The 57,671-nt window shown below is 69.0% G+C and carries 50 protein-coding genes, 1 tRNA gene, 1 pseudogene and 1 riboswitch (1 of these 53 cut by a window edge); of the genes and pseudogenes, 11 read left to right on the top strand and 41 right to left on the bottom strand.

Annotated elements, in window-relative coordinates:
- From G9Q41_RS17045 to G9Q41_RS17005, 9 genes are all read right to left on the bottom strand, one after another.
- Window positions 1-284 carry the start of a F0F1 ATP synthase subunit gamma gene (locus G9Q41_RS17045; protein ID WP_092523662.1) on the bottom strand. 643 nt of this gene lie to the left of the window's left edge, so the window shows 284 of its 927 coding nt (coding positions 1-284); the start codon lies at window positions 282-284; its stop codon lies beyond the left edge, outside the window.
- Between the two features lie 10 nt (window positions 285-294).
- A complete protein-coding gene (gene atpA, locus G9Q41_RS17040) occupies window positions 295-1,950 on the bottom strand; it encodes a F0F1 ATP synthase subunit alpha (protein ID WP_165633467.1) in 1,656 nt (551 codons plus the stop codon).
- Between the two features lie 78 nt (window positions 1,951-2,028).
- Window positions 2,029-2,859: a F0F1 ATP synthase subunit delta gene (locus G9Q41_RS17035; protein WP_092523666.1), complete on the bottom strand. Its 831-nt coding sequence runs from the start codon at window positions 2,857-2,859 to the stop codon at window positions 2,029-2,031.
- A gap of 72 nt (window positions 2,860-2,931) precedes the next feature.
- Entirely contained in the window at window positions 2,932-3,486 is a 555-nt protein-coding gene (locus tag G9Q41_RS17030; RefSeq protein WP_165633468.1) for a F0F1 ATP synthase subunit B, read from the bottom strand.
- A 33-nt stretch (window positions 3,487-3,519) separates the two neighbouring features.
- The gene (locus tag G9Q41_RS17025) at window positions 3,520-3,777 is read right to left on the bottom strand and encodes an ATP F0F1 synthase subunit C (RefSeq protein WP_092523670.1); all 258 of its coding nucleotides are present in this window, start codon (window positions 3,775-3,777) and stop codon (window positions 3,520-3,522) included.
- Window positions 3,778-3,833: 56 nt separating this feature from the next.
- Entirely contained in the window at window positions 3,834-4,613 is a 780-nt protein-coding gene (atpB, locus tag G9Q41_RS17020; RefSeq protein WP_092523672.1) for a F0F1 ATP synthase subunit A, read from the bottom strand.
- Between the two features lie 273 nt (window positions 4,614-4,886).
- On the bottom strand, window positions 4,887-5,360 hold the full coding sequence (locus G9Q41_RS17015; RefSeq protein WP_092523674.1) for a hypothetical protein: 474 nt from the start codon (window positions 5,358-5,360) through the stop codon (window positions 4,887-4,889).
- Window positions 5,361-5,381: 21 nt separating this feature from the next.
- Window positions 5,382-6,521: an MraY family glycosyltransferase gene (locus tag G9Q41_RS17010; protein WP_092523676.1), complete on the bottom strand. Its 1,140-nt coding sequence runs from the start codon at window positions 6,519-6,521 to the stop codon at window positions 5,382-5,384.
- A 466-nt stretch (window positions 6,522-6,987) separates the two neighbouring features.
- Window positions 6,988-7,635 carry an L-threonylcarbamoyladenylate synthase gene (locus G9Q41_RS17005; RefSeq protein WP_092523677.1) on the bottom strand — a complete coding sequence of 216 codons (648 nt, stop codon included), beginning with the start codon at window positions 7,633-7,635 and terminating at the stop codon, window positions 6,988-6,990.
- 260 nt (window positions 7,636-7,895) lie between these two features.
- On the opposite strand from G9Q41_RS17005, the gene G9Q41_RS17000 reads away from it, so the two are divergent.
- On the top strand, window positions 7,896-8,765 hold the full coding sequence (locus G9Q41_RS17000; protein ID WP_165633469.1) for an alpha/beta hydrolase: 870 nt from the start codon (window positions 7,896-7,898) through the stop codon (window positions 8,763-8,765).
- A gap of 51 nt (window positions 8,766-8,816) precedes the next feature.
- Here the strand turns inward: G9Q41_RS17000 and prmC are convergent, their stop codons facing one another.
- The 9 genes from prmC to argS all read right to left on the bottom strand — a co-directional run bounded on the left by prmC (window position 8,817) and on the right by argS (window position 21,098).
- On the bottom strand, window positions 8,817-9,707 hold the full coding sequence (prmC, locus tag G9Q41_RS16995; protein WP_165633470.1) for a peptide chain release factor N(5)-glutamine methyltransferase: 891 nt from the start codon (window positions 9,705-9,707) through the stop codon (window positions 8,817-8,819).
- 391 nt (window positions 9,708-10,098) lie between these two features.
- A complete protein-coding gene (gene prfA / locus G9Q41_RS16990) occupies window positions 10,099-11,169 on the bottom strand; it encodes a peptide chain release factor 1 (RefSeq protein WP_092523683.1) in 1,071 nt (356 codons plus the stop codon).
- 78 nt (window positions 11,170-11,247) lie between these two features.
- The gene (rpmE, locus tag G9Q41_RS16985; protein ID WP_092523684.1) at window positions 11,248-11,478 is read right to left on the bottom strand and encodes a 50S ribosomal protein L31; all 231 of its coding nucleotides are present in this window, start codon (window positions 11,476-11,478) and stop codon (window positions 11,248-11,250) included.
- A 333-nt stretch (window positions 11,479-11,811) separates the two neighbouring features.
- Window positions 11,812-13,785, bottom strand: coding sequence for a transcription termination factor Rho (gene rho, locus G9Q41_RS16980; protein ID WP_165633471.1), 1,974 nt, complete (start codon window positions 13,783-13,785; stop codon window positions 11,812-11,814).
- Window positions 13,786-14,653: 868 nt separating this feature from the next.
- Window positions 14,654-15,613, bottom strand: a complete 960-nt coding sequence (thrB, locus tag G9Q41_RS16975; RefSeq protein ID WP_165633472.1) for a homoserine kinase — start codon at window positions 15,611-15,613, stop codon at window positions 14,654-14,656.
- Entirely contained in the window at window positions 15,610-16,689 is a 1,080-nt protein-coding gene (thrC, locus tag G9Q41_RS16970; RefSeq protein ID WP_092527371.1) for a threonine synthase, read from the bottom strand. The genes thrB and thrC overlap by 4 nt, the downstream gene beginning before the upstream one ends.
- 8 nt (window positions 16,690-16,697) lie before the next feature.
- A complete protein-coding gene (locus tag G9Q41_RS16965) occupies window positions 16,698-18,002 on the bottom strand; it encodes a homoserine dehydrogenase (RefSeq protein ID WP_092523689.1) in 1,305 nt (434 codons plus the stop codon).
- Window positions 18,003-19,424, bottom strand: a complete 1,422-nt coding sequence (lysA, locus tag G9Q41_RS16960) for a diaminopimelate decarboxylase (protein ID WP_092523691.1) — start codon at window positions 19,422-19,424, stop codon at window positions 18,003-18,005.
- Between the two features lie 12 nt (window positions 19,425-19,436).
- A complete protein-coding gene (gene argS, locus G9Q41_RS16955; protein WP_092523693.1) occupies window positions 19,437-21,098 on the bottom strand; it encodes an arginine--tRNA ligase in 1,662 nt (553 codons plus the stop codon).
- Between the two features lie 329 nt (window positions 21,099-21,427).
- Between argS and G9Q41_RS16950 the strand changes: the two genes are divergently transcribed.
- A tRNA-Arg gene (locus G9Q41_RS16950) sits at window positions 21,428-21,500 on the top strand.
- 24 nt (window positions 21,501-21,524) lie between these two features.
- Here the strand turns inward: G9Q41_RS16950 and G9Q41_RS16945 are convergent.
- From G9Q41_RS16945 to G9Q41_RS16925, 5 genes and pseudogenes are all read right to left on the bottom strand, one after another.
- Window positions 21,525-21,707 (bottom strand): annotated as a pseudogene (locus tag G9Q41_RS16945) (site-specific integrase); the annotation flags it as partial.
- An 85-nt stretch (window positions 21,708-21,792) separates the two neighbouring features.
- A complete protein-coding gene (locus G9Q41_RS16940; RefSeq protein ID WP_165633563.1) occupies window positions 21,793-22,650 on the bottom strand; it encodes a DMT family transporter in 858 nt (285 codons plus the stop codon).
- 363 nt (window positions 22,651-23,013) lie between these two features.
- Complete coding sequence (locus G9Q41_RS16935; RefSeq protein ID WP_165633474.1) at window positions 23,014-23,670, bottom strand: maleylpyruvate isomerase N-terminal domain-containing protein; 657 nt, start codon at window positions 23,668-23,670, stop codon at window positions 23,014-23,016.
- Window positions 23,671-24,126: 456 nt separating this feature from the next.
- A complete protein-coding gene (cynS, locus tag G9Q41_RS16930; RefSeq protein WP_165633475.1) occupies window positions 24,127-24,567 on the bottom strand; it encodes a cyanase in 441 nt (146 codons plus the stop codon).
- Between the two features lie 244 nt (window positions 24,568-24,811).
- Window positions 24,812-26,896, bottom strand: a complete 2,085-nt coding sequence (locus G9Q41_RS16925) for an EAL domain-containing protein (protein WP_165633476.1) — start codon at window positions 26,894-26,896, stop codon at window positions 24,812-24,814.
- 330 nt (window positions 26,897-27,226) lie between these two features.
- A riboswitch (cobalamin riboswitch) is annotated at window positions 27,227-27,419 on the top strand.
- A 261-nt stretch (window positions 27,420-27,680) separates the two neighbouring features.
- Here G9Q41_RS16925 and G9Q41_RS16920 point away from each other — a divergent pair.
- The 7 genes from G9Q41_RS16920 (at window position 27,681) to G9Q41_RS16890 (ending at window position 35,977) form a co-directional block, all read left to right on the top strand.
- A complete protein-coding gene (locus tag G9Q41_RS16920) occupies window positions 27,681-28,484 on the top strand; it encodes a DUF364 domain-containing protein (protein WP_207631351.1) in 804 nt (267 codons plus the stop codon).
- The gene (locus tag G9Q41_RS16915) at window positions 28,481-29,590 is read left to right on the top strand and encodes a PLP-dependent cysteine synthase family protein (RefSeq protein WP_347567598.1); all 1,110 of its coding nucleotides are present in this window, start codon (window positions 28,481-28,483) and stop codon (window positions 29,588-29,590) included. The genes G9Q41_RS16920 and G9Q41_RS16915 overlap by 4 nt, the downstream gene beginning before the upstream one ends.
- Window positions 29,587-30,873, top strand: a complete 1,287-nt coding sequence (locus G9Q41_RS16910; protein WP_165633477.1) for an MFS transporter — start codon at window positions 29,587-29,589, stop codon at window positions 30,871-30,873. The genes G9Q41_RS16915 and G9Q41_RS16910 overlap by 4 nt, the downstream gene beginning before the upstream one ends.
- Window positions 30,870-32,396, top strand: a complete 1,527-nt coding sequence (locus tag G9Q41_RS16905; RefSeq protein WP_207631352.1) for an ABC transporter substrate-binding protein — start codon at window positions 30,870-30,872, stop codon at window positions 32,394-32,396. The genes G9Q41_RS16910 and G9Q41_RS16905 overlap by 4 nt, the downstream gene beginning before the upstream one ends.
- Window positions 32,397-32,640: 244 nt before the next feature.
- The gene (locus tag G9Q41_RS16900; RefSeq protein ID WP_165633478.1) at window positions 32,641-33,573 is read left to right on the top strand and encodes an ABC transporter permease; all 933 of its coding nucleotides are present in this window, start codon (window positions 32,641-32,643) and stop codon (window positions 33,571-33,573) included.
- A gap of 26 nt (window positions 33,574-33,599) precedes the next feature.
- Window positions 33,600-34,376, top strand: coding sequence for an ABC transporter permease subunit (locus tag G9Q41_RS16895; protein WP_207631353.1), 777 nt, complete (start codon window positions 33,600-33,602; stop codon window positions 34,374-34,376).
- The gene (locus tag G9Q41_RS16890) at window positions 34,373-35,977 is read left to right on the top strand and encodes an ATP-binding cassette domain-containing protein (protein WP_165633479.1); all 1,605 of its coding nucleotides are present in this window, start codon (window positions 34,373-34,375) and stop codon (window positions 35,975-35,977) included. Before G9Q41_RS16895 ends, G9Q41_RS16890 begins: the two co-directional genes overlap by 4 nt.
- On the opposite strand, the gene G9Q41_RS16885 is transcribed toward G9Q41_RS16890, so the two are convergent.
- The 13 genes from G9Q41_RS16885 to kdgD all read right to left on the bottom strand — a co-directional run bounded on the left by G9Q41_RS16885 (window position 35,974) and on the right by kdgD (window position 49,869).
- Complete coding sequence (locus G9Q41_RS16885; protein ID WP_165633480.1) at window positions 35,974-36,861, bottom strand: endonuclease; 888 nt, start codon at window positions 36,859-36,861, stop codon at window positions 35,974-35,976. The genes G9Q41_RS16890 and G9Q41_RS16885 overlap by 4 nt on opposite strands.
- A gap of 167 nt (window positions 36,862-37,028) precedes the next feature.
- The gene (locus G9Q41_RS16880) at window positions 37,029-37,787 is read right to left on the bottom strand and encodes an urease accessory protein UreD (RefSeq protein ID WP_165633568.1); all 759 of its coding nucleotides are present in this window, start codon (window positions 37,785-37,787) and stop codon (window positions 37,029-37,031) included.
- Window positions 37,784-38,518 carry an urease accessory protein UreG gene (ureG, locus tag G9Q41_RS16875; RefSeq protein WP_165633481.1) on the bottom strand — a complete coding sequence of 245 codons (735 nt, stop codon included), beginning with the start codon at window positions 38,516-38,518 and terminating at the stop codon, window positions 37,784-37,786. Before ureG ends, G9Q41_RS16880 begins: the two co-directional genes overlap by 4 nt.
- Window positions 38,508-39,251, bottom strand: coding sequence for an urease accessory UreF family protein (locus G9Q41_RS16870; RefSeq protein ID WP_165633482.1), 744 nt, complete (start codon window positions 39,249-39,251; stop codon window positions 38,508-38,510). Before G9Q41_RS16870 ends, ureG begins: the two co-directional genes overlap by 11 nt.
- A gap of 12 nt (window positions 39,252-39,263) precedes the next feature.
- Window positions 39,264-41,003: an urease subunit alpha gene (locus G9Q41_RS16865; RefSeq protein ID WP_165633483.1), complete on the bottom strand. Its 1,740-nt coding sequence runs from the start codon at window positions 41,001-41,003 to the stop codon at window positions 39,264-39,266.
- A complete protein-coding gene (locus G9Q41_RS16860; RefSeq protein ID WP_165633484.1) occupies window positions 41,000-41,350 on the bottom strand; it encodes an urease subunit beta in 351 nt (116 codons plus the stop codon). Before G9Q41_RS16860 ends, G9Q41_RS16865 begins: the two co-directional genes overlap by 4 nt.
- Window positions 41,351-41,359: 9 nt before the next feature.
- Window positions 41,360-41,662, bottom strand: a complete 303-nt coding sequence (locus G9Q41_RS16855; RefSeq protein WP_043576948.1) for an urease subunit gamma — start codon at window positions 41,660-41,662, stop codon at window positions 41,360-41,362.
- A gap of 152 nt (window positions 41,663-41,814) precedes the next feature.
- Window positions 41,815-42,732, bottom strand: a complete 918-nt coding sequence (locus G9Q41_RS16850) for a patatin-like phospholipase family protein (RefSeq protein WP_165633485.1) — start codon at window positions 42,730-42,732, stop codon at window positions 41,815-41,817.
- Between the two features lie 391 nt (window positions 42,733-43,123).
- The gene (gene arfB / locus G9Q41_RS16845; protein ID WP_092523710.1) at window positions 43,124-43,561 is read right to left on the bottom strand and encodes an alternative ribosome rescue aminoacyl-tRNA hydrolase ArfB; all 438 of its coding nucleotides are present in this window, start codon (window positions 43,559-43,561) and stop codon (window positions 43,124-43,126) included.
- 87 nt (window positions 43,562-43,648) lie between these two features.
- On the bottom strand, window positions 43,649-45,157 hold the full coding sequence (locus tag G9Q41_RS22080; RefSeq protein ID WP_165633486.1) for a gluconate:H+ symporter: 1,509 nt from the start codon (window positions 45,155-45,157) through the stop codon (window positions 43,649-43,651).
- Between the two features lie 457 nt (window positions 45,158-45,614).
- Window positions 45,615-46,973, bottom strand: coding sequence for an enolase C-terminal domain-like protein (locus G9Q41_RS16835; protein ID WP_165633487.1), 1,359 nt, complete (start codon window positions 46,971-46,973; stop codon window positions 45,615-45,617).
- Between the two features lie 302 nt (window positions 46,974-47,275).
- Window positions 47,276-48,841: an aldehyde dehydrogenase (NADP(+)) gene (locus tag G9Q41_RS16830; RefSeq protein ID WP_165633569.1), complete on the bottom strand. Its 1,566-nt coding sequence runs from the start codon at window positions 48,839-48,841 to the stop codon at window positions 47,276-47,278.
- Between the two features lie 119 nt (window positions 48,842-48,960).
- A complete protein-coding gene (gene kdgD / locus G9Q41_RS16825) occupies window positions 48,961-49,869 on the bottom strand; it encodes a 5-dehydro-4-deoxyglucarate dehydratase (protein WP_165633488.1) in 909 nt (302 codons plus the stop codon).
- Window positions 49,870-50,056: 187 nt separating this feature from the next.
- Here kdgD and G9Q41_RS16820 point away from each other — a divergent pair, with 187 nt between their 5' ends.
- The gene (locus G9Q41_RS16820) at window positions 50,057-50,941 is read left to right on the top strand and encodes a LysR substrate-binding domain-containing protein (RefSeq protein WP_092523718.1); all 885 of its coding nucleotides are present in this window, start codon (window positions 50,057-50,059) and stop codon (window positions 50,939-50,941) included.
- A gap of 165 nt (window positions 50,942-51,106) precedes the next feature.
- Here G9Q41_RS16820 and G9Q41_RS16815 read toward each other — a convergent pair whose 3' ends face one another.
- The 4 genes from G9Q41_RS16815 to G9Q41_RS16800 all read right to left on the bottom strand — a co-directional run bounded on the left by G9Q41_RS16815 (window position 51,107) and on the right by G9Q41_RS16800 (window position 55,964).
- Entirely contained in the window at window positions 51,107-52,582 is a 1,476-nt protein-coding gene (locus G9Q41_RS16815; protein ID WP_165633489.1) for an aldehyde dehydrogenase (NADP(+)), read from the bottom strand.
- Window positions 52,583-52,825: 243 nt separating this feature from the next.
- Window positions 52,826-53,845 carry an alcohol dehydrogenase catalytic domain-containing protein gene (locus G9Q41_RS16810; protein WP_165633490.1) on the bottom strand — a complete coding sequence of 340 codons (1,020 nt, stop codon included), beginning with the start codon at window positions 53,843-53,845 and terminating at the stop codon, window positions 52,826-52,828.
- The gene (locus tag G9Q41_RS16805; protein WP_165633491.1) at window positions 53,842-55,002 is read right to left on the bottom strand and encodes a mandelate racemase/muconate lactonizing enzyme family protein; all 1,161 of its coding nucleotides are present in this window, start codon (window positions 55,000-55,002) and stop codon (window positions 53,842-53,844) included. The genes G9Q41_RS16810 and G9Q41_RS16805 overlap by 4 nt, the downstream gene beginning before the upstream one ends.
- On the bottom strand, window positions 54,999-55,964 hold the full coding sequence (locus G9Q41_RS16800; protein ID WP_165633492.1) for a U32 family peptidase: 966 nt from the start codon (window positions 55,962-55,964) through the stop codon (window positions 54,999-55,001). The genes G9Q41_RS16805 and G9Q41_RS16800 overlap by 4 nt, the downstream gene beginning before the upstream one ends.
- Window positions 55,965-56,163: 199 nt before the next feature.
- Between G9Q41_RS16800 and G9Q41_RS16795 the strand changes: the two genes are divergently transcribed.
- Window positions 56,164-56,931, top strand: coding sequence for an IclR family transcriptional regulator (locus G9Q41_RS16795; protein ID WP_165633493.1), 768 nt, complete (start codon window positions 56,164-56,166; stop codon window positions 56,929-56,931).
- Between the two features lie 419 nt (window positions 56,932-57,350).
- Here G9Q41_RS16795 and G9Q41_RS16790 read toward each other — a convergent pair whose 3' ends face one another.
- Window positions 57,351-57,638, bottom strand: a complete 288-nt coding sequence (locus tag G9Q41_RS16790) for a hypothetical protein (RefSeq protein ID WP_165633494.1) — start codon at window positions 57,636-57,638, stop codon at window positions 57,351-57,353.
- Between the last annotated feature and the right edge of the window lie 33 nt (window positions 57,639-57,671).

Below are 57,671 nucleotides of genomic sequence, written 5' to 3'. Positions count from 1 at the left end.
ACGTTGGCGTTGTAGGCACCGCAGAAACCGCGGTCGCTGGTGACCACCAGCACGGCGGACCGCTTGGAGCTGTCCCGTTCCGTCAGCAACGGATGGTCGAGCGGGCTGGCATCGGCCAGTGCGGTCAACACCCTGGTGATCTCCTCGGCGTAGGGCCTGGAGGCCTCCACCCTCGCCTGCGCCTTCATGATGCGCGATGTGGCGATGAGCTCCTGCGCCTTGGTGATCTTGCGGGTCGACTGCACCGACCGGATGCGATTGCGTAGTTCGCGAAGCTGAGCCATGGCTATCCGGTCACTTCTCGCTGTCCCCGGAGGCGGGGCGGTTGACCTTCACCGTCTCCTGCTCGACCTGATCGGCATCGACGGTGCCCGCTTCCTCGTGCTGCGGGAGAACCGCGCCGCCCTCGGAGGTGGTGAACTGCTTCTTGAATTCCGTGACGGCGTCGTCGATGGCCTTGGCCCCGTCGTCGGAGAGCTTCTTGCTCTCGACAATGTCCTTGAGCACGGTTTCCTGGTTGCGCCGCATGTGCGCCAGGAACTCCGTCTCGAAGCGGGCCACGTCACCGGTCGGCAGATCGTCCAGCCGCCCCTTGGTTCCGAGGTAGAGGGAAACGACCTCCTCCTCTGCCGGGAAGGGCACTCCCTCGCCCTGCTTGAGCACCTCCATCAACCGGGCACCGCGGTCCAGCTGGGCCTTGGATGCGGCGTCCAGGTCCGAGGCGAACGCGGAGAACGCCTCCAGCTCGCGGTACTGCGCCAGGTCGATCTTCAGCGAACCGGTGACCTTCCTCATCGCATTGATCTGCGCGGAACCGCCGACACGCGAGACCGAGGTGCCCACGTCGATCGCCGGCCGCTGACCGGAGTTGAACAGATCGGACTGCAGGAAGCACTGCCCGTCGGTGATGGAGATGACGTTGGTCGGGATGTAGGCCGACACGTCGTTGGCCTTGGTCTCGATGATCGGGAGCCCGGTCATCGAACCGCCACCCTGCTCGTCGGAGAGCTTCGCGCAGCGCTCCAGCAGCCGGGAGTGCAGGTAGAAGACGTCACCGGGGAAGGCCTCACGCCCCGGGGGACGCCGCAGCAGCAGCGAGATGGCCCGGTAGGCCTCGGCCTGCTTGGTCAGGTCGTCGAACACGATCAGGACGTGCTTGCCCTGCCACATCCAGTGCTGCCCGAGGGCGGACCCCCCGTAGGGCGCCAGCCACTTCAGCCCCGGGGAGTCGGCGGCGGGAGCGGCCACGATGGTGGTGTACTCCATCGCGCCGGCCTCCTGGAGGGCGCGCTGCGTCCCCGCGATGGTCGAGCCCTTCTGGCCGATCGCGACGTAGATGCAGCGCACCTGCTTCTCTGGGTCGCCGCTGTCCCAGTTGCTCTTCTGGTTGATGATCGTGTCAGTGGCGATCGTGGTCTTGCCGGTCTTGCGGTCACCGATGATCAACTGCCGCTGCCCGCGGCCGATCGGGGTCATCGAGTCGATCGCCTTGATACCGGTCTGGAGCGGCTCGTTCACGCCCTGGCGCTGGACCACCGAAGCGGCCTGCAGCTCCAGCTCGCGCTCCTTCTCCGCCTCGATCTCACCGAGACCGTCGATGGGCTCGCCGACCGGGTTGACCACCCTGCCGAGGAAGTTGTCGCCGACCGGCACGGACATCACCCTGCCGGTGCGCCTGACCTCCTGGCCTTCCTCGATCTGGTCGGCTTGACCGAGGATGACCGCGCCGATCGACTGCGCCTCGAGGTTCATCGCGACGCCGTAGATGCCGCCGGGGAACTCCAGCAGTTCCTCGGTCATGACCGAAGGCAGACCCTCGACATGGGCGATGCCGTCACCGGTGTCCGTGACGACCCCGACCTCCTCGCGGCTGACCTCGGGTGAGTAGCTGGAGACGTACTTCTCGATCGCACTGCGGATCTCGTCCGACGAGATCGTCAGCTCCGCCATGTCTCGTTCCTGCTCTCGCTTCGTTCTGTGGGAAAAAGGGGCGGCCCCCGTCCGGCCGCGAGCGGTGACTGCCGCCCGTCAGCCGGAGAGGTCGCGCCGCAATGCCTGCAGCCGTCCGGACGTGCTGCCGTCGATGATCTCCTCACCGACCCGAATGACCAATCCGCCACCGATGTCGGGGTCCACTTCCAGGTGTACCGCAATCGGCCGCGCGTATATGCGTTGCAGCGTGTTGGCCAGTCGCTCCTGCTGCTCGTCACTGAGCGCGACCGCCGAACGAACGTGGGCGACCGAGCGTTCCCTCCGCTTGGCGGAGAGCTCGGCCAGTTCCTCCAGCCCCTCACTGAGGTGGCCGCCCGGCGACCTTTCGACCAACTGCCGCACCAGGCGTTCGGTCACATCCTCGACCTTGCCGCCGACCAGCTGCTCGACGACGGTCCCCTTGCCTGCGGAATCGGCGGTGGGATCCGACAGCAACCGTTCCAACTCCGGTTGACCGCCGATGATGCGGCCCAGCCGGAACAGCTCGTCCTCCACCGCGTCCAACCTGCCCGCGCGCTCCGCCTGAACCAGCAGGGCGGTGCGGGCGAGCCGTTCGAGGCCGTGCACCAAGTCGCTGGGACTGGACCAGCGAGCGCCCGCGACCTCCACCACCACCGGCAGTGAACGGGCGCCGAGCTGGTTGCTCAGCAACTCGCGAACCAGCCCCTGCCTGGACTCGGCCGGGGTGGCGGCATCGGCGAGAGCGCGCCGGAGAGCGGACTCGCCGCGCAGCAACGCGGCGACTCCGAACAACTCGTCGGCGAGCCCGGTGATCTCCGCGGGTCCGGCCCCATCCGTGGCCTGCAACAGCTGCAGCTCGCTGGCTGCCAGTGCATCACGACTCGCGGCGTTCACGAGGGTGCTCAACTCTGCACGCCTTTCTCTCCTGGGCCCATCACTCAAATCCCTTCGACCTGGAGCCGATCGGTGGGAACCGCCTCAGCTGCTGGTCGACGTCGACGGCGCGGAGGTGGACTCCAGCTCGTCGAGGAACCGATCCACCGTGCGCTGAGCCCGGTCCTCGTTCTCGAGGGACTCACCGACGACCCTGCTCGCCAGGTCCACGGCGTGCCGACCGAGGTCGGCGCGCAGCTCCGCGATGACCTGGGTCTTCTGAGCAGCGAGCTGAGCCTGGCCCTGATTGATGATCCGGTCGCTCTCCTCCTGGGCCTGCGACCGCATGTCGTCCAGGATCTGCTGCCCCTCGGCGCGTGCGTCGTCCCTGATCCGAGCCGCCTCGGCACGGGCCTCGGCCAGCTGCGCCTTGTACTGCTCCAGCGTGCGCTGGGCCTCGGCCTGCGCCTCCTCGGCCCGCGCGATGCCGCCCTCGATCCGGTCGCTGCGCTCCTTGTAGAGCTTCTCGAAGCGAGGAACGGCGTACTTGTTCAGCACGAACAGCAGGAGGAGGAAGGCGACGAAGCCGACGACTATCTCGGTCGGGGCGGGCAGGATCGGATTGTGGTCCGACGCTGCCAGCACCAGGTGTTCCTTCATCTGGACTTCTCCCAACGCGTCAAGCAGTCAGACTCAAGCGGCGGAAGCGATGAAGTAAACGACCAGGCCGATCAGTGCCAGCACCTCGACGAGGACGAAGGAGATCCAGGCGATGCCCATCAGCTGGCCCTGGGCCTCCGGCTGGCGGGCAGTTCCGTTGATGACAGCTGCCCAGATCAGACCGACGCCGACACCGGGACCGATCGCACCGACGCCGTAGCCGATGGCAGCGAGGCCCGGGTTGATGTTGGCAGCGCTTTCCGCGGCCTGTGCAAGAACGATGTTGCTCACTGTTACTACCTTTCAACTCGGTCCGCGTGACGCGGATCGGAGGTCCCGCTCTGTCCTCAGTGCTCCTCCGCGAGTGCAGCACCGATGAAATTGGCGGTGAGCACCGCGAAGATGTACGCCTGCAAGACCTGAATCAAGGCCTCGGCGAAGGTCAGAATGATCGCGAAGGCGAAGCTGATTATGGAAACCGGCTTGAGCAGCGCACCCGCCTCGATCAGCAGGTAGTGTCCACCCAGGGCGAACACCAGCAGGATGAGGTGACCGGCGAACATCGCCGCGAAGACTCGGATGGCCAGCGCCACCGGCTGGAACAGGAACTTCTGCAGAAACTCGATCGGAGCAAGCAGGATGTAGACCGGCTTGGGGACCCCGGGAGGGAACATCACGTGCTTGAGGTAACCCAAGAAGCCGTGGCGTTTGAACCCGACCGTGTGGATCACGATGTAGACCATGATGAACAGGGCGATCGGGAAGCCGATCTTGGCCATCGTGGGGAACTGGATCAACGGGATGATCCCGAAGAGGTTGTTCACCAGGATGAACGTGAACAGCCCGAAGATCAGCGGGACGAACCGCTGGAAGTCCTTCGCACCGATCTGATCCCTTGCGATCGTGTTCCTGCTGAAGTCGTAAAGGTACTCCGCCGCGAACTGGCCCTTGCCAGGCACCAACTTGAGGTTGCGTGTGGCGATCAAGAAGTACGCACCGACGATGACAGCCGAGAGCACTACAAGCACGATCGGCTTGGTGACTCCACCAAAGATCGGCGGGAGAAAAAAGCTATCGACACCGGGCGGCTCGAACGTGCCGCCCTGGCTCAACACCAGCGCGCCCAACTGGGCTCCTTCCGGTTCTCCCGGTTGGAGCTAACTCCACCGGGGGAATCGTCACGATTTGCACTCAACGTACCTGATACACGATCGAGGACGTAGGGGCCCTCCCTCAGGGCGAGGTCCGCCAGGCGAGGTCCGCACGGACAAGCCGGAGCTTCCCCGCGGCGAGAATCCCCCGCTCAACGACCCAAGCTTCTTGCGCGCCAAACCCTACCATTTGGTAACAAAAAGGGTATACCCACCATTTCACACCTGAGGGGTGTGGTCGCTACTCCGTCAGGAGGCGTTCGCTAATGCGATCGTAGGAATCTTGGTCTTGCGAAAAGCGTATACCTCGGCAAATGCCCAAACCAGCACAGTGGCGAGTATGGCGATCGCCACAGCGGGAACGTGAACCGCGGTGAAGATCCGGAGCAGGGTCACCACCACGAACAGCACGACCACCTTCCCGATGTAGCCACCGAGCGCGGCGACCATGACGAACATCGGGTGCGAGTCCGCCGTCGCCCGCATCAACCACAGGGTCAACAACGAGGAGGCCGAAGCGACCACGCCACCGATCAGCGCGCCGACCGCCCCCTGGGCACCCACCCAGAAGGCCCCGACCACCGCGCTGACCAGCACGGTCACCACAGCGGGCCAGACGGCCGCGCGCAGCATCGCGTGGGCGAGCCTGCGGACGGCCACGGCATGCGGATTGGACTCCGCCCGCCGGGACGACTCGTCGGCCACTTCGGTTGCTTCGCTCATCGCTTCTCCCGCCCGGAAGCACTACCTGGTCCTCATTCGGGGTATCGCGGATACGATACCCGCCACGACCACCGCGATCCCGATAGCCCACGCCACCAGAGCCACATCCTCGAACAACGTGAGCGAAACGGCGCCGAAGGCGACCACTCCCGCCCACAGGTAGATCAGCAGCACGGCACGCCGCTGCGAGTGCCCGAGCTCGAGCAGGCGGTGGTGCAGGTGCATCTTGTCCGCGTGGAACGGACTCCTGCCCGCCCTGGTCCGGCGAACCACCGCCAGGCTCAGGTCCAGCAGCGGGACGAAGAGCACGGCAGCGACCACCAGCAGCGGCGCGAACAGCCCGAAGGCGTCCAGGCTGGTCGGATCCATCTTTCCCGCGGCCGTGGTACTGGCCGAGGCCAGCATCAGACCGATCAGCATCGAGCCGGAGTCGCCCATGAAGATCCTGGCGGGTTGGAAGTTGTAGGGCAGGAACCCCAGGCAGGCCCCGGCTATGGTCGCCGCGATCAGGGCGGGGGGATAGGCGGTGACGTCACCGCCCTGGTCGTTGAGCAGCCCCAGGCAGAACGCGCAGGTCGCGCTCGCGGCGATCAGGCCGATCCCGGAGGCCAGCCCGTCCAGCCCGTCCACGAAGTTCATCGCGTTGACCATCGCCACGGTCAGCACCACCGTGAGCAGCTGCCCCTGGTTCCCGCTGAGCACCAGCACCGAACCCGACTCACCGCCCTGGCCGCCCGGCAGCATGTACCACTGCAGCCCCATCAGCACGAGGATTCCCGCAGCCGTGACCTGCCCGGCCAGCTTGGTCCACGAGTCCAGTTCGAAGCGGTCGTCCAGCGCGCCCACCAGAGTGATGAGCCCGCCCGCGATCACCACGGCCAACGCGTCGTTCGAGTAGTCGAACCCGCGCGAGAGCGCGGGCAGGTTCCCGGCCAAAAACATTCCGCCGAGCACACCGGCGTACATCGCGACTCCCCCCATCCGGGGAATCGGGCTGCGGTGCACATCGCGGTTCCTCGGGTGCGCGACCGCCCCGATGCGCAGGGCCAGCAATCTGGTCAGGCCGGTGAGCAGAAAGGTCACCGCGGCGGCGGTGAGGCAGACGAGCAGGTACTCCCGTGCGGGCACCCCCGCGGGGGCCCAGGCTGGAACGGTGTCCATGGCCGCCGCCTCAACCACGCGCGGGCGAGCGGTGCACGGCCACGTCCGAATCCCACGGCGACACAGTCACTGTTGGCGGCTCCTCGCGAACATCTCCGACGGGCAGAAAGAGCTGGAACTGGGCGCACCCACGGTCGTCACCGAACACCGGATGCCGGGAAACCGTCGGCGTCGCCCACGAGTCGCATTCGGGGGTTCACGCTACCGAGCGCTCGCTCCGCCGACCGAACGGGTCCGCGACCGCACCCGAGCAGCGAACTCACCCGTTCGGCCGAATCGTACTGCCGCCCGCGCGACCGGGGGCGGCGAAGCTTCCGGCGGAAGACCTCGGCACGACCGGGCGAACACCGGCCCGGTCGTGCCGATCGTCGAGCAAGCGGCGGAGCCGCTCGTGACCGTCCGTTCAACGGGCACCGCCGCGCAATTCGCCCCCGCTCGAACCGAGCTGGCGAGCTGTCGAGAATCCCTACTCGACCGGCAGTTCCACTCCCAGCTCGGTGGCCAGCTCCGCGCGGCTGACGGCCCCCTCGCGCAGTATCCGGGGGCGCTGTCCGGTCAGATCCACGATGGTCGAAGCGACCGGCTCCCCGGAGGGACCGCCGTCCAGGTAAACGGGTACGGACTCCCCCAGCTGCTCCCGCGCCTGCTCCGCCGTGGTGGCCGGCGGGTTCCCCGTCGTGTTGGCGCTCGAGACGGCAAGCGGCCCGACATCGCGCAGCAGGTCCAGCGCGACCGGGTGCAGCGGCATCCGCAGGTTCACCGTTCCGCGGGTCTCACCCAGGTCCCAGGACAGCGAGGGCGCCTGCGGCAGCACGAGCGACAGACCACCGGGCCAGAACGCCTCGATGAGCGCCCTCGCCTGCCGGGGAACCGACATCACCAGCCCGTCGACCGTGTTCCACGAACCGACCAGCACCGGAACCGGCATGTCGGGTCCGCGTCCCTTGGCCGAGAGCAACGCGCGAACGGCTTCGGGATCGAACGCGTCCGCCCCGATTCCGTAGACCGTGTCCGTGGGAAGAACGGCGAGTCCGCCACCGCGCAGCGAACTCGCGGCCCTGTTCAGTCCGGCACTGCGACTGTCCGGGCTGTTGCAATCGTAGACCGTGCTCACGGCACCAGATCCTGGCACGACCGTCCACGGCGGGTGCGAGTGGTGCACCCCGAGCCCTTCGGGCAACATGTTCACGGTGATCGACGAGTCGCCAGCGCGTCGAGCTCCTCCCCGCCCCGGCCCTTCCCGGGACCCGCTCACGAGGCGGCGGGGGTTCCGCCGAGCGACCGCCCATCACGACCGACTCGACGAAGCACTGCTGATCACCGGGTGACCTCTGGGGGTCGAGCCCGGAAATTCCCGTTTCTGGAGGACGAGCGATGACCGCCCCGCCGCAGGGTGTCCAGACCGAGCAGCTCGGTTTCCCGGCAGGCACGATCCGCTACCACCGCGCAGGCACCTCGGGGCCTGCCGTCGTGCTGCTGCACGGCGGCGGCATCGACAACGCGCTGCTCAGCTGGCGGCACGCCATCGCTCCGCTCGCCGTCGACCACCGGGTCTACCTCCCGGACCTGCCCAGGCACGGCGGAAGCAGGAACTGGTACGGCAAAGTCGGCCAGCGCACGCTGGAGGAGGTCCTGCGCTGGCTGCTCGACGCTTGGGGGATCGAGCGCGCCGTGCTGATCGGGGCCTCGGTCGGTGGCAGCGCCGCGACCGGGTTCGCGCTGCGGCACCCGCACCGGATGCGCGGGCTCGTGCTGACGGGCTCGGAGGGGCTGCAGCACCGCGTTCCCGGACAGCTCGCCACCTTCCTGAAGTTGCGCTCACGGTTCTACGGCACGACGGCGGCCAACGTGCTCGGGCTGCACCGCGGGCTGTCCCGCCGCTACCTCCTCGACGGGGTGCTGAACGACCCCGCCGGGGTCGTCGACCACGAGCAGCTGGTGAACGAGTTCCACGAGGAACTTCGCGGGAGCGCGTCGTTGTTCTCCGACTGGCACTCCGAGGCCGTGGGGCGCCGCGCCATGCGGATCAACCACCTCCCCCACCTGGGAGGCATCCGCTGCCCCGTCATGTTCGTGCACGGCGAGCGCGACGAACGCGTTCCGGTGTCGGTGGCGCACGAGGCCGCAGCGGCGGTCCCCGGGGCCATGCTGCGCGTGCTGCCCGAAGCCGGGCACTGGTGCCACCGCGAGAAACCCAACGAGTTCAACGCGGCCGTGCGCGAGTTCGTCAACGGCACGCTCTGAAGCGCCCGCGCTCTCCCACAGCGCCGGGAATCGGCAGCACCCGGCCGGACGTCACCCGTTCCTCGTCGGGTCCCCAGCGGGGTCCCGGCGGGCCGTGGCGAACCTCGGCCGCCCCGCCAGATCGTTGTGCGCCTCGACATCGGTCAGCTCGGAACGAGCCGCCAGCAAGGCCGGCACCGACCCCCCGTGCGTGTCGTCGTGCTCCACGGCGATCCCGCCGCCGGGGGACAGCAGGCGGGCTGCGTGCGCCACCACGTGACGCAGCACCCGCAATCCGTCCCTTCCCGCGAAGACCGCCGCGGGCGGATCGTGGTCGCCGACCTCGGGCGGGACCGGGGTGCCTTCTGGAACGTACGGGGGGTTGCAGACCAGCAGGTCCACGCCCCGCTCCCGCTCGGCGAGCAGCCCGGGATCGGTGACGTCCCCCTCGAGCACGTGAACCGGGACGTCCCCGGCCAGCCGCCGTCGCTCGGCGTTGTCCCGCGCCCAGCTCAACGCGGTCGGGTCATTGTCCACCGCCAGAACCTCGGCGTCCGGGCGCTCGTGGGCCAGCGCCAGGGCGAGTCCTCCCGCCCCGGCGCACAGATCGACGACCACGGGGTTCCGCAGGCCGCGCAGCCGGTTCAAGCCCCACTCCAGCAGCTGTTCCGTCTCCGGCCGCGGGACGAAGACGCCGGGGCCCACCGCGAGGGTCACCCGGCCGAGCGCGGCCGCACCGGTCAGGTGCTGCAGCGGGACCCTGGTGGCCCGTTGCTGGACGAGCCGCTCCAACGAGTCGACCGCGGACTGGTCCACCAGGGGAAACATCATCAACTTGGTGCGTTCGACCCCGAGAAGGTGAGCGGCCAGCATCTCGGCCTCAGCACGGGCGGAGGGGATCCCCGCCGCCGTGAGGACGCGCTCGCCCTCCAGAATCGCCAACCGCAACGGTTTTCGGTCCACAGTCGTACCCTAGAGTCCCTCCGCCGGATGAAACGGGCCGCCCTCGGAACAGCCCCTCGAGGACTCCCCCCCGATCCCCGGAGATTTCGCCGGGGGCGATTCGATCGCGCGGGGCGGACTCCCAAGCGGCACCTGCCGCTTGCGCCCACCTGCGCGGTCGGCACCGCCGCGGGGCGTCCGGACCCCCCGACAGAGGTGACCCGTTCGACGCGGGCGCTTCGAGCCCGGGCAGGACGAGGAGCTCCGGTGCGTGAGTCGGATGCCTCGCAAGGCGGGGAGGGCACGTGGCGCAGGCCGCTGCCGAGATGCCCTCCAACGCTCCCGAGGCGCCGACTCACGTGTGCCGGCTACCCGACCAGCCGGACGAGCCGCCCCGCGGGGAAACCGGTCGTCAGACCCCGGCTTCCATCCGCTCCTTCCGATCGGCCTCGCGCAGCGCGCCCAGCACCGAGTCGAGCTCGCCCTCCAGCACGTGGTCGAGGTTGTAGGCCTTGAAGTTGATGCGGTGGTCCGAGATGCGGTTCTCGGGGAAGTTGTAGGTGCGCACCCGTTCCGAGCGGTCCACGGTGCGAACCTGGCTGCGTCGGGTCTCGGCGACCTCGCGCTCGGCCTCCTCCTCGGCCATGGCCTGCAGCCGCGCGCGCAGCACCTGGATGGCCCGCGTCTTGTTCTGCAGCTGGGACTTCTGGTTCTGGCAGGCCACCACGATTCCCGTGGGCAGGTGGGTGACCCGCACGGCGGAGTCCGTGGTGTTCACGCTCTGCCCCCCGGGCCCGGAGGAGCGGTGCACGTCGATGCGGAGCTCCTTCTCGTCGATCTCCACCTCGACCTCCTCCCGCTCCGGGTACACCAGCACCCCCGCGGCGGAGGTGTGCACCCGCCCCTGGGACTCGGTCACCGGGACTCGCTGGACGCGGTGAACGCCGCCCTCGAACTTGAGCTTGGCCCAGACGCCCTCCAGGCCGGGCTCGCTCTTCGACTTCACGGCGACGATGACGTCCTTGTAGCCGCCGAGATCGGACTCGGTGGCGCCGAGCACCTCGGCCTGCCACCCCTGCCGCTCGGCGAAGCGCAGGTACATGCGGAGCAGGTCGCCCGCGAACAGCGCGGATTCCTCGCCGCCTTCCCCGGACTTCACCTCGAGCACGACGTCGGAACCGTCCCGCGGGTCCCGCGGAGCCAGCAGCTCGGCGAGCCGTTCCTCCAGTGCGGGAATCCGGGACTCGAGCTGCTCGGCTTCCCGCGCGAGGGCGGGGTCCTCGCCCGCCAGCTCCCGTGCGGTGGACAGGTCCGAGCGAACCTGGTCGAGCTCACGCGCCGTGCGCACGATCGGTGTGAGCTCGGCGTGCCGCTTGCCGAGTTTCCGCGCCCGCTCCTGATCGGCGTGCACGTCCGGGTCCGCGAGCCGTCCCTCCAGCTCGGTGTACTCGGCGAGCAGCTCCTCGACCCTCGAGGTCTCCACGGTGCTCCCCACTTTCGCCACGAGTCCGATACGAGAACGGCGCCCGCCAACTGATCGAGGCGGGCGCCACGGACTCGGCTACTTCTTGGTGCGGGCGTTCTGCGGACGCCGACCGTAACGAGCCTCGAACTTGGCGACGCGACCGCCGGTGTCCAGGATCTTCTGCTTGCCCGTGTAGAACGGGTGGCAGTTCGAGCAGACATCGACGTTGATCTTGCCCTCGGTCTTGGTGCTCCGCGTGGTGAAGCTCTCCCCGCAGTTGCAGACGACCTGCGTTTCCACGTATTCGGGGTGAATGCCGCTCTTCATGATCAATCCTCTCCTCGTGGCACCGGGTCCTCGTGGTGTCCACCAGAGGTGAACCGGCGCCGGAACGGGTCCCGATTTTGCCAGACCGAGACCGTTGACCTGCAACGCAGGGTGCGCACTACGTATTCCCGCCCCGCAGGGGGCGTGCGTGCGGAATTCGACGGCGCGGGCGGGAGGGGCCCGGACTCGCGGTCACGGTGGAACGCCGCCCACGCGGAAGGGGACGGATCGCGCGGGATCCGAACCGTTCGCCCCGCGACGAACGGTGCTCGCCCTGCCCGGAACGATCCGACGAGGTGGCTCCCCGTGGCGAGGTCGGTCCGGGCCGGGCACTCACTCCTCCTCTTTACCCGGAGTCGTCTTGGCCACCTGGGTGAGGAACTCGATGTTGGTGCGCGTCTTGCGCAGGCGGTCCTGCACAAGCTCCAGGGCCTGCTGGGAGTCCAGCGCGGCCAGCACCCTGCGCAACTTGTGGTGAACGGCCAACTCGTCCGAGGACATCAGCAGTTCGTCCTTGCGGGTGCTCGAACTGTCGACGTCGACGGCCGGGAAGAGCTGCTTGTTCGCCAGCTTGCGGTCGAGCTTGAGCTCGGCGTTGCCGGTTCCCTTGAACTCCTCGAAGATGACCGTGTCCATGGCGGACCCGGTCTCCACCAGCGCGGTGGCGAAGATGGTCAGGGAGCCGCCGTTCTCGATGTTGCGCGCCGCGCCGAGGAAGCGCTTCGGCGGGTACAGCGCCGTGGAGTCGACACCACCGGACAGGATCCGCCCCGATGCGGGAGCGGAGAGGTTGTAGGCCCTGCCGAGGCGTGTGATCGAGTCCAGCAGCACCACCACGTCGTGCCCCATCTCGACCAATCGCTTGGCCCGTTCGATGGAAAGCTCGGCCACAGTGGTGTGATCGGACGGGGGACGGTCGAATGTGGATGCGATGACCTCACCCTTGACCGACCGCTGCATGTCGGTGACCTCTTCCGGCCGTTCGTCGGCGAGAACGACCATCAGGTGGCACTCGGGGTTGTTGGTCGTGATCGAGTTGGCGATCGACTGCAGCACCATCGTCTTGCCCGCCTTCGGCGGGGAGACGATCAGGGCGCGCTGGCCCTTGCCGACCGGCATCACCAGGTCGATGACCCGGCTCGTGATGCTCTGGGGCTCGGTCTCCAGGCGCAGTCGCTCGTTCGGGTAGAGCGGCGTCAGCTTGTGGAACTCGGAACGGCGCTTGGCCGCCTCGGGTTCCAGGCCGTTGATCCCGTCGACCCGCACCAGCGGGTTGAACTTCTGGCGCTGCTGCTCGCCCTCGCGGGGCTGCCGGACGACGCCCTTGATGGCGTCACCGCGCCGCAGCCCGTACTTGCGGACCAGCGACAGGGAGACGTACACATCGTTCGGGCCGGCCAGGTAGCCCGAGGTGCGGACGAACGCGTAGTTCTCCAGCACGTCGAGGATCCCCGCGACCGGAAGCAGCACGTCGTCGTCGCGCACCTCCGGCTCGTTGTCACCGCGTCCGCGGTTGCGCCGCCGGTCCCGGAAGCGACGACTGCGCCTGTTGCCGCGTTCGTCGTCGTCCTGCTGCTGCCGCGAGTTGTCTCCGCGACCGTTGTCGTTGCGGTTGTCGGGACGGTTGTTGTCCCTGCGGTTGTCCTGCCGGTCGCCGTCGGTGCGCTCGCTCTTGTCCGAGCCGCCCCTGTCGTTGCGGTCGCCCCGGTCGTCCGAGTTCTGGTCCTGCTGGCCGGAACGTCCCGAGGAACGACGACGCCGGTTCCCGCGGCGTCCTTCCTCGCCGGAACCGTCGTTGCCCGAGCGACGCGAACCACGGTTCGGGGACGAACCGTTCGAACGCTTGTCGGATCCCGGGGTCGCCTCGGTGGCCGGAGCGGAGGATTCCGTGCCGGAAGGTGCCGACTCCGCCTGGGGGTGGCCGGACTTCTCCTTGGAGTCCTTGTTCCTGGCGTTCGCCCCCTTGGTGTTCCGGCCCTTGTTGTTGGTGTTGTCCTGGTCCGCCTGCTGGTCGAGAGTCGGCTGCCGGCTTGCGGACGAGTCCGACTGCTGCGGTGCCGAACTTCCCTGGCGTTCCTTGATTGCGGCGATCAGGTCGCCCTTGCGCAGACCCGCGGTGTCGATCCCCAATTCACCGGCGAGCTGCCGCAGTTCGGCCAGCACCATGCCCGAGAGGCCGCCCCGACGACGTGTGTTGCCGTTGGCCCCCGAACCGGAAGCTGCCTGTTGCGACGACTCGGACTCCTGCCCGCCGGACGGAGAGACGCCGTTGCCCGTCTCGCTGCTCAACAGATCGGTGTTGCTCACGAATGTCCTTCCTGACCGGATCCGCGCCTCCTACGCGGCCCAGCGGATTCCCCGCTCGTTACGAACACGAGCGGCCTTGTAGTGCTACCGGCCCCTGTGTCGAATGAACTCGACGAGGACACCCGGCGCGCGTGGTGTCGGCACCCACTCGAAATCCGGCAGCACCGGGCAGCGGAGGCGCCTGACTCGCGCACCTCTGGTGATATCACCCGTCCACGGCGATGTGACCACCTACCGGAGTGATCATGACCGTGTCCGCCCACCAATCGTTGGTACGTGCCTCGCTGACTGATCGTTACCGGACTCACCGAAACGGCCGGCGCCGACAAGGCCGACACCGCGCGTCCGGAGCACGCTCCGACACGGTTGCCGAGCACGGTGCCCGGGAAAACCGAAGCCTCCACTTTGGTCACCGAGTTATTCGCGAATGCCGTGCGGAACCACAATCCGTAACGCCAGAGCTCCCAGTCCGACACCGGCAACTACCTGAAGTTCGACCCGACGAAGCGAACCCCTTGAGTTGACAACTCCTGACTCGGTCACCGCGATCGGCTACCCGCCGTCCTGCTCTCCAGCCGGAGTATGCAGTCGAATCACAGCGAGGGATGCATCCCGGGAGATCTCCCGGGCAAGGCACCGGCGCCGATGCGCCCGGTGACTGATTGACCTTGAGGGTATACGCCGAGTCACTCCGGTGCAACAACCAAGAGCATGACACGCCCACGGGGGAACGTCCCTACTCGGTCACGATCCTGTCGGATCTCCCGTCGAATCGTGGGCCGACCGACAGAAACGAGGGTTCGACAACCACGATGCCGACACCACCTTTATACCACCGGCGGGACGGCGGATGTTCACCCCCGCCGGATCAGGTGAACTCCCGGACGCGCACCCCGCTCCGATCCACGCTCAGCCGTGTGACCTCGAAGCCTTCCGGGTGAATCTCCCGCGGAGGCTCCCCCGAGGGGGGCAAGGCCAGCACCGTGGGTCCCGCCCCGGAAACAGCGGCGGGCACACCGGTATTCCTGAGTCGCCGGACGAGTTCGAGCGTGGCGGGCATCGCGGGTTCCCGGTAGTCCTGGTGGATCCGGTCCTCGGTGGCCACGTGCAGCAGGTCCGGCCGCGCGGTGAGGGCGTGCACGGCCAGCGCGGAGCGACTCGCCGCGAACGCCGCGTCGGCGTGGGCGACGTTCGCGGGCAGCAGCCCCCTCATCGCATGAGTCTCGGACTCGGAGCGGGGGATGAAGACCACCGGAGCCAACTCCTCGTGCGGCTCCAGACGAACGGCTTCATAACGATTTTCCGCACTGAAGGCAACAGCCAGCCCACCGAACAGGCTCGCGGCCACGTTGTCGGCGTGTCCCTCCACGGAGGCGGCCTCCTGCAGGGCCCGCTCAGCCGTCCCCTCGGCGTGGACGTCGAGCCCGGCGAAGCGGTAGGCGGCCGTCACCCCGGCCACGATCGCGGCCGCCGAGGAGCCCAGCCCGCGCGCGTGCGGGATCGCGTTGGTGCAGCGCACGTCGACCGCGAGCGGAGCGAGTCCCAACCCCTCCAGGGTTCGGTGCAGCACCCGCACCACCAGGTGCCGCTCGTCCGTCGGCACCTCCCCCTCGCCCGGGCCGCTGACGCTGACGCGCGCGCTGCCGGTTTCCCGCCCGCTCCGCGTGATCTCCACCGTGTCGTGGAGGGCGAGCGCCATGCCGAGCGTGTCGAAGCCGGACCCGAGGTTCGCGGTGGACGCGGGGGCCGTGACCTCCACCCGGTTCGGCCCCTCCCCGCTCCCGGCGAGCTCCGCGGACCGCTCCTCGACAGGCACGTCCCGAGTCACGTCAGCTCCAGCGCCGTAGCCACCGCCTCGGGATCGACCGGAAGCGGCTGCACCTCGACCATGTCGGCCAGGGCCGTGTCCGGATCCTTGAGGCCGTGTCCCGTGACGGTGCACACCACGTCGGAGCCCACGGGCAGCCTCCCCTCCGCGGAGGTCGCGAGCAGACCGGCGATGCTGGCCGCGGACGCCGGCTCCACGAAGATCCCCTCGCGGGAGGCCAGCAGGCGGTAGGCCTCCAGGATCCGCTCGTCGGTCACGGCGGAGAACAAGCCACCCGAGTTCGTCCTGGCCGCGACCGCGCCGTCCCAGGAGGCCGGACTGCCCACCCTGATGGCCGTGGCCACCGTCTCCGGTTCGGAAACCGGCTCACCGGAGACCAGCGGGGCCGCTCCCGCCGCCTGGAACCCGAACATGGCCGGGGCCCGATCGGTGCGCCCGTCGGCGAGGTACTCCGAATAGCCCGTCCAGTAGGCGGTTATGTTGCCCGCGTTGCCCACGGGCAGGCAGTGCACGTCCGGAGCTGAGCCCAGCGTGTCGCAGATCTCGAAGGCCGCCGTCTTCTGCCCGGCCAGGCGCGCCGGATTGACCGAGTTGACCAGTGTCACCGGGTAGTTCGCAGCGGTCTTGCGCGCCAGTTCGAGGCAGTCGTCGAAACTGCCCCGCACCTGCAGGATCCGAGCACCGTGCACCACGGCCTGCGCCAGCTTGCCCATCGCGATCTTGCCCTGCGGCACCAGCACCGCCGAGCCCATCCCGGCGCGGGCCGCGTAGGCGGCGGCCGAGGCCGAGGTGTTGCCGGTCGAGGCGCAGATGACGGCCTGCATCCCCGCGGCCTTCGCGTGGGTCATCGCCACGGTCATGCCGCGGTCCTTGAACGAGCCGGTGGGGTTGGCGCCCTCCACCTTCACGTGGACCCGGCAACCGGTCAGCTCGGACAGGTGCGGCGCGAAGACGAGCGGGGTGTTGCCCTCCCGCAGGCTCACCACCTCGGCCCCGTCCGGAACCGCGACCCGGTCGCGGTAGGCCTCGACGACCCCCGGCCACCCCGGACCCGAGTGCGCGGGGGCGAGTTGCATTTCCGAGGTCACGACGGTTCCCCTTCCACCCGCATAACACTGACAACCTCGAGCACCGCGGACAGCCCCGCGATCTTGTCCACCGTCCTGCGCAACGCGGCGTCGCTCGCGGTGTGCGTCACCACGACCAGGCTGGCGTCCGCGCCGCGCCCCTGCTGGCGCACCACCGAGATGCTCACGTCGTGCTCGTTGAACATCGAGGCCACCTGGGACAGCACGCCCGGCTTGTCCGCGACGTCCAGGCTGATGTGGTACCGCGTCGGCGTGCGGTCCATCGAGCGGACCGGCAACTGCGCGTGAGCGGACTCGCGCGGTCCCTTCCCGGAAACCACGACGTTGCGCGCCGCGGCGACGAGATCGCCCAGCACGGCGCTGGCCGTGGGGGCCCCGCCTGCGCCCTGCCCGTAGAACATCAGCTGGCCTGCCGACTCCGCCTCGACGAACACGGCGTTGAACGCGCCGGAAACCCCGGCCAGCGGGTGATCCCGGGGGATCATCGCCGGGTGGACCCGCGCGGAGACCGACTCGGAACCGTCCTCGTCGACCACTCGTTCGCAGATCGCGAGCAGCTTGACCGTGCGGTCGAGCGCGCGGGCGGCCTGGATCTCCCCGGCACCCACCTCGGAGATGCCCTCCCTGTGGACGTCGAAGGCGGTGACCCTGGTGTGGAAGGCCAACGAGGCCAGGATCGCGGCCTTGGCCGCCGCGTCGAACCCGTCCACATCGGCCGTCGGGTCCGCTTCGGCGTAACCGAGCTGCCCCGCCTCCTCCAGGGTCTCGGCGTAGCCCGCACCCGTGGAGTCCATCGCGGAGAGGATGTAGTTGCTCGTGCCGTTGACGATGCCCATGACCCGGTTGATGCGGTCACCCGCCAACGACTCCCGCAGCGGGCGCAGCAGGGGGATCGCCCCGGCCACGGCGGCCTCGAAGTAGATGTCGGCGCCGTTCGCGTCGGCGGCCGCGTACAGCTCCGAACCGTGTTCGGCCAGCAGGGCCTTGTTGGCCGTCACGACGGACTTGCCCGCGTGCAACGCCCTCGACAGCAGCGAGCGGGCCGGTTCGATACCGCCGACCAGCTCCACGACGACGTCGGCGTTCCCCTCGACGAGCGACTCCGCGTCTGTGGTCAACAGGTGTTCCGGCACCTCGGGGTGCTTGTGGGGGCGGCGCACCGCCACACCGGTGACGTGCACCGGAGCACCGGTTCGAGCGGCGTACTCGGTGGGGTACTCGCGCAGCAGTCGCAGCACCTCGGTGCCCACCGTGCCGCAGCCCAGCAGCGCCACCCTGATCGGTTCCCGATCCTCGATCACTCACACCTCCAGCCGAAGCAGGTCGTCCTCGGTCTCCCTGCGTAGCAACAATCGCGACTCCCCGGAGCGCACCGTCACGACGGCCGGTTTCGGCAACCGGTTGTAGTTGCTGGCCATCACGTAGCAGTACGCGCCCGTGGTGGCCACGGCCACCAGATCGCCCGGGGCAACATCCTCGGGCATCCAGTTGTCCCGCACCACCACGTCACCGGATTCGCAGTGTTTGCCCACGATGCGGGACAGCACCCCGGGGCGCTCCCCCTCGCGGGAGACCAGACGGCAGTCGTAAAACGCGTCGTAGAGCGAGGTCCGGATGTTGTCGCTCATCCCGCCGTCGACGCTGATGTAGCGTCGCGAGGCTCCGCCGTCCAGCGCGACGTCCTTGATGGTGCCCACTTCGTAGACCGTGACGGTTCCGGGGCCCGCTATGGCCCGCCCCGGCTCCACGGCGATGCGCGGCGCGGGGAGCCCGGCAGCGGCGCACTCCTTGCGCACGACCTCGCCCAGCCGTTCGGCCAGCGTCGCGGGCGGCAGCGGGTCGTCCTCCCGGGTGTAGGCGATCCCCTGCCCACCTCCGAGGTCCACGGTCGTGACCGAGTCGAGGGCCTCCGGGCCGTGCTCGGCCCGCAGCTGGGCCAGCAGACCGATCACCCGGTGCGCGGCGAGCTCGAAACCGTCGTCGTCGAAGATCTGCGAACCTATGTGGCTGTGCAGCCCGACCAGCCGCAGCGAGCCGGACTTCAGCACCCGGCTCGCGGCCTCGGCCGCGTCCCCGGCCGCCAGTGAGAAACCGAACTTCTGGTCCTCGTGCGCCGTGGCGATGAACTCGTGGGTGTGGGCTTCCACCCCGACTGTGGTTCTGATCATGACCGGCTGGGTCACCCCGCGCTCGTGCGCGAGGTGCTCCAGCCGCGCTATCTCGTGGAACGAGTCGAGCACCACCGAGCCGACCCCGGCGTCCAGGGCGGCGGCGAGCTCGGCGGTGGACTTGTTGTTGCCGTGCATCGCGATCCGCTCGGGCGGGAACTCCGCGCGCAGGGCGACCTGGAGCTCCCCGCCGGTGCAGACGTCCAGGGAGAGCCCTTCCTGGTCGATCCACCGGGCGATCTCGGTGCACAGGAACGCCTTGGCCGCGTAGTGCACGGCGGACGGGTCGCCGAAGGCGGCCACGTAGTCCCTGCAGCGTGAGCGGAAGTCGTCCTCGTCCAGCACGAACAGCGGAGTGCCGTGGCGTTCGGCCAACTCGCGCACATCGTTTCCCGCGAGCGTGGTAACCCCGTCCGAACGGCGGGCGGCATTGCGCGGCCACACCTTCGGATGAAGCTGGTTGACCTCCTCCACGGAGGAGGGGGCTGCGAGCCCGGAAGCCGGTGACACGGCCGCGTCGGCGGCGTGCCTCGGGCCCGCTGGATGGGCGCGCATGATGCGCCTCCTCTACATCTGTTCGGGGGCACTGACGCCGAGCAGGGACAAACCGTTGGCGAGCACCTGGCGGGTCGCCTCGCACAGCTGCAACCTGGCGATCGTCAACGGGCCGGCCCGGTCGTCACCGGGCTGCAGCACGCGGCAGGAGTCGTAGAACCGGTGGTAGGCGCTGGCCAGCTCCTCCAGGTAGCGGGCGACGCGGTGCGGCTCCCGCAGTTCGGCCGCCGAGTGCACGACCCGGGGGAACTCCCCGAGCGTGCGGATCAGGTCACCCTCCCTGTCGTGCGCGAGCAACCCCAGGTCGGCCTCGGTGACGCTTCCCCGGTCGATTCCGAGCGAAACGGCGTTGCGCTGCAGGGAGGACAACCGGGCGTGCGCGTACTGCACGTAGAAGACCGGGTTGTCGTTGGTGTGCTTGCTGATCAGGTCGAGGTCGATGTCCACGGGGGAGTCGACCGAGGAGCGGATCAGCGAGTAGCGCGCCGCGTCGACGCCCACGGCCTCGACCAGGTCCTCCAGGGTCACCACGGTACCAGCGCGCTTGCTCATGCGGACCGGTTCGCCCTCGCGCACGAGGTTGACCAGTTGACCGATCAGCACCTCCACCGAGTCCGGGTCGTCGCCCATCGCGGCGGCAGCGGCCTTCAACCGCGAGATGTAGCCGTGGTGGTCGGCTCCGAGCATGTACAGGCACAGCTCGAAGCCGCGGTCGCGCTTGTCCCTCAGGTAGGCGACGTCGCCGGCGATGTAGGCCGGGGCGCCGTCGCTCTTGATGACGACCCTGTCCTTGTCGTCGCCGAACTCGGAGGAGCGCAGCCACCAGGCGCCCTCGGCCTCGTAGAGGTTGCCCGACTCCTTCACCCGTTCCAGGGCCTCGGTGACCGCGCCGGAGTTGTGCAGCGAGTCCTCGTGGAAGAAGACGTCGAAGTCGGTGCGGAACTCGTGCAGGCTGCGCTTGATCTCGTCGAACATCAGCCCCACGCCGGTGCGGCGGAACACCTCGTCGCGCTCGGCGTCGGGGAGCTCGAGCACGCCGGGTTCGCGGCGGACGACCTCGGAGGCGATCTCACCGATGTAGGCCCCGCCGTAGCCGTCCTCGGGAGTTTCCTCGCCCTTGGCCGCGGCCACCAGCGATTTCACGAACCGGTCGATCTGCGCGCCCGCGTCGTTGAAGTAGTACTCCCTGGTGACCTCGGCCCCCTGGGCCTGCAGCACGCGCCCGAGGGCGTCGCCCGCGGCGGCCCACCGGCTCCCGCCGAGGTGGATCGGTCCGGTGGGGTTGGCCGAGACGAACTCGAGGTTCACCCGCAGGCCCTGGTAGAGGTCCCCGGAACCGAAGCTCTCGGCCTTGGTGAGCACGTCCCGGACGATGGCGCCCTGCGCGTCCGCTGCCAGCCGCAGGTTCAGGAAGCCGGGCCCGGCCACCTCGGCCGAGTCGATCTCCTCGCGCTGCGCGAGCGATTCGGCCAGCCACCCGGCCAGTTCGCGCGGCGCCACTCCGGCTCGCTTCCCGACCTGCATCGCCAGGTTGGTGGCGTAGTCGCCGTGCTCCGGGTTGCGGGGTCGCTCGACCGTGACGTTCTCCGGCAGCACCGAGGTGTCCACCCCTCGGGCGGACAGCACGTCTACGGCGGTCGTTCGGACGAGTTCGGCAAGCGCTGCTGGTGTCACCCGATGAAGTCTAAAAAAGCAATGTCGCTGGTTATCCAGCGGGTACCGCACAGCGAACTCGCGCACTCCCCGCTGCCGGAACGAATCCCAGAATCCGAGAAAGCATTCATTCTTTCCTCGTGAACGCCGGGGAAACGATTCCTGACGCCCCAGCCCTTCAGCGCCCGGGCCGCGGCGCTCCCACCTCCGGACAGCGCGCCCAGCAGGAGGTCAGCCCCGCGCACCCCGCCTCGGCGCACACCGCGATCACCCCCGCCGCACACCCCGGGCGAGGCGTGGGTTAGGCTGTAGTCAGTTCAACCGCAGAGCGGGAGAACAACAAGCGAAGAGCCCTCGTAGCTCAGTGGATAGAGCACCGCCCTCCGGAGGCGGGTGTCGCAGGTTCGAGTCCTGCCGAGGGCACCCAGGTCAAGCCATGTGCCACGCCTACGAAGATTCCTCGTGGGGCACATTCGGGGCACACGCTGCTTCATCCATCCGATCGGCGATCTCGTTGAGTCGGTCCGGGAACAGGTGCCCGTAGAGGTCGAGCGTCATCGTGGCGGTCTTGTGCCCGAGCATCTGTTGGACGAGTTTCACGTCCGCGCCGGAGGCGATCGCCAGCGATGCCTCCATCCGTGCGAACTCCTTCGACACGCTTCGTCGCCTTCCGCAACAGTCGAGAACCCCTTCGCTGGACATCGTCAGACGTGAATCATCGCTCCACTCCAGGGGTGGCACGACGAGCGGTGACGATCAGCACGCTGATGAGGATTAGCGCGGAGCCGAACAGTTGCAGCGGTGTCGGACGCTCAGCAAGAACGAGAGCCCCCAGCGCGAGAGCGCCGACCGGTGTCAACAACAGCAGAAGCGCACCAGTGTGACTGGGCAAGTGGGGCAAGCACATCGCGACGAGCAACCACCCCAGCACTTGGCCGCACACGGCTACGAGCAACAGCCAGCCGAGCGTTCCCCACCCCGGAGTGAGATCAACTCCCCGCCATACGGCTCCCAGGAACATCGAGGCCACCGTCGCCGAAGCGATCACCACCACATACGTCCGCATGGTCAGTCCACCGCGCCCTCCACTCCTCAGCAGGAACAGGAAGCCCGAGTAGCACAACGAGGCCATCGTGGCGTGCACCGTCCCGCGAAGAGGCTCAGCGCCCGCGCCACCGCCTTCGATCACCCCCGAAGTGAATATCACTCCGAGTAACACCACCGGAACCGCGATCAGATACCGGCGTGGCACTGATTCGTTGTCTACGATCCACGCGAGCGCAGGGACGAACACGACTTGGAGATTGACGAGAACAGCTGTCAGCCCGGCGCCGACCTCGGTGATGGCCTGCGTCCACAGCAGCATGTCTCCGCTGAACAGCACCCCTGCGGCCGCGGCCCGCCCTAGCTGTCGCCGTGACGGCACACCTTCGCCCCGGCTTTTCCAGATCGCCAACAGAACCAGGAACGGGAGCGCCAGGAGGCATCGGTAGACCGAAGCCGTTCCCGGCGAAGCGTCAGCGAAACTGACCCACACCCCTGTTGTCGCGATGAAGAGGGCACCTACGACCATGCCCGACCAAGCGGGGGACGCGCTCGCTACGGCGCTCGGTGAGCCGCTACCGGAACAGACCAATGCAGGATCCTTCGCGATGTGAACTGAGAGGATTTCGTCGGGAAATCTCTGGGGCGGGGACAGCCCCAGCTGGAACGAAGACAGGTCCGACCGCTTCACCCTTCCAGCGATTTATCGCATCGCGGTGCCTCTCGTCCGCGGGAACGGCCACCGCAGGCGTGCCGCCGAGCCGCGAGTCGCAGGACTCAGCGGCGCCCTTGCCCGTTCCGGGTGAGCACCTGGTTCCGTGACCGCGGAGCGATCGCCTCCCCGGTGAGCCCCTCCGTCACGAGCGCCCCGCCCGTTGCGAATCCTCCGGCACTACCCCCGCGGCGTGCCGTCCCAGCTCCAGGTGGTGAGCCTAGGGCGCCCGGGGAGTTCGGTGCGTCCCGTTGCCCACAGCAAGGCGCTCCACGGGTCCGCGTCCCCCGGTGCGTGCGGAAAAAGCCGGGTGAGTGCTCGCGAGCACGGGGCGGCGGGTGGGGTCCAGGAGAGCCCGAGACCGCGAGCCAGGTCATGCGTGTGCACCAGGGTCTCCACGATGCCCATCGCGGCGAAGCCCTCGGGGTCCGAGACACCGAAGACGTGGTAGGCGCGGGTCTGCGGAGAGGTCGTGCGCACCATGGCGACGAGCAGCGCCCCGCTCGCCTCCAGCGTCCGCAGCAGGCCGGCGGGCCCCGCCGTCCGGTCCGCGTGAATCGCGTTCTCCGGGCCGCCGGGGCGGCGGCTCTCCCACACGAAGGGCACCTTGCCGTCCCGGGGTGGTGTCCTGGGGCCCAGTTGGACGGCGTACGCGAACAGGTCGTCACTGAGGTGCTCGACGGTCTCCCAGCAGTCCCACTCCAGGGAACCCGCCTTGTTCCCCCAGTCCGCCGAATCCGCTTCGCGCAGGACGTCCACGGCGAGTTCCAGGGCGATATCGAGGTCGTCCGCTGCGCCGGAGGACGAGGACGAGCGACTCTCGGATGATCGGGACATGGCAGGACCGTACAGCCGGCAGCTCGACCCCGCCATCCCCGTGATGGCGGAGCCCGATGCTCCGGCGAACCCGCACCGGCACGGGACCGACCGGGTGAGACCCTCCGGACCCACGTGCGAATCACCCGATCCGGCGTTCCCACAACTGCCCCGGTGAGTTCGCGGATTCCTCGATGACCCGCCAAACGAGCACCCGGCACCAGAAGTCGGCGACCACGGCGGGGCTCGACGACGACGTCGATGACCGGGACGGCGATGCGGCTCGACGTGCGCGGAGTACCACCCGCTCGGGAGAACCACTCAAGGCAGCAGCGCACCACGACGGGCGGAAGGGCCGAAGCCGTCACCGCGTCGTCGGTCGTCCGCCGGCTTCGAGGTCCGACGAGTCGGCGCCTGAAGGCTTCGGCACCTGGGCACTCCCCCGGAACACGGACTCCGACCTCCCGCTCCGCGGAGTCACCACTTGTAGGGCAGGAACTTGCCGTCGAGCACGATCCGAACGCGCGGGCCCTCCGCGGTCTCCTCCCGCTGGACGTCGAGGTTGAACGTGATCGCGCTCATGATCCCGTCACCGAAGTCCTCGTTGATCAGTTCCTTGATGGTGGTGCCGTACACCTGGAGCGCCTCGTAGATGCGATAGATCGTCGGATCCGTCGGCGGGACCGAATCCAGCGAACCGCGGTGGGGGATCTCCGTGAGCACCGGAACCACTTCTTCGGGGAGCTCGAGCAGTTCCCCGAGCTGCTCGGCCTGCCCGGCCTCCAGCGGATGCTGCCCGAGCATCGCCGCGGTCAGCCAGGCCCTGTCCACGCCCAGGCGCTCGGCGAGATCGGTGTAGCCGAACCCCTTTCTCCGTTTGGCCTCGTGAATCCGTTCCGTGGCCTCCGACCTGTTCATCGACCGGCCCCTCTCCTCGTTGCTCGTCGACCGCTGCCTTGACGGGGCACCCCGCACTCGGGTGCTTACCCGCGAACAGGGTGAGCAACACCGTTCGTCGTCGCTCCGTCCCACAGGGTGATCACGGGGGCGGCGGAATCTGCCTCCGCGGATGTCGCCGGACAACCCTGCCGACCGGTGACTCCGTGTCGTGGTTCCCGGGATCGACCGGTACGGGACCTTCGCACCGTTCGAAGGTCCCTTCTCACCCTTCGGGCAGGCACGACGAACCGCTCTCCAGCAGACTCCGCAGCTCCCCGGCCCGGACGGGGTAGGAAAACAACCACCCCTGGTAAGAAAGCACCCCCACACCGCGCAGCGCCTCGAACTGCTCCAGGGTCTCCACCCCTTCGGCGGTGCATCTGCAACCAATGGCAGTCGCCAGATCGACGATGGCCCGGACCACGTGAAGATCGGTGCTGTCCCGTGCGACCTCCGCGACGAAACCGCGATCGACTTTGATGATCTCGATCGGGAGTTCCTTCAGCCGAGCGAGTGAGGAGTAGCCGGTGCCGAAGTCGTCCACGGCGAACCGCACGCCGCGTTCGGCGAGCTCGCTCATGACCTCGAGTCCCCGTGCGGAGAGGTTGATCAACGAGGTCTCCACCAGCTCGAGGACGATATGCCCCCAGGCGATACCGGTTTCGGCCACGACCTCGTCGAGCACGTCGAGCAGCTCCGGATCGCCCGGCGAGAGCGCCCCCAGATTGATCGAGGCCCGTACCGCCCCACCATCAGCTCTCGGCGGCCACGACACTGCTTCGCGCAACGCCGCACGCAGTACGTAACGATCGAGCTTACGCAGCAGGCCGCCTCGTTCGGCGACCGGCAGGAAAAAACCCGGGGTCAGCTTCCCTCGCTCCGGATGCCACCAGCGCACCAGAGCTTCGGCGGCCCTGATCACCCCATCACCATCCACGATGGGCTGGTAACACAGTGCCAGATCCTCGTTTTCCAGAGCCGTGCGCAGCTCGCTCTCCAACTGGACCTGCCGGTCCATCGATTCGATCAGCGCCGTGCTGGCCACCGCGAACCGTTCCCTGTTGCCTCTCTTGACCTCCATCACGGCCGCGCCGGCCGAGCGCAGCAGTTCGTCGATCGTCGAGTCCGAGCTTTCCGCGATCGCCACCCCGACCGAGGCCGCTATCTGGATGGGTGGGTGATCACGCAGGTGAACGGTCCGGTGGAGCAACTCAGTGACCAGCGTGACCACGACCTCCACCCCACCCGCGCCCACGACGTCCGGACACACGACCAGATACTCGTCCGAAGCCAGCCGCGCGACGAGCCAGCCCTCCGGCAGATCGCCGCGCATGCGCTTGGCCAGCTCCATCAACAGTTCGTCCCCAGCCCGCAGCCCGAGGGACTCGTTGATGCGTCTGAAGTCGGTGATGTCGCAGTACAACATCGCCGATCCGCTCATGTCGGCGTCGGCGAGCAGCTGATCGAGGGCTTGTCGGTTCGGCAGCCCGGTCAGCTCATCGTGGGTAGCCCAGTAGCGCCATTCTTCGACCCGCCGGTTGCGCTCGGTCACGTCCTGACAAACAACCATCCAGAACTCATCGCCCTCGGGGCGCACCGACTTCGCGATGTGCAGCTCGCAGATCAACTGCTGTCCGTCGGACCGGAGCAGCTTCATCTCCCGGACGGGAGCTCGCCCCGGTGGAGCACCGGCGCCGAAGGATTCCAGCAGCTTCGGTTTGTCCGGCTCGTCGGGATGGACGAAATCCGTTACGTGTGCTCCGGACATCTGCTCCGGGGAGTAACCGAGCAGCCCGCACAACGCGAGGTTGGAATCGACCAGGTAGCCGTACCTGTCGTACACCCCGATGCCGATCGGGGTTAGCACGAAAAGGTCGTGGAACTGCCGCAGCGACCGTTCCAGCTGGGTATGAAGATCGGTCTCGTCCCTGGTCAGCCTGGCGAAACCGCGTAGTCTCCCTTCGCTAGACCACAGGGCGGTGGTGACCACGCTCGCCCAGAACCTGCTGCCGTCCTTGCGTATCCGCCAACCTTCATCGGTACAGCTGCCGGATTCCACGGCACGCCTGAGCAGTTCTCGCGGATAACCCGTCGCGTTCTGCTCGGAGGTGTAGAAGATCGAGATGTTCTGCCCCACCACCTCGTCGGCGGGGGCCCCGGTGAGCCGTTCCGCCCCGGGGTTCCAGCTCGACACCACGCCGTCCGGGTCGAGGGTGTACACGGCGTACTCCAACAGTGAGGATCCGAAGGCGCCGATCACCTTCTCGCCATCGGCCCGAAGGCCATTCCCGTGGTCCGTGCCGCTCATGTACAGCTCCGGTTACCGAGTCGCGATCGGCCTACAAGTCCCCGGTGGTTTGCCGTTCGAAACGGGTCCCCGGCAACGGTGATGGGTTCACCATTGTTTCCACATCGGAACATCCGCTTCTTTCCCGGTCGCTCTCGAGTGTCGACCAGCATCACGATACGCGCACGACCAACCTTCGATCTTCACCCCATTGGACCGGACATGCTGGGCCAGGTACCCGGTCAGCTCGGAATCGGGATCGCGAGATCGTCCACCCCGTCCCTGAGCTCGGGGGCTGCTACAACCACCGGAACCCGAGCGATGTGTTGCGGCCCATGACACCTTGACACCTCACCCCCGAGGTGTGAACGTTCCGTGCGAAACCAACGCGACGACATGCAGGAAGCCGGTGCAAGCCCGGCACGGTCCCGCCACTGTGTGTGGGGAGTTTTCGCCAAAACGCCACTGTCGGTGATCCGATGGGAAGGCGGCGGACAACGCCGATCCACGAGTCAGGAGACTGCCGTCGTCGTGCCGATTCGTACGGGGTCGCGGAGCCCCGGAGGAGGTAACGACGGTGCCGTACCGAACCGCGCGCGCATTCACCTTCCACCGCTTTTCCACGGGGACGCGCAAGGGCAGGTCACTCCCCACGTCCCGTTCGTCGTAAACGCCTGAAACCGTCCGCGTTCCGGACGACTCGACGACGACCCTCACGACCCGAAGCGTGGAGACAAGTGTGCCCATCGGGGAAACACCTTCAGATCCTACCGTCACAAAACTGTCCATCCTGGACAAACTCGTCGTGCTAGCCCGAACCGGTTCGCTCCTCGAGCACGGAAACCCCCTCCCGGCCGAGATGATGGCCACTGTCGCCTTCCGTACCGAGCAGAATGCGCGCCACGTGGGCAGGACCACGGGGTACGTCAATTCGGTACTGAGCATTCGGGTGGGCGAGGCGGTCGGCTCCTGCGCCACCGAACCGGACGCTCAGGACACCACACGGCTGTCCGGCCTGACCGGTTCCACGGTCGACGAGCTGCTGGATCACCCGGAACCGGCCGTTCGCACAGCCGCGCTGGACGCCTACCTCGCACACCTGTCACCGCACGACGCTCGGAGAGACTCCCGCACCGCGCGTCTCCCGCGTGGTGATTCGTCGGCCAAGTCGCGGGCACGAGCCCGCGCCGTGGTGGATCTGCTCCCCGAAGGAACCAAAGGCCCCGTAGCGGTCATCGGAGTGGTGAACTCACTGCTGTCCGCTTTGGAAGCCCGGAACCTCGAACACGTTCCATGCGACTTCAAGGGTGGCCGCACCGAGCAGGGAGAAACCGTGCTGCGGAACCACTCCGCGGCGCTGTCCGGAGCCCGGGCGGTACTCGCATCCGGCATGACCCTGGGCAACGGGACGTTCGACGGGATCGCCGAACACTGCCGGGCCAATGCCGTCCCGCTGGTGGTGTTCGCCCAGACCGGCAGCGCGGTGTTCAGGGAACTGCTGGGCACGCACCTAACCGCACTCTCCGCCGAGCCCTACCCGTTCTTCTGGCTCACCGGGCAGGAGAACGAGATCCACCTCTACCCGGCTGCCCCCGGAGGACACTCGTGAACAGCGACGCGGACTCCGCGGGCGGACGCAGGTGTCACTCGCTGCTGGAACTCATCGGCGACACCCCCGCACTGCGAGTCACGACTCCACTTCCCGAAGAGCACCCCGGGTTCTGGGCCAAGCTCGAAGGGGTATCCCCCGGTGGCATGAAGGCCAGAGCCGCGCTGTCCATGATCCTCGGCGCCAGACGGCGCGGCGAGCTGCGGCCCGGCGGCACCATCGTGGAATCCACCAGCGGCACCCTGGGAATCGGGCTAGGTTACGTGGGTATCGCTCTCGGCCACCCCGTGGTACTGGTGGCCGACCGTGAACTCGACGATCCAAGCGCGAGCCTGCTGCGTGCGCACGGGGCGCGGATCGAGGTCGTCGACGAACCGGCTCCCGTCGGTGGATGGCAACGCGCGCGACGCGATCGGGTCACCCGAATACTGGCCGAGCACGCGGACGCGTTCTGGCCGGACCAGTACAACAATCCGGACAACGCAGCCGGTTACACGGCTCTCGGGCACGAGCTCCTTGACCAGTTCGACCGGGTGGACGCGGTGGTCTGCAGCGTCGGGACCGGCGGGCACAGCTCGGGAATCGCGTCGGTACTGCGTGCCCACCGGCCCGGTGTCCGGATCATCGGAGTCGATTCGCCGGGTTCGACGCTGTTCGGCCCGGAACCACTGCCGAGGGTGATGCGTGGTCTGGGCAGCAGCATCCATCCGGACAACGTCGCCTACGCGGAGTTCGACGAGGTCCACTGGGTAGGCCCCGCCGAAGCCGCGTGGTCCTGCCGAGAACTCGCCAGGAGCGTCTTCGTCACGGGCGGGTGGAGTACCGGTGCCGTGGCGCTGGCTGCCGCGTGGTGTTCGGCCGAACTGGACTCGGACCGGGTGGTGGCGGTGTTCCCGGACGGACCGTACCGCTACTGGCAAACCATCTACGACGACGAGTTCCACGAGCGGAACGCGCTCGACGCGCCACAGTGCATCCGACCGCACCCGTACCGCGCGGGCGAGGCGCGCGGTTGGAGCAGAACGCGCAGAGTAGAGGACCCGTGTCCCGGACGAACCTGCGACTCCGAGTGTTCCGTGTGCGGACGGGACGGTGCTCAATCATGAACTACGCGGCGTTCCGCCGACTGTCCCCCGCGGCGCGACTGCTGGTCGTCAACCAGCTCGGGATAACCGTCGGTTTCTACATGCTGCTGCCGTTCCTTGCCTCGTACATGAGCGAAGAGCTCGGCTACGGAGCGGCCGTGGTAGGGGTGGTGCTGGGAATCCGCAATCTCAGCCAGCAGGGCATGTTCCTCGTGGGCGGCACGGCCGCCGACCGGATCGGCTGCCGCCCGATGATCATCGCGGGGTGCGCCCTGCGCGTGGTGGCCTTCGGATCGTTCGGGGTATTCACCACGCTGCCCGGCCTGATCGCGGCGGCCGTGCTGACCGGACTCGCCGGTGCGCTGTTCAACCCGGCGGTGCGGACTTACCTGATGCACGAGGCCGGGGAATACAAAGCGGAGGCCTTCGCGGTGTTCAACGTGTTCGGGCACGCGGGCACCCTGCTCGGCCCACTGCTCGGGGCCGGGCTGCTCACTGTCGACTTCCGCCTGATCGCGCTGCTGGCGTGCCTGGCCTTCGCGGTGCTCACGGTGGCCCAGCTGCTCGTGCTGCCGCACCGGCGGATCGAACGTCAGGAGAAGGGGGTATTCGGCAGCTGGCGCGAAGTCGTAGGCAACCGCCGCTTCCTCGGTTTCACCCTGGCGCTGTCCGCGTACTTCGCACTGTACAACCAGCTCTACCTGATGCTGCCGCTGGAGATCCGCCGCGTCTCCGGGGTCGCCTGGTCCATCGCCGGGGTGTTCGTGGTCTCCACCGCGATCGGCGTGTTCGGTCAGGTGCGGATCACCGAATGGTGCCGCCGCAGGTGGACGGCCGGACGCTCGGTGGCGATCGGTTTGAGCTGCATGGGCGTTTCCTTCCTACCCGTCCTGGCGACCAGCCCGCTGCTCCCGGCGGGGGACGGCAGGCCCGACGGGGCCGGTGGCTGGGCGACGGTACTCGCCTGTCTGCCCGTGCTGGTCGGCACGGCGCTGTTCACCGTCGGCACGGCCATCACCAACCCGTTCGCGATGGAGCTGTTACCCGCCGTGGGCAACCCGCGCCTGGCGGGGACGTACTACGGCTTCTACTACCTGGCCTCCGCACTCGCGGCCGCCGCCGTCAGCTGGTTCGCCGGGGCGCTGCTCGACGAATTCGACGGCTCAGCGCTGAGTTGGTTGCCCTGGTGCTTCCTGCTGTTGGTCGGTTTAGCCGGCGGCTCGGGCGCGGCCGTGCTGAACCGGCGCGGTCTGCTCGACCGCACATCCGAACACACCTCCGAAGGGAAGGGGACCCCCGCGTGACCACACCGAACATCAACAGGAGGCGACTGCTCGGTGGAACGCTGGGCGTGCTCGCCGCGGGCCCCCTCGTGGCGTGCGGCGGCACGGGCAGCAGATCCGACAACAGGCTCCGGGCGGCCTTTTCCGTGTCGGGCAGCAGGGAGTCGCTCGACCCGCACACCGGTTCCCTGTTCGTCGACCAAGCGCGCTCCAAGGCGCTGTTCGACACGCTGGTCGGTTACGCCCAGGACATGAGCCCGGTTCCCCGACTCGCCGAGTCCTGGGAACCGGACGCCAGCGGCAAGCGGTGGCGGATCAGGTTGCGCGCGGCGAGGTTCCACGACAACAGACCCGTCACGGCGGAGGACGTGCTCTACAGCTACCGGCGCATCGCCGACCCGGCCACCGGGTCGCCGGCACAACCCCAGTTCTCCGGTGTTGACTTCAAAGCCAGTGAAGCGGTCTCGGAACGCGAGCTGGTACTCGTGCTCGGCGAACCGGACTTCTCCTTTCCCACCGCGTGGGGAGCGCCCGCCACCGAGATCGTTCCCGCCAACGCCGCGGACTTCGGCGAACCGATCGGCAGCGGCCCGTTCCGTTTCGCGTCTTTCGAAACCGGCGGATCTGCCGTGTTCGAACGGTTCGAGGGACATTTCGACGGCCCGCCCGAACTCTCCGAACTGGAGTTCGTTCCGGTCAACGAAGAAAACGCGCGAGTGTCCGCCCTGCTTTCGGGACAAGTGCACTACGCGCACGACATCGGTGCCAACTCGGTGGAGATGGTACGGAAGGACGGACGGGGCGAGGTGCTGTCCGCTCCCCGCAGCACCATGCAGGCGGTGGCCTTCAAGGTCGACCGTCCGCCCTTCGACGACAACCGCGTGCTGCGGGCCGTACTGTCGGGTGTGGACCGCGAGGCACTGCTCGGAGTGGTGCTCAACGAACGCGGCGAACTCGGCAACGACCTGTTCGGCAAGGGGTTGGAGTACTATCCGGAGGACATCCCGCAGCGGGAACGTGATGTGGACCGAGCACGCAAGCTGCTGCGCGAAGCCGGTGCGGAGGGGATCGGTTTCGAACTGCGCACCAGCTCGGCCGACCCCTACTTCGAACCGGCGGCGAATCTGATCGCCGAGCAGCTCGGCGAGATCGGGATCAAGGTCACGCCCAGAGTCGGCCCCTCCGAGACCCACTACTCCGACATCAAGAAGCACGGCGTGGCCGGACACACCAGAACCGCCACCCTGCCGATCACCACCTACCTCTCCAAACGCCTGCGTGCGGCCTCGGTGAGCGCCAACTACACCGGTTACGACTCCGCAGAGTTCAACAGGTTGTTCGACGACGCCGTCGCGACCGCGGACGAGCGGAAACGCACCGAGCTGCTCACCGACGCTCAGCGGCACGCGCGCAACCACAGCGGCTTCATGGTGTGGGGATTCAGCGATTGGAACGTGGCCGTCTCCAGCGATGTCGGCGGGTTGGAGGCCGCCACCCCGAATTCGCTGAACTGGGCCAGGTTTGACGGGGCCGAACTGGGATGATGCGTGCTCTCCTCCCGACTGGTGCGCTCTGTTCGGGTCGATCCGGCGGGGTTCCTGCCTGCGCGACGACGCCTGCACATCCACACGACCCACCGATGACACCACGGTGTCCCCCGTGTGCGCTCTCCCGAGAGCACCACCGATGTCGTGTGGAACGTTGCCCGGACTCGGAGCCCCCGCGGCGGGAACCGGCGGGAGATCCGGTTCGGCGAGCCCTTGCGCCGGGGGAGAGCAGAAAGACCCTATGAGGCGGATCGCGGTCGCGCTGCTGCAGGTTCTCGGGGTCGCCGTGCTCGTCTTCGCGCTGGGCGCGTCGCTGCCCGGCGACACCGCCGTGGTGATCCTCGGCAAGCACGGCACTCCGGAGCAGATGGCCGAGTTGCGTGAACGACTCGATTTGGACGAACCGCTCCCGACTCGTTTTCTCGAGTGGTTCGGCGGTCTCGCGCACGGGGATCTGGGTACCTCACTGCTGACCGGGAAACCGGTGATCGAGGAAATCGCCGACGGACTCGCCACCACGGTAGTGCTCACCTCCGTCGCGCTCGGGTTCACCCTGCCGTTGGCGCTCGCGCTCGGAGTGTTGACCGGGCTGCGGCGTGGTTCACCGTTGGACCGCGCCGTGAACTCGATCGTGGTGGTGCTCGACTCGGTGCCCGAGTTCGCGTTGGGGCTGCTGCTCGTCGGATTGTTCTCGCTCCAGCTGGGGTGGTTGCCCGCCACGGCGGCAGGCATCTCGGGATTCTCGTTGCTGGCATACCCAGCTGTGCTGGTGCTACCCGTCATGGTGCTGGTGTGCAAGCAGTTGTGCGCCCTGGCACGTCAGATCCGTATCGGGGTGGCCGAAGCCGACACCGCCGAGTACACGAGTCACGCTCGCATGCACGGGCTGCCCGAACGGATCGTGCTGTTTCGGCACGTGCTGCCCAACGCGGCGGGGACCGCCGTGCAGCAGCTCGCGCGCACGGTGGACGGTCTGCTCGGCGGCGTGGTGGTCGTGGAGGCGCTGTTCGCGCTCCCCGGGCTCGGTTCCGGTTTCGTCGACGCCGTCATGACCCGCGACCTCCCGACCGTGCAGGGCTACACGCTGATATTCGCCATCACGACGGTCACGGTGAACCTGCTCGCCGACATCGCCGCACGACAACTCGTTCCACAACGCGAGGTGACACCTTGAGGGGCTCGGGAACGCGTGGACCCGGGGTGGCGGGTTGGGTGCTGCTCGGATTCCCGCTGATCACGGCGGTGATCGGCCCATTCCTGGCCGGATCGACGGCCTCGGAGGCGGGCGCCCTGTCCTCCCCGAGCGACGCTCACCCCCTGGGCACCGACGAGCTGGGACGCGACGTCCTGGCCCTGGTGCTAAGCGGCGGGACCTCGATCGTGACCATGACCGGCGCGGCGTTGCTGCTCTCCTACCTGACCGGGATTCCATTGGCACTGCTGACCGTCGGAGGACGGCAGTGGACGAACCGCCTGCTGCTGCGACTGCTGGACTCCCTGCTCGCACTGCCCGGACTGCTGGTGCTGCTGGTGCTGGCCGCCACAGGCTGGCGCGGCATGGGCACACTGATCGTCGCGATCGCCGCACTGCAGCTGCCTGCCGTGGTGCGGATCGCGCGAGGGGCCGCGCTGGCACCGGAGTGCAGCACCGCGTTGGAGGCGATGACGATGCAGGGCGAACGCCTGTGGCGGATCCGGCTGATCTACCTGGGGCGGTCGATTCTCGGGCCCGTGGCGGTGGATGCGGGAAGTCGGGTCAACCTGGTGCTCTATTTGATGGCCTCGGCCAACTTCCTGGGACTCGGTCTGTCCTCCGCGGCCCCTGACTGGGCCGTGCTGATCGAGCTCAACAAGAACGCGCTGTTCACCCAACCGTGGGCGGTCACGGCTCCTGCGATGTCGTTGGTGTCGTTGTGCACGGGAGTCAATCTCGTGGTGGATCGGGCGCTGGCGCGGCGAAGGACGGTACGCACTTGAACCAACCACTGCTCGACGTGCGCGGGCTGGGGGCGCGCACAAAGACCACCCGACTGCTCGAAGGCGCGAACCTGCGGGTGTGGCGCGGCTCCGTACTTTTCGTACTCGGCGAGTCCGGAAGCGGCAAGACCACGCTGGGGCTGGCGCTGCAAGGAGAGCACCGTCCGGACATCGACCTCTCCGGCAGCGTGCGCCTGGACGGTGTGGAGCTGCTGACCCGGCACGAACGAGCACGCAGGGCCCTGCGTGCGGGAAGGATCGGTTATCTGCCGCAGCACCCCTCGGCTGTGCTCAATCCGGTGCGTCGTGTCGGCAGCGTGCTCCACGAGTTCGCCGCGGCGCGCTTCGAAACACGTGCCGACCGGAGCGCCGCCGTGCCACGTGCTTTGGAGACCGCCGGCCTGACTCCCGAGCGACGGCTGCTGCGCCGCTATCCGCACCAGCTCTCGGGGGGAGAGCAACAACGGGTGGCACTGGCTCACACGCTGATCGCCGAGCCCGAATTGCTGGTGCTCGACGAGCCCACCACCGGACTGGACACGGTCACCCGCGCGGGAACGCTGCGCACTCTGCGGGAACTCGCGCGGAGCGGGACCGGACTGGTGCTGCTCACCCACGACCTCGGAGCGGCGCGCGGAATGGCCGACGAGGTGTTGGTGCTGCACGACGGTTCCGCCGTAGAACAGGGTCTGGCTGAGCATGTGCTCAGTGAGCCCAAACACGGGCACACCCGCGAACTGTTGGCGGCCGAGCCCCGACTGCCCCTACTCGACCGGATTCCCGGCGGCGGGGAAGCTGAGGCCCCGACGCGGGGGCTCCAGGTTAACGGCCTACGCAAACGAAGTCCCTCCGGTGTGGAGCTGTTGCGTGGTGTCGATCTGCGCGTCGCTCCTGGTTCGCGCACCGCCGTGGTGGGCAGATCCGGAAGCGGCAAGACCACGTTGGCGCGGTGTCTGGCTGGACTCGCTGCCCGGGATTCCGGGAGGGTTGAGCTGGACGGCAGGGAGCTGCCGAGCGACATCAACCACAGAAGCCGGGAGCAGCGCACCCGGATCCAGTACGTCCACCAGAACGCGCGGGCCTCGTTCGACGAGTTCCGGACGATCGGTGCACAACTGGCGCGAACGGTCCGGGTGGCCGGAAGGGCGGACGAGGAGTCCGTCCGGCAGAAGCTAACACGGATGCTGGACTCCGCAGGGCTGGACAGATCGACCGCACGACGCCGTCCGGCGGGATTGTCGGGTGGGCAGTTGCAGCGTGCGGCGGTGGCGCGGGCCCTGCTGGCCGAACCCGACGTACTCGTCTGCGACGAGATCACCTCCGCCCAGGACGTGGTCAGTCAGGCCGAGCTGCTCGGACTGCTGCGCCGGCTCACCGCGGAAACAGCGATCGGGCTGGTGCTCGTCAGCCACGATCTCCCCGGCGTCGCGTCGCTCGTCGACGAGATCCTGGTGCTCGACGCGGGACGGTGTGTCGAACACGCGCCGACCGAACGGCTGTTGGCCCGCCCCGAATCCGCCGTGGCGACGGAGCTGGTGACCGCCGCACGCGACGTGCCGGGAGCCGCCCTGCCAGGCGGCCCGGGGCGACCGCCCAGCTAGCCCGCGCTCCAGGTGAAACGCACCGCGTGCGGGAAGTGATCGGACAACGGCTCGCCCGCTTCGTCGAGGAAGGCGGTGTGTTCGTTGCCGTACTCCCGCGCGGTGAGATCCGTCCCTTCACCGTCGCGGTACAGGACCTTGTCCACCACCTCGCAGGAATCGCTCGGACGCTGCTGGTCGCAGATCAACGATTCGGCTCCCAGGGTGGGCCGGATCCCGGAGCGTTCCAGGGCCACCCACGCGTCGGTCAGCCCGTTGGCGTCGACCAGCTCGCGAATGTTGTCCCCCTCCCGCGTGTAGCGCGTGTTGGTATCACCCATCACCAGCACCGCGTTGCCTTCCGAGGTGTCCCCGACGAACTCCGACAGCTGGTCCAAGTTGGACCTCCTGGCCGCGAGATCACCCGGAGCGGTTCCCGCGTTGGCGTGCACGTTGTACAGATCCAGGCTCGCTCCCTCCGCGAGCTCGATCCGCGCGAACGTGAACCCCTTGGGGGTGAGGCAGTCGGTGCCGTGGCAGTCGTCCCAGGTGATCCGCCGGAACTCGTCGAAGCGGTGCTCGGAGAGCGTGTTCAGTCCGTCGCCGAACACCGCTGGTCCGCCCGTCTCGGTGCGGTGGGGGTGGTCGTCGCGCTCGTAGAGCTTGTCGTGGTAGTTGAAGTCTTCCTGGACGTTGACCAGGTCGTATCCGTTCAGGCGCTCCCCTATCAACGGGGTGTTGGTCGCCGGATCACTCCCCGAGATCCAGTCGGGCAGTCCGGCGACGTTGTAGGTGAGCGCGGAGAATCCACCGCCTGCGAGCGATTCCTCCGCGGCGGAGGAGGCGACAGCCTCCCCGACGGTCAGTGGGAGCAGCATCCCGAGCGCCGCGGTCCATGCGGCCATCCGTCACACCATGCCGATCATCCTGAGAAAAAGACCACCAAAAATGAATAAAGCTCATTTCCACCGTATGATCCTCACCCGAGCACCCCAACCGGCCACGGAACCATTACCGGGACTCCGTACGGAGCACCGCGGTCACGTGCCCGCGGCGTCCCTCGAGGACGAACTCACCGCTCGGAGAACTCGGCTCCGGCCGGATGCGCGGCGCGCGCACGCTCCAGGCAACGCCCAGCCGTGATCGTGTCCCCGGTGAGCACGGTAGTCAGCGCCCCGCCGGAAGCCAGCGGCACCAACGTCCACTCCCGCTCCGAGACGGGCGCTTCCGGATCGCGGTCCCACACCACGGCTTCGGTGGCCAGCACCCGCGCTCCGCCGAGATACCCGTGGCTGGCGCCGAGCGCGGGATCGCCGACGTCGAGGCCGTTGCGCAGCAGTTTGCACCCGCCGCGCTCCAGCTCGAGATCGGTGCGCAGCTGCCCCGGCTGCTCACCGGTCCTCCCGAGAACGAGGGTCTCGAGGCAACGCACCCGGGCGTGCTCCCCCAGCCGAACAGACAGCTCGGCGCGGTGCGCGGCCCGCTCGGTCACCACGGTGGGCTCGGGGAGGTACTCGACGGTCCCGCCCTCGGCCACCTCGATCCGGATGGAACTGCGACTGCCCCCGGGGCCGTGCCCGGGCAGGGCGAGAGTCGCCGCGATACCGCGCAGCGACAGTCGGGCCCCCGGTGCGACGCTCACGTGCAGTGCGAGGTCGTCACCTCCCAGCGGCGAGCTCGCCGAGCCCACCAGGTGGACCACGGACCGCCGACCCGTTCCGGTCGTCCGGCGGCGCGGGACGAGGGTCAGCGGCGCCTGCGAACGGAGTTCGCGCACCACCGAATCCCCGCGCGCGTCCCGCTCGACGACCAGCCGTGCCCGCGACCTCACTTCCCGGCCGGTTCGATCGGGGACCAAGCGGCCACCTGGTCCCGCACCCAGGTCGCCGTCCGCGCGGCGGTGGGGTCGTCCGTCAGGGACTGGGTGATCACCGCCAGCTCGCCGCGCATCCGCCGCGCGTCGGAGCACATCACGTCCATGTCGGCTCCGACCCGCTCGGCCAGGTCCACCTTGTTGATCACCAGCAGGTCCGCGGTGGTCACCCCGGGCCCGCCCTTGCGGGGGACCTTGTCCCCACCCGCGACGTCGACCACGAAGATCTGGACGTCGGCCAGCCCCCTGCTGAACACGGCGGTCAGGTTGTCCCCACCGCTCTCCACCAGGACCAGGTCCAGCTCGGGGTGCTCGTGCTGGAGCCGCTCCACCGCGTCGAGGTTGGCGGTGATGTCGTCCCTGATCGCGGTGTGCGGGCAGGCCCCGGTCTGCACCGCCTCCACCCTGCTCGCGTCCAGCACGCCCTCCCGTCGGAGGAAGTCGGCGTCCTCCGTGGTGTAGATGTCGTTGGTGACCACGGCCAGTTCCAGCTCGCTCCCGAGCGCGCGGCACAGCGCGGCCGTCAGCGCGGTCTTGCCGCTGCCGACCGGTCCGCCCACACCGATGCGCATCGGACGGCCCGCCGCCCCGTCGGAGGCGAACGGGTCCGGTCCGGCCGCCGTCGGGTCGAAGTCGACGGGGTGCCGGTGTTCGTGCTCGTGGTCCTCGTGCCGGTGTTCAGCTCGCAAAGAGTCGCACCTCTTCCTCGTGATGTCGCTGGTGTGCTTGGGCGAGCAGGTCCAGGGCCGGTGCTCCCGTGGACGGAAGGTCCTCCGGTCGCGAGTCGGCCGTGGACGCGGCTCGCCGCGCGATCAGCTCGGTGTCCCGCTCGAGAGCGGCCACCGCTGCGTTGGCCGCGAACGGGTCCAGCCCCAGTAGCCGCACCGCCGCCGCGGACGGGCCGCTCACGGCCAGGTAGGCCACCACGGCCGCGGCGTCCTTCGGGGTGCCGAGCGAACGAGCTCCTAGCAGTGCGCCCACCACGGCCGGGTGATGCGGACTGGTGGTGACCGAGAGGAGCTCCTCGAGCTCCGCGCAGGGCCACGCGGCGCGTCCCGCTCGCGCGGTGCCGCGTCCCTGGGCACGCGAGGAGTTCCGCTGGGCGGGTGACGGTGTGCGGGCGTCGAACTCGACGTCCCAGCGCCGCCAGTACTCCGCCCCCGCACCGCGTTCGGCCGCGCGGGCCGCCGCGGCCGCGAACGCGGCGGCCTGGCCACCGGCACCGTGCAGCCTGCCGTGCAGAAACTCCCGCAGCTGCCCGGCGTCGGCGACCACCCCGCGATGCACCGCCTCCTCCAGACCTCCCGAATGGGCGTGCCCACCTCCCGGCAGGCGGGCGTCGGCCAGCGCGAGCACGGACAGCGATGCGCCTGAGGTCGCGGCCGCCGCGTCCGGTTCCGGAACCGTCGAGTCCTGCTCCATCGCGGCCCCCGCTCAGAACAGGAAGTAGCGCTGTGCCATGGGCACCTCGGACACCGGCTCGGACTCGATGAGCTCACCGTCCACGCGCACCGCGAAGCTGTCCGGGTCCACCGCGATGTCCGGGGTCGCGTCGTTGAGCCGCATGTCGGCCTTGGTCACCGATCTGGTGTCGGCCACCGCGACCGGTTCGCTGTTCGGCTCCAACCGTTCGGCCAGCCCGGCTTCCAACGCCTCGGGGGCCACGAACGAGACCGAACCGGCCGCGGCCGCCCGCCCCGTCGCGCCGAACATCGGACGGGAGAGCACCGGCTGCGGGGTGGGGATGGACGCGTTCGCGTCCCCCATCGCGGCGCGCACCGCGAAGCCGCCCTTGAGCACCGCGTGCGGCCGGACGCCGAAGAACTTCGGCTCCCAGAGCACGAGATCGGCCAGCTTGCCGACCTCGACCGAGCCGACCGAGTCGTGGATGCCGTGCGCCACGGCCGGGTTGATCGTGTACTTGGCCACGTAGCGCCTGGCCCGCAGGTTGTCCGCCCGCCCGTCCCCGGGCAGGGACCCCCTGCTCGCCTTCATGGCGTGAGCCGTCTGCCAGGAGCGGGTCACGATCTCCCCGATGCGGCCCATGGCCTGGGCGTCGGAACCGATCATCGAGATGGCGCCGATGTCGTGCAGCACGTCCTCGGCGGCGATCGTGGTCGGCCGGATGCGGCTCTCGGCGAAGGCCAGGTCCTCGGGGACCGAGGGGTTCAGGTGGTGGCACACCATCAGCATGTCCAGGTGCTCGTCGATGGTGTTGACCGTGTAGGGCCGCGTGGGGTTGGTCGAGGAGGGCAGGATGTTGGCCTGCCCCGCCACCCTGATCACGTCCGGAGCGTGTCCGCCGCCTGCCCCCTCCGCGTGGTAGGCGTTGAGGGAGCGGTTGCCCACGGCCCGCAGCGTGGACTCGAGAAAGCCCGCCTCGTTGAGGGTGTCGGTGTGGATGGCGACCTGGACCCCGCTGCTGTCGGACACGCGCAGGGCCGTGTCGATGGCCGCCGGGGTGCAGCCCCAGTCCTCGTGCAGCTTGAGCCCACCGGCCCCGGCGCGGAGCTGCTCCCGGAGCGGTTCCTCCGCGGCGGTGTTGCCCTTGCCCAGCAGCAGGATGTTCACCGGCGAGTCGTCCACGGCCATCAGCATCCGCGCGAGGTTCCACTCGCCGGGGGTGACGGTGGTGGCCTTGGAACCCTCGGCCGGGCCGGTCCCGCCACCGACCAGGGTGGTCACCCCGGAGGCCAGCGCGGTCTCGATCTCCTGGGGGCAGATGAAGTGCACGTGGCAGTCGATGCCGCCCGCGGTGAGGATCTTGCCGTTGCCCGCGAGCACCTCGGTGGACGGCCCGATCACCATGCCGGGGTCCACCCCGTCGGTGGTGTCCGGGTTGCCGGACTTGCCTATGCCGGTGATCCTGCCGTCCCGCAGCGCCACGTCGGCTTTGACCACTCCCCAGTGGTCCAGGATCACGGCCCCGGTTATGACCGTGTCGGGAGCTCCCTCGGCGCGCGTGGCCACCGACTGGCCCATCGATTCGCGGACGACCTTGCCGCCGCCGAACACGGTTTCCTCACCCGAACCGGTGCGTCCCCGGCAGCGGTCCTCGGTCACCTCCAGCAGCAGATCGGTGTCGGCCAGCCGGATCCGGTCCCCCGTGGTCGGTCCGAACAGTTCGACGTAGCGCTCGCGGGAAATCCCCGGGTCCTCGGTCTCCTCGCTCACTGCTCGGCCTCCTCCTCGATGGCTCCGGAACGTCCCGCTCGGCCCAGCTCACCCGCGTGCTCGCCGCGCAGCCCCGGCACTTCGCGCCTTCCCGCTATCGGAACCAGCCGCACCTCGTGCTCGACACCGGGTTCGAAGCGCACGGCCGTGCCCGCCGGTATGTCCAGTCGATGTCCCCAGGCGGCCCGCCTGTCGAACCGCAGTCCGGGGTTGACCGCGGCGAAGTGGTAGTGCGAGCCGACCTGCACCGGCCGGTCGGCCTCGTTGAGCACGACCAGCCGAACCCGCTCGCGTCCGGGGTTCAGCGGAACGCGCTCCTCCCCCGGAATGATCTGTCCTGGGTACACTGCGAGCTCCTACTGGATCGGCGAGTGCACGGTGACGAGCTTGGTCCCGTCCGGGAAGGTCGCCTCCACCTGCACGTCGTCGATCATCTCGGGGACGCCGTCCATGACCTGGTCGCGTGTCAGCACGTGCCGACCGCTGGACATCAGCTCGGAGACGCTGCGGCCCTCGCGGGCCCCTTCGACCACGTGGTCGGTGATCAGCGCGATCGCTTCCGGGTGGTTCATCCGCAGTCCGCGTTCCAGACGGCTGCGCGCGAGCTGCGCGGCGACGTAGACGAGCAGCTTGTCCCGCTCCTGAGGTGCCAGGTGCATGGCACGTTTTTAGCAGCGCGAACCAGTTCGGGCACGGCTCAAAACACGAACTTCATCGCGACGAAACAAAACCGCCCGAAACGTCCGCCCCGGCAGGCCGCGTCCCGCTGCGCGCTCGCCCCGCGAGGAGGCGGGCTGAGCACGCCTTCCGCTCAGACGTCCGCCGCTTCCACCGACTCCCGCGCGACGAGCGGAACGCCGGCCACATCGACCGGCTCGGCCGGGACCGGCTGTGCCGTGGGCAACCAGGAGGCCGCCGCGTTCCGGGCCCACCGGATCAGCGCGGTCGAGTGCCGGAACGAGTACGGGGAGAGCCGGTCGACCTTCGGCGCGGGCAGCACGTACAGCTCGCACCGGGAAGCGTTGAGCTGCATGTCCAGTCTGGACGCCGCGTACATCGCGGCGCTCAGCGCGGCACCGTTGATCGCCGGGATCGAGTCGCTCGTCCTCCTGGCTGCGGGGAGGTTCTCGAATCCCCCGGCGCCGGACTCCAGCGGCCGGGTTCCGCCGCAGGGAAGCACGTAGACCCGATCGGCTCCCTGCTCCACGGCGCGGCTTATGGGCATGAAGGCGGCGGGGCCGCCGTCCACGTACCGACGACCGTCCACTTCGACCGGTGGGAAGACCCCTGGTATGGAGCACGAGGCGACGAGGGCGGGCAGTGCGGGACCGCTCCGGAAGTACACCGCCTCACCGGAGTCCAGCTCGGTCGTGGTGACCGTGAGGGGCAGTTCCGCCTCCTCGAGCCTGCGGAACGGCAACGTGCGATGCAGCCACCCCGCCAACCCCCGGTTGCTCATCACGTGGTTCGACAGGCCGATCTTGCCCGCCAGTATTCGCGTCGGTTCGACCGGGAAGACGTCGCGGCGGCGCATGTTCGCCCACACCTCGCGCAGCTTCTCGGCACCGTGCGGAGTCGGGTCACCGGCCAGCCAGGCCGAGTTCAACGCCCCGGCCGAAGTGCCCACCAGCATGTCCGGACTGTGCCCCGCGTCGAAGAGCGCGCTGACCAGACCGGCCTGCACGGCTCCGAAGGTCGATCCGCCCGGAAGAACCCACGCCGTCGTCATTCGCGTCCCCTCCCGTCGGGAATCGTTCTCGAACCGGTTCGTGCGGGCCCGTTCGGCGGAGCCGCCCCGCGGCACGGGGGCGACGAAGTCCCACCGGCACGCCACCAAGATATCCGGTACCGCTCCGGACGCGCGGTCGCCGTCCTCGAGGGGCTGCAGCAAGGCTGCCGACTGAAGTACAGCCACGAAACCAGCTGCGCGGACCCAGCTACGCGAACCGGGTCCCCGGAGAAGCCACCCCACCAACGCAGGCACTCACGAGCCCGGGCAATCGGCACCGCCGCAAGCAAACCAAGCCGCTACGAAACCCCGCACAGGAACTCCCAGCGCAAGGCACCGCCCAACGCAAGCGCTCTGAGCCCGAGCAATCGGCACCGCCGACCCTCCCCCATCACTCACGTTCCGGAGGCCCCTTACCCCTGGTCCGCTTGACCTTCGAGCGGTGCCTCTTGTCCTCCAGACGTCTGCGCTTGGCCCCGGCGCTCGGTCCGGAGCGCCTCCGGGGTTGCGGGGCCGGACGCAGCGCCTCGGCCAACATCTCCGCGAGGCGGAGCCTGGCCTGCTTCCGGTTGGCCACCTGACTCCGCTCCCGGTCCGCGGCCACGGTGAGCACCCCTCCGCCGGAAAGCCTCCCGGAGAGCCGGGAGAGCGCGTGCTCGCGCTGCTGTTCCGTCAGCGCCCGCGACCCCCGCAGGTCGACGGAGAGCTCCACGCGGGTCTCGGTGGTGTTGACGTGTTGGCCTCCCGGCCCCGAGGAGCGGGAGAAGCGTTCCACGAGCTCGGAGGCCGGTATGGTCACTCGCCGGTTCACGCGCAGGTCTTCGGGCACGTCTCGAGGATGCCGCAACCGCGCCGTCGCGTGCGATGCCCTCCAGCGCTGCGGGCTCCGAGGGCGGGCTCCGGCCGAGGTCCCGAGTCAGACCACAGCCAGCACGGCGCTGCCCAGCGCCGCTGCGAGGAAGGCAACCGTGCCCATGAAGGTCTCCATCAGCGTCCAGGTCTTCAGGGTCGTTTTGATGTCGAGGTCCATGTAGCGGTTGAACAGCCAGAATCCCGAGTCGTTGACGTGCGAGAGCACCGTCCCTCCGGAGGCGACGGCCACCACCACCAGCGCGATCTCGGGTTGCGACATCCCCATCTGCTGGATCAGCGGGGCGACTATCGGCGCGGTGGTGACGATGGCCACCGTCTTGGAACCGAGCGCGACCCGCAGAGCCGTCGCGATCAGGAAGGCCAGCACCACGACGGGCAGCGAGGTGGCTCCGAGCAGATCGGCCAGCGCGTCCCCCGCTCCCGTCGCTTCCAGAACCGCACCGAACACCCCGCCCGCACCGGTCACCAGCAGCACGAGCGCGACGGGGCCGAGCGAGGCCGAGGCGGCCTTCTCGATCCTGGCCATGTCGAACCCGCCCCGGAGTCCGAGCAGCCAGAACGACAGCAGGACCGTGACCATCAGCGCCGTGGTCGGGGCACCGATGAACTTCATCGTCTCGCGCAGCGCACCCGGCTCGAAGAGGAGCTCGGAGAAGGTGTTCAGCAGGATCAGCAGCACGGGGAGGACGATGATCGCGACAGTGACGCCCAGGGAAGGTGGCCGCACCCCGGTGTCGGTTCCCGCGGAACCGTGCTCGTCCCCTGGCAGTCTCCGCTCGGCTGAGCCGTGCTGCTCCCCTCCTTCGGAGGAACCGGATTCGGCATCGCCTCCTGCGGTCCGCTCGACCGGCGCCAGCCGGTCGCCCATGCGGCTGCCGAACAGGTAGGCGCCGACGAACCAGGCGGGGAGCCCGCAGATCAGCCCCATCAACGCCACCCAACCGAGGTCGGCTCCGAGCAGCCCGGCTGCCGCCACGGGGCCGGGGTGGGGCGGCAGCACCGCGTGCATCATCGCCAGCCCGCCGATCGCGGGCAGCGCGATGGTCACAGGGGAACGACCGCTGCGCGTGGCCACTGCGTATATGAGCGGCACGAGGATGATGAACCCGACGTCGAAGAAGACGGGTATGCCGAACACGAGCGCGGTCGTCCCCACGGCCAGCGGAGCCCGCTTCTCACCGAAGGCGGTGAGCATGCCGCGGGAGAGCACCTGGTCGGCCCCGGACTCCTGCATCATGCGGCCGAGGATCGCTCCCAGCGCCACGACGATCGCTATGTCACCGAGCGTCTCCCCCATTCCCGACTGCAGGATCTCCGGTATCTTTCCCGGCCTGATCCCGGCCCCGAAACCGACCAGCACGCTGACCAGAAGCAACGCCACGAAAGCGTGCATCTTCATCCTGGTCACCAGGACGAGCAGCGCGACTATCCCGGCCGCGAGCAACAACAGCAGCCCCCAGTCGGGGAGCTGCCAGGCCAGCTCCGCACCGCTTCCCGAATTCGCGGAACCGTCACCGGCCGTCAGGGGTGAACAAGCACCACAGGATTCCATCCGAATCCTTCCGAAGAATCGAAAGCTCCAGAACAAAAATTAAGAGGATGAACGAGAACAAAATCGGTCCGGCGGGAGAGAGCTCGTTCTCCCGAGCGGGTTCGGACTCCGTTCTCACCGCCCCGGTCGTCGCGGGATTTATCCGCTGGAGCGAACGGACCGCTCCCCGCTGCCGGGGTTGCCCGGGGCGGGAGCCGCACGCGGTTCCACCGAGTAACCACCACCCGAGGGAACCGAGCCGTCGACTCCCGCTGAGCACCTTCCACCAGAAGGTTCCGCTCGGGACGAGCACGTCGTCCGAGCAGGACGAGGATCTCCGGTGCGCGAGTCGGAGCGCACCGCAAGGCGCCGACGCGCGTGGCGCAGGCCGCTGCTCGAGGTGCCCTCCAGCGCTGACAGGGCACCGGCTCACGTGACGGCCGACCGGCCGGTCGAGGACTTGCCGGGGTTCCCCGGCTCAGTCCCGCTCCAGGGCGGGCCGCCTCGGGTCGAAGGACCATCCGGGGATCAACCGGCGCATCGCGATCGAGTCGTCGCGGTGGGCGGGGGCCTGCTCGCGGTACAGCCGGTGCGCGGCCTGGACCCGGTCCATGTCCAGTTCCACACCGAGCCCGGGCGAGCTCGGCAGCGCGATGTTCCCGTCCGCGATGGACGGCGGGGCCGTGGTGATTCGCTGGCCGTCCTGCCAGATCCAGTGGGTGTCCACGGCCGTGATCTCACCGGGAGCGGCCGCGGCCACCTGAGTGACCATGGCCAGTGAGACGTCGAAGTGGTTGTTCGAGTGCACTCCCCAGGTCAGCCCCCACTCGTGGCAGAGCTGGGCCACCCGGGCGGAACCGCTCATCGTCCAGAAGTGCGGATCGGCCAGCGGTATGTCCACCGCACCTGCGGTGATCGCGTGTCCGAGCTCGCGCCAGTCGGTGGCGATCATGTTCGTGGCCGTGGACATCCGGGTGGCCCGTTTGAACTCCGCCATCGTCTCCCGCCCGGAGAATCCCCGCTCCGCTCCGCACGGGTCCTCCGCGTAGGCGAGCACCCCCTCCAGCCCGCGGCACACCCCGATCGCCTCCTCCACCGACCAGGCGCCGTTGGGGTCGAGGGTGATCCTCGCCTCGGGAAACCGCTCGGCCAGTGCGCGCACCACCTCCGCTTCCCGCTCGCTCGACAGGACCCCTCCCTTGAGCTTGAAGTCGCGGAAGCCGTAGCGCTGCTTCGCGGCTTCGGCCAGGCGCAGCACCCCGTCCGCGGTGAGGGCCTCCTGGCGGCGCAGCCACATCCAGTCGTCCCCGTCGGCGGGCTCGTCCGCGCTGCGGCGGTACTCCAGCCCGGTTCCGGAGGGGTCGCCGACGAAGAACAGGTATCCCAGCGCGGGAATCCGTTCCCGCTGCACTCCCTCCGCCAGCAGCTCGGCCACCGGGACCCCGAGGTGCCGGCCCAGCAGGTCCAGCAGCGCCGCTTCCAGCGCGCTGAGCACGTGCACGGCGATCCGCGAGTCGAAGGTCTGCGCGCCCCTGCCCGCCGCGTCCCGGTGGCCGAAGGAGCTCCGCACCCGCCGCAGGGCGGAGTTGTAGTTCGCCACCGGTGTGTTCAGCACGGCCCCGCGACTTTCCTCCAGGGTGGCGCGGATTTCCTCCCCGCCGGGGACCTCGCCCACCCCGAGGTCGCCGGTGGAGCTCTCCAGCACCACCAGGTTGCGGGTGAAGATCGGCCCGTGCGCACCGCTGAGATTGAGCAGCATGCTGTCCTGGCCGGCAACGGGTATCACCCTCATTCCGGTGACCACCGGACCGTGCGCGGCGTCGAACCGACCGTTCATGACAAACCTCCCCGTGATGCGCCCTCCACCGCGAAGGGCACGACTCGGAACGAAAACCACGGAAACGAATTTTCCGCCGGACGCGGAAGAAAAATCGACGTTCGATCGCGTTTCCGTTCGGGAATTTCCCGAAAATCGGATTCCCGGTCGAGCGAGTACCTCTCCCCGCGGCCCGGTCCGGTGCACGACGGCGAACGCCGAAGTGCACCGCGACCGCGCAGTCACCGGGGCAGCGGGACCGCTCCGGGAATCTCCCCGCCGGACGCGGACGGGCCCCACAGCACCGCTCTCACCTGATCCGGTCAGTCCTTCGCGAGCTCACCGTCCACCCGTCGCCAAATCCCGTCCGGATTGGACTCGGACACCGCTCCGGGGAGCAGTTCGGCGGGCACGTCCTGGTAGGCGACGGGACGCAGGAACCGCTCGATCGCCGCCGTTCCCACGGAGGTGCTCCGCGGATCCGTCGTGGCCGGGTACGGACCGCCGTGGACCATGGCGTGTCCGACCTCCACTCCGGTCGGCCACCCGTTGAACAGCACCCTTCCCGCGGTCCGTTCCAGCAGGGGCAGCAGTTCCTCCGCCGCCTCGTGGTCCTCCCGGTTCGCGTGCACCGTCGCGGTCAGCTGTCCTTCCAGTGCGCGGGCCACCTCGCGGACCCGCTCCCGGTCCGGGCAGCGGACCACCAGGGAGCACGCGCCGAAGACCTCCCGCTGCAGGAACGCCGCGTCGGCGAGGAAGGTCTCGGCGTCGGTCACCAGCAACGCGGGCCTGCAGGTGTTCGGGGCCTCACTCGTCCGCCCCCGCGCAAGCAGGGATACCCCGTCGCGCTCGGCCAGCTCGGCCACGCCCCGCTCGTACTCGGCCGCGATCGCGGGCGTGAGCATCGTGGTGGGTTCGGTTCCGGCCACGGCGCGCTCCGCCGCTTCGAGGAAGGCGGTCATCCCGTCGCCTTCCGCGCCCACCACGAGTCCGGGGTTGGTGCAGAACTGGCCGGAGCCCAGGGTCAGGGAACCGACGAACCGCTCGCCCAGTCCCTCAGCGTCGTCTGCCAACGCCCCCTCGAGCGGGAAAACCGGGTTCACGCTGCTCATCTCCGCGTAGACGGGTACGGGGTGCTCCCGATTCAGCGCGATCGAGCGCAGGGCCATGCCCGCCTTTCGCGATCCGGTGAACCCGACGGCCCGGATCGCGGGGTCGGCGACCAGTTCCCCACCCACTGCCGGGTCCGCGCCGAACAGCAGCGAGAAGGTGCCCGCGGGCAGCCCGCAGGAGGCCACGGCATCGGTGACGGCCCGCCCGACCAGTTCGGAGGTTCCGGGGTGCGCCTCGTGGCCCTTGACGACCACGGGACAGCCCGCGGCCAGGGCCGAGGCGGTGTCGCCTCCCGCAACCGAGAAGGCCAGCGGGAAGTTGCTCGCCCCGAAGACCGCGACCGGCCCCAGCGCCACTCTGCGCTGGCGGATGTCCGGGCGGGCGGGCAGGTCCTGGCCGGAACGCGCGGGGTCGATGCGGGCTCCGCTGTGGCTGCCCTCCCGGACGACTTCCGCGAACAGCCGCAGCTGCCCGGTGGTGCGGGCGCGTTCACCGGTCACCCGCGCCTTCGGCAGGCCCGTCTCGGCGTGTGCCCGCTCGATGAGCGGTTCGCCGATCGCCTCGATGTTGTCGGCGACCGTTTCCAGGAACACCGCACGGCGCTCCGCGGGAAGAGCGCGGTAGTCCTCGAAGGCCTCCTCGGCGGCCTGGCAGGCCCGACGAACCTCGGCTCCCGCGCCGTCGCCGAACTCGGGAGCCAGCTCCCCTCCCGTGGAGGGGTCCACGGCCCGCAGCCGTTTCCCCTGCCCGCGAACGGCCTCTCCCGCTATCAGCATGCTGCCGGTGGGTTCGCTCACCAAATTCCTCTCGCTTTCCGGTCCCGTTCATCCCGGGGTCTTTGCGCGTGTTCGACCGAACGGCCATCCGCGGCGGCCGAGTCGGAGGCCTCCGGTCGTCAGTCCTCGACCAGTCGGGTCAAGCTGTCCAGTTCCTCCGCGTCGAGGTCCACCAGGGGAGGGCGCACCGGGCCCGCGGGGCGACCGATCGCCTTCATCCCCGCCTTGACGATGCTCACCGCGTAGCCGCGGCGCCGGTCCCTGATCTCGCAGTACGGCAGGACGAAGTCCCTGATCCTGCCGTGGACGGTCTCCGCGTCCCTGTTCCGGACCGCCTCGTAGAAGTCGAGCGCGTAGCGGGGCACGAAGTTGAACATGGCCGAGGAGTAGGTGGTCACGCCCAGCTCCGCGTAGGGCAGCGCGAACATCTCGGCCGTCGGCAGCCCTCCCACGTAGGTGAGCCGGTCACCGATGCGGGCGCGGATCCTGGCCATGGCGTCCACATTGCCCACGCCGTCCTTGAAACCGACCAGGTTGGGGCACTGCTCGACCAGTTCGGCGAGGGTGACGTCGTCCAGCACGCCGTTCGCCCGGTTGTAGACGACCACGCCCAGCTCGGTGGCCGCGCAGACGGTCCGCACGTGAGCGGCCAGCCCCCGCTGGTCGCACTCGGTCAGGTAGGGCGGGAAGAGCAGCACCCCGTCCGCTCCCGTTCGTTCCGCGGAGCGGGCCATCTCAGCCGCCATCTCGGTCCCGTAACCGGCAGGCGCCACCACGGGAAGCTCCGCGGGGGCCGCGGAGACGGCCGTCGCGACCACTCTCTCCACTTCGGAGGGAGTCAGCGAGAAGAACTCCCCGGTGCCTCCCGCCGCGAACAGCCCGGCGGGACCGAAGCTCGCGAGCCAGTCGATGTGCCGGCGGTACTGCGCCTCGTCAAAGCCCAGGTCCGCGCGGAAGTGCGTGACCGGGAACGACAGGAGCCCCGAACCGAGCTGTGCTGCCAGTTGATTCGGCGTACAACGGGTCATGATCGAAAAGTGTTCCCCTCGTGAGTCGCTGAGCCGTGGCGGCCGGACAAGCACCCGGTTCTCCCGGACGGGATCACCTCGGCGCTGTGCTCGGCATCACCCGGGTGTCGATGGGTTCGACGGTAGGGCTGAGAATCGATGCGCGTCCAACTCCGATTTGGCATCCACTGATACCGGAAGAGCATCAATGTTCACCTTCACGCAATTGAGCAGCTTCATAGCCGTGGCCGACGAACTGCACTTCGGTCGCGCCGCCGAACGGCTCCAGCTGACCCAACCCCCGCTGAGCAGGCACATCCAGCAGCTGGAGCGGGAACTGGACACGCGGCTGATCGACCGCGGAAGCCGCACCGTGCGGCTCACCCCGGCCGGGGAGAAGTTCCTGCGCGACGCCAGGAACCTGGTGTACGAGGCGGAAAACGCGATCCACTCGGCGCGCCGGGTCAGCACGGGGGTGTCCGGGTCGATACGGATCGGGTTCACGGCGACCTCGGCCTACGAGGTGCTCGGCGGTCTGGTGGAGACGGCGCAGGAGCACCTGCCGCACGTCGACATACAGCTGCGGGAGCTGGTCACCCGCGACCAGCTGAAGCTGCTGGCGGAGGGCTCACTCGACCTGGGGCTCATCCGCCCCCCGGTGTCGGATCCCGCGCTGAGCTCGAAGCGGCTGCTGGCGGAGCGACTGCTCGTGGCGCTGCCGATGCGGCACCCGCTGGCAGTGCGCACCTCGGAACCGCTCGCGCTCACCGAGCTGGCCGAGCGGGACCTGGTGATGTACTCCCCGACGGAGGCCCGCTACTTCCACGAGCTGCTGGTCGGCATGTTCCGGGAGGCCGGGGTCGCCCCGCGGTACCGGCAGTACGTGAGCCAGATCCACACGATGCTGGCCCTGGTCGAAGTGGAGCTGGGCGCAGCGCTGGTGCCCGCCGCGGCCACTCGCCTGGGAATGTCCGGAGTCGTCTTCCGCGAGGTCCGGCTGCCGGTCCCCGAGCCGGTCGAACTGCACGCGGCCTGGCGGACCAGCAACGACAATCCCGCGCTGGAGGCACTGCTCACCCACCTGGGGGGTTGAGGAAGTCCTGGGAAAGGTCCGCGCAGCCGAGCCGCCGCACGGGCCGGAGCGGTGCGGGACAACGCACCGCCCCGGCCTCCCCGGAAACGAGAAGGCGCCGGACACGCTCGTGCGTGCCCGGCGCCGAAGTGATCGCGCCCGGAAGCCCCGTCCCGGACGGACCGGTCACGCGGAGTGCAGCTTGCCGTCCACCCGGCGCGGGATCCCGAGCGGATTGTCGTCGCGCAACGCCTCCGGAAGCACCGCCGCGGGAGCGTTCTGGAACGAGACGGGCCGCAGGAAGCGTTCCACGGCGGCCGTGCCCACCGAGGTGTGCGTCGGAGCGGTGGTGGCCGGATACGGACCGCCGTGCTGCATCGCGTAGCTGACGCTCACGCCGGTCGGCCAGCCGTTCCACACCAGACGCCCGGCCCTGCTGCGCAGGGTCTCGAACAGCGACTCGACGACCTTCTCGTTCTCCGCGCCCTGGACGGTGGCCGTCAGCTCCCCGGAGAAGGCCGCGGCGGCCTCGAGCAGCTGGTCGGTGTCCGAGTAGCCCACGAGCAGGGAAACCGGGCCGAAGCACTCCCCCATCAGCTCATCGGGGTTCGCCAGCAGCTCCTCGGCCGTGGTGCTCAGCAGCGTCGGGGTCACCCCGTCCTCGGAGTGACCGCCGGTGACCAGCTCCCGGACCGCCGAGTGCTCCCGCAGCGAGTTCAGGCTCTCGCTGAAGGCGTTGGCGATCCCCGAACTGAGCATCGGTGCCGCGCCGCGCTGCCGCACCTCGGGAACCAGGGTTTCCTCGAACTCCCGCAGCGCCTGCTGGGGAACGAACAGCAGTCCCGGCTTGGTGCAGAACTGGCCCACGCCCAGCGTGTAGGAGTCGAGATAACCGCGCGCTATCTCGCCGCCGCGCTGCTCGGCGGCCTCCGGGGTGACGAACGCCGGGTTCACGCTGCCCATCTCGGCGTAGAAGGGGATGGGCTCGTCCCTGGAGCAGGCCAGGTCGAACAGTGCCCGGCCTCCGCTGTTCGAGCCGGTGAAGGCGCCCGCCTTGACGCGCCCGTCGAGCACCGCGGCCTGGCTGTTCTCCGTGCCCTCGATGAGGGCGAAGGTGCCTTCCGGAGCGCCCGCTTCCCGCAGTGCGGTGGTCACGAGCTCGGCGGTGCGCCGGGACAGCTCCGGGTGCCCCGGGTGCGCCTTGACCACGACCGGGCAGCCCGCCGCCAGGGCCGAGGCGGTGTCGCCCCCGGCCACGCTGAAGGCGAAGGGGAAGTTGCTGGCCGCGAACACCAGGACCGGACCCAGCGGCAGGGAAACGCGCCGCATGTCGGGGCGCGCCCCCGTCGGCCAGTCCGGGGCGGGAGAGTCGAGCGTGGCCCCCAGGTGGGAGCCCTCCTCGACGACGTCGCCGAACAGCCGCAGCTGGAAGGTCGTCCGGACCAGCTCACCACGCAGCCTGCCCTCCGGCAGGCCGCTCTCCCGCTGGGCCAGCGGCACGAGTTCCTCGGTGGCCCCTTCCAGCGCGTCGGCGACACCGCGCAGCATCCCGGCCAGTTCACCCGGCCGAGCGCTCTCCAGCTTCTCGGAGGCCGCTTTCGCGCTGTCGAGGACGGTTTCGAGCTCCGCGGTCGGGGCCGGGGTCGAACGTGTCGATGTCATGGAGTTGCGCAACCTCCTCGGTTCGTTCGTTGTCGTCGGGCGGTTCCTCGCCGAAAGCTCGGGGAGGTTTCGCGCGAAACCTCCGTCCGGGGATCCGCGGGGACCTCCTCGCGGGCGGTTCGTGCACGGAGCCCCCGCACGGACAGGAGATCACGACACCGTCACGGCGGGAAGCACTTCGGACACCGCCGGATCCCCTCGAAGTCGGCGAGCTCCCGACGAGGACTTCTCGCTGGTGCTCGCTCAGGGGCACAGCAACGTCTTCACATCCCGTCCGCGGTTGTCTCCCAGGTCCCGGAGCGCTCTCTCGGCATCGCCGAGATCGAGCTCCCTGGTGATGATCAACGCCGGGTCGAGGGCACCGCTGGTGAAGCTCGCCACCGCGTGCCCCCACGCCCGGGAGGGAGCACCGAACACGGTGTGCACCGTGATCTGGGACAGGACCAGGTGGGCCGGATCGGGCGGCGCTGAGTCCGCCGCGGCCACCCCGGTGAGCACGACGCGCCCACCGGGGCGGGCCAGGCGCGTGGCCAGGTCCGCCGTTCCCGACGCTCCGGCGGCCTCGACGACGGCGTCGTAGCCCCCGAACCTGCTCTTGGCGTCCTCGGGCGAGCAGACCCTGCCCGCACCGCACGCCTCCGCGATCTCCGCGCGGGCCTCGTTCGGTTCCACCAGGGTCAGCTCCGCGGGCGAGGTCGAGGCGATGAGCTGCGTCGCGAGCAGCCCGAGGCTTCCGCCCCCGACGACGGCCACCCGCTCCCCCGGCACAGCCGCGAGTTTGAGGGTGGCCGCCGCGGCGCAGGCCGCCGGCTCCAGGGCCGCCGCGCTGCGTGCGTCCGCGTCGTCGGGAAGCACGTGCAGCAGCCGCGCGGGCAGGGTCAGGTAGGTGGCCCACCCACCCGGACTGGTGAACCCGGTCTCGTCGTACTGGTCGGCGCAGAGGTTGTTGTCCCCGCGCCTGCACGCCGGGCACACACCGCACCCGCGGAAGCCCTCGCCCACGACGAGGCGACCGCTCAGGCCCTCGTCCACCTCGGATCCGACGGCCACGACCCGCCCCGACCACTCGTGCCCGGGAACCACCGGGTAGCGCACGAACTCGGGGGGCCTGCCTCCGGTGAACACCTCCCGGTCCGATCCGCAGATCCCGCTGCGGACGACCTCGACCATGGCCTCGCGCGGGCCGGGGGGTGTGGGCTCGCCGGGAACGACCCGCAGGCTTCCCGGCCGCTCGATCCGCACCTCGCGGGCGGAATCGCTCATGAGGCCTTCTCCTTCGTCCCGCGGAAGTGCCAGTCCTCGGCGTAGAGGTCGAACCGGGCTCCGCTGGCCGGGTGCTCGCGCACGAAGTCCACGTCGAGCTCCACCCCGAGCCCGGGGGCGGTGGGCAGCTCGAAGTAGCCGTCCTCGACCTCGGGCAGTCCGGGTGCCGCCTGCTTCACGTGCGCGTCCGCGAAGTCGTTGAAGTGCTCCTGGATTTTGAAGTTCTCGGTCACCGCGGCGAGGTGCAGGTTGGCGGCCGTGAGCACCGGCCCGCCCACGTTGTGCGGGGCGACCAGCACGTAGTGGGTCTCCGCGGTCGCGGCCACCTTGCGGGCCTCCGAGATGCCGCCGAAGTGCCCGATGTCGGGCTGGATGATGTCGGCCGCCTGCCTGGAGAACAGCTCCCGGAACTCGAAGCGGTCGTGGATGCGCTCCCCGGTCGCGACAGCCAGCGGGGTCGCCGCGGAGACCTTGCTCAGCGCCTCGATGTTCTCCGGCGGCACCGGCTCCTCGATCCAGCTGGGCGAGAACCGGGCCAGCTCACCGGCGATCCGGGTCGCTTCCGCCGGGGTGAACCGCCCGTGCATCTCGATGAGGACCTCGACGTCGGGGCCCACCGCGTCCCGCACGGCTTCCACCAGCTCGACCGAGCGGCGCGACTCCTCGAGCTCCAGCTCCCAGCGCCCCGGGCCGAACGGGTCGAACTTCAGCGCCCGGTACCCGCTGTCCACCACCGCGCGGGCCGCCTCGTGGAACTGCTCCGGAGTGCGCTCCACCGTGTACCAGCCGTTGGCGTAGGCCTTGACCCGGTCCCGGACGTTGCCGCCGAGCAGTCGCCAGACCGGTTCGCCCAGCGCCTTGCCGACGATGTCCCAGCACGCCATCTCCACGCAGGCGATGCCGGACATCACGACCTCGCCCGCGCGGCCGTAGTCACCGCGCTTCATCCGCCACACCAGGGATTCGATGTTGAACGGGTCGGCGCCGACGACGTGGTTGCGCGCGGCCTCGTTGAGGTAGCCGAGCAGCGCCTCGGTGTGCCCCAGCATCCGCGTCTCGCCCACCCCGACGAAGCCGTCGTCGGTGTGCAGGCGGACGTAGGTCATGTCCCTCCAGGGAGTCCCGAGGACCAGGGGTTCGACCTTCGTGATTTTCACCTGAGATCACTCGCCTTCTCGCTCGTCGCGGACTCACCGCGCGGGACGGCGAGTCCTGGGGCAGGCAGTTCCGAGGTCGTGGCCTCCGGCATGTAGCGGTGCAACATGTCCAGGCCGATGCGGGCACGACGCACGCGTTCCCGACCGAGCGCGACGGCCGTGGGGGTCAGGTGGCCACCGCTGGGATAGATGTCGGGGGCGTTGCGCAGCCCGAACTTGACGTAGACGGGTGCGGCGACCCGGACTATCTCGGCTATCTCGTAGTGCCGGACGAATCCGCCCAGGTCGTCCGGGGACTCGATGTAGATGTCGAGCGGCAGGTCGGTGGCCGCGCGTATGGAGGCCAGCTGACCGATGGAGAGGTCCGTCGGCACGTTGTAGGTGTCGGCGCCGAGCCTCTCCGCGATCGCGATGGAAACCGGATTGGACAGAGCCATTTGGACACTGCACTTGAAGCACATGTCCGCGGGCAACGTCCCGTCCTCGCGCATCCGCGCCGCGATCGAGAGCACCCCGAGGTCCGTGATCAGCACGCTGCGCACACCGGCGTCGGCGGCTCGGCGCACGTCCTCCAGCACGTGGGCGAGTTGATCGGTGCCGCGGGCCTGGGCCGCTATGGAAGCACCGACCCGGGATCCCACCATCGCTCCGGTGTGCCATCCCGCCTGCGGACGGGCGAACAGGCTCAGCTCCGCGTGGTTCCGCCCCGCCGTGGCGGCCATCTCGGCGAGCTCGGTGTCCGTGAGCATCATGGCCCCGCTGCCCTGGGAAATGCGGTGCACGGGGACGTCCCGTTCCGCGGCTTCGGACAGGACGGCGTCGAGCACCTCGGGCCCCTCGGTGCTCGGGATCTCCACGCGATACTGCGCCCCGTCGGGGAAACGCCGGGAGCTCGCAGGGGGTTCTTCGGCGTCCTCGGCGGGCAACCCCTGGGATCGCAAGAACGTTCGTGCTTCCAACACCCACTCCGTTCGAAATATCGGACGTTGTTCGACAACGTAGCCGCACATGCCTCACCAGGTCAATAGGCGAGTCCTTCGAACCGCGTCTTCCGATTTCCGGTAAACTGTTCGAAATACCGGTCACGTGTCGGCCAAGGACCAGCTCACGGATCCGGCCCGATCGGAGCTCATCCGTCGAAGAACCGAGGGGGCGACCGCTGTGGCACGAGCAGTACCCGCTTTGCAGCGGGCTTTCGACATACTGGAACTGTTCCTGGACGAAGCGGAACTGAGCGCCCCGGAGATCACCACCAGGCTGAATCTCCCCCGCACGACGGTGCACGAGCTGCTCGGAACGCTCGTGGAGCGCGGGTACCTCACCCACGCGGGCAGCAGCGGTTCCAGGTACAGGCTGGGAGTCCGGAGTTTCCAGCTGGGCTCCGCCTACGCCGACCGGCTGGACCTCGCCCGCGAGGGACAGCTCGCCGCCGAGGAGACCTCGCGGGAGTGCAACGAGACCGTGCACATCGGGATCCGCGAGGGGACCGAGGTGCTCTACATCGCCAAGGTGGACAGCAGGCACCCGGTGCGCATGGTATCGGCCGTGGGAAGGCGTCTTCCCGCCCACTGCACGGCGGTGGGCAAGGCCCTGCTGGCACCGCTTTCCGCGGACAAGCTCGACGAGCTCTACGGCTCGAGCACGCTGTCGCCGATGACCGCCAACAGCATCACCGACTACCGGAGTCTGCTCGCCGAGCTCGCCGAGGTCCGCGAACGTTCCGGACGCGCCCGGGAGCACTGCGAGTCCAATGATTCGGTCGCCTGCGTCGCGGCGCCCGTGTACGACCACTCGGCCGAGGTGGTGGCCGCCATGAGCATCGCGGTTCCCATCCTCAGGTGGGACGAGGAAGTCGAGCGGGGACTCACCGAGACGGTGATGCGCGGCGCCGCCAACCTCTCCGAGAGGTTGGGGCACCGCGCGGGATGACGCAGAGCCCCGCCGCGGTCGACGGGCCGCTCGGGGAGCTTCTCCCGGACCTCACCGCAGGCGCTTACGAGCCTGAGCAGCCCGACCGCCCGCGGGGTCTCAGTCGAGTGCCCGGCGAGGACAGCCTCGACGTTGTGTAGGTGCCTACCCGATGTCGAGGTGCCCGAAGCAAGACCCCGCGAGAGGCACCACCGCGCAACCACCTACGACAAGCCAGTCCCCGAAAAGCCTCACCCCAACGAAAGCGCTGTGAGCCCGAGCAGTCGGCACCGCCGCGGGTTCTCTCGTGGTGCTCTCGCGAGGACGGCCCCGACGTTGTGTAGGCCGCTACCCGATGTCGGGGCACCCGCAGCGAGAGCCCGCGAGAGGTTCCGCCACCCGCACCGCCAAGCAATAGGCACCGCCGACCTGAGGAAAGATCAGTCCTCCTCTGCGGGAACCTCCGGCGCCTCGAGCGGACGCAACTTGACCCAGAGCAGAAAGAGCCCACCGAGCACCAGCATCGACAGCCCGGTCCACAGGTTGATGTTGATGCCCTGGGCCTTGGCCAGCCCCTCCTTCGTGGGGAATATGCCGGCGAACCCCACCAGCACGCCGTACACGACGAAGAGCCCGCCGATGATCGTCCGGATGTCGAACAGCTTCGTCGACGCGGACGAGTTCCCGGTTTCGCGCCGGTCCTCTCCGGAATCCGTTTGCTCGGACAACGGTTACCTCCAAACTTGGAACTCCGACACGCG

The organism is Actinopolyspora sp. BKK2, from assembly GCF_011291845.1.
In the GTDB taxonomy this organism is placed as follows: Bacteria; Actinomycetota; Actinomycetes; order Mycobacteriales; family Pseudonocardiaceae; genus Actinopolyspora; species Actinopolyspora saharensis.
The sequence above is the reverse complement of the archived record's forward strand: the minus strand, read 5'-3'. Positions and strand labels throughout refer to the sequence as shown.

Bases quoted from the DNA above. Each gene is read 5' to 3' on its own strand.
- G9Q41_RS16925 (WP_165633476.1), bottom strand. From the start codon at position 26,896: ATGAGCGGCACGGACCACGGGAATGGCCTTCGGGCCGATGGCGAGAAG.
- G9Q41_RS16850 (WP_165633485.1), bottom strand. From the start codon at position 42,732: ATGACGACGGCGTGGGTTCTTCCGGGCGGATCGACCTTCGGAGCCGTG.
- G9Q41_RS17010 (WP_092523676.1), bottom strand. From the start codon at position 6,521: ATGGACACCGTTCCAGCCTGGGCCCCCGCGGGGGTGCCCGCACGGGAG.
- G9Q41_RS17000 (WP_165633469.1), top strand. From the start codon at position 7,896: ATGACCGCCCCGCCGCAGGGTGTCCAGACCGAGCAGCTCGGTTTCCCG.
- G9Q41_RS16815 (WP_165633489.1), bottom strand. From the start codon at position 52,582: ATGACATCGACACGTTCGACCCCGGCCCCGACCGCGGAGCTCGAAACC.
- cynS (WP_165633475.1), bottom strand. From the start codon at position 24,567: ATGAACAGGTCGGAGGCCACGGAACGGATTCACGAGGCCAAACGGAGA.
- atpA (WP_165633467.1), bottom strand. From the start codon at position 1,950: ATGGCGGAGCTGACGATCTCGTCGGACGAGATCCGCAGTGCGATCGAG.
- G9Q41_RS16830 (WP_165633569.1), bottom strand. From the start codon at position 48,841: ATGCTGATAGCGGGAGAGGCCGTTCGCGGGCAGGGGAAACGGCTGCGG.
- G9Q41_RS17030 (WP_165633468.1), bottom strand. From the start codon at position 3,486: ATGAAGGAACACCTGGTGCTGGCAGCGTCGGACCACAATCCGATCCTG.
- G9Q41_RS16885 (WP_165633480.1), bottom strand. From the start codon at position 36,861: ATGGCCGCATGGACCGCGGCGCTCGGGATGCTGCTCCCACTGACCGTC.
- G9Q41_RS16835 (WP_165633487.1), bottom strand. From the start codon at position 46,973: ATGAACGGTCGGTTCGACGCCGCGCACGGTCCGGTGGTCACCGGAATG.
- kdgD (WP_165633488.1), bottom strand. From the start codon at position 49,869: ATGACCCGTTGTACGCCGAATCAACTGGCAGCACAGCTCGGTTCGGGG.
- G9Q41_RS17015 (WP_092523674.1), bottom strand. From the start codon at position 5,360: ATGAGCGAAGCAACCGAAGTGGCCGACGAGTCGTCCCGGCGGGCGGAG.
- G9Q41_RS16940 (WP_165633563.1), bottom strand. From the start codon at position 22,650: ATGGTCGTAGGTGCCCTCTTCATCGCGACAACAGGGGTGTGGGTCAGT.
- G9Q41_RS16820 (WP_092523718.1), top strand. From the start codon at position 50,057: ATGTTCACCTTCACGCAATTGAGCAGCTTCATAGCCGTGGCCGACGAA.
- G9Q41_RS16855 (WP_043576948.1), bottom strand. From the start codon at position 41,662: ATGCACCTGGCACCTCAGGAGCGGGACAAGCTGCTCGTCTACGTCGCC.
- G9Q41_RS16935 (WP_165633474.1), bottom strand. From the start codon at position 23,670: ATGTCCCGATCATCCGAGAGTCGCTCGTCCTCGTCCTCCGGCGCAGCG.
- G9Q41_RS16910 (WP_165633477.1), top strand. From the start codon at position 29,587: ATGAACTACGCGGCGTTCCGCCGACTGTCCCCCGCGGCGCGACTGCTG.
- lysA (WP_092523691.1), bottom strand. From the start codon at position 19,424: ATGCGCGCCCATCCAGCGGGCCCGAGGCACGCCGCCGACGCGGCCGTG.
- G9Q41_RS22080 (WP_165633486.1), bottom strand. From the start codon at position 45,157: ATGGAATCCTGTGGTGCTTGTTCACCCCTGACGGCCGGTGACGGTTCC.
- thrC (WP_092527371.1), bottom strand. From the start codon at position 16,689: ATGCAACTCGCCCCCGCGCACTCGGGTCCGGGGTGGCCGGGGGTCGTC.
- G9Q41_RS16870 (WP_165633482.1), bottom strand. From the start codon at position 39,251: ATGGAGCAGGACTCGACGGTTCCGGAACCGGACGCGGCGGCCGCGACC.
- rpmE (WP_092523684.1), bottom strand. From the start codon at position 11,478: ATGAAGAGCGGCATTCACCCCGAATACGTGGAAACGCAGGTCGTCTGC.
- G9Q41_RS16810 (WP_165633490.1), bottom strand. From the start codon at position 53,845: ATGAGCGATTCCGCCCGCGAGGTGCGGATCGAGCGGCCGGGAAGCCTG.
- G9Q41_RS16900 (WP_165633478.1), top strand. From the start codon at position 32,641: ATGAGGCGGATCGCGGTCGCGCTGCTGCAGGTTCTCGGGGTCGCCGTG.